Below are 48885 nucleotides of genomic sequence, written 5' to 3'. Positions count from 1 at the left end.
GCTGCGCCGGGCCCGGGAGCTGGCCGCGGAGGCGTCGCTGGCCACCAGCGAGGCGGCGACGGCCCGCGAGCTGGCCACGGCGGCGATCACGGCGGACCGCTACGACGAGGCCGCGTACCGGCTGCTGATGCGGGCGGAGGCCGCGCTGGCCCAGCCGGCCCGGGCTCTGTCGGCCTATGAACGGCTGCGCCGGGCGCTGGCCGAGGACTTCGGCACCGATCCGGCGGCCGAGACCCGCGCGGTCCACCTGAGCGTGCTGCGGGAGGAACAACCGGCCGCCGGCCGCACCGCCGGAGCCGCCGCAGCGGAGTCGACGCTGACCGGCCGCGCGGAGGAGACCAGCCGGCTGGCCGGGGCCTGGCGGGAGGCGGCGGCCGGCCGGCCCGCGCTGATGCTGATCAGCGGTGAGGCCGGGATCGGCAAGACCACCCTCGCCGGTGAGATCGTCGAGCTGGCCGGGCGCACCGGCGGGACCGTGCTGTCGGTGCGCTGCTACGCCGCGGAGAGCTCGCTGTTCCTGCAGCCCTTCGCCGACGCGCTGGGCGCGCACGCCGCCCGCTCGTCCGCCGCGCTGGTGCGGTCGCTGGCCTCCCCCGCCCTGGCCGAGCTGGTGCCGGAGATCGGCGCGTTGCTCGGCGACGCACCGGGGCCGGTGCTCGCCCCCGATCTCGCCCGGGCCCGCGCCTACCAGGCCGTCACCCGGTACCTGAGCGGGATCGCCACCCGGCAGCCGGCCCTGCTGCTGCTCGACGACCTGCACAACGCCGGGCTGGCCACCGTGGAGCTGCTGCACTACCTCGCCCGGCACGCCCGCGGACGGCTGCTCATCCTGGCCACGGTCCGGGCCGAGGAGGGCGCCGCGGCCCTGCGCGCCCTGGCCGAGGTCGCCACCCCGCTGGAGCTGGGCCCGCTCCCGCCGGACGCGGTGACCAGCCTGGCCACCAGCGCCGGCCAGGCCCAGCTCGCCCCGCGGATCCTGCACCGCACCGGCGGTCACGCGCTGTTCGTCGTCGAGACGCTGCGCGCCCTGGCGGCGGGCGACGCCGGGATCCCGGAATCACTGCAGGCGGCCGTGCTGGCCCGGGTGGCGCGCACCGGTACGGCGGTCGAGGAGTTGCTGCGCGCGGCGGCGATCCTGGACGCCACGATGGAGCCCGATCTGCTGGCCGACCTGCTCGCGGTGCCGGCCGCCGAAGCCGTACGGCGCTGCGAACAGGCGCTCGCCGCACGGCTGCTGGTGGTCGCCGGCCGGGCGTACGAGTTCGCCAACGACCTGATCCGCGAGGTGCTCTACACGACGACGCCCGCGCCGGCCCGGGTCGCGTACCACCGGCGGGCCGGCGAGCTGCTCAGCGACCATCCCGAGCAGGTCGCCGCGCACGCGCACGCCGCCGGGGACTGGGACCGGGCCGCCCGGGCGTACCTGGTGGCCGGCGAGCAGGCCGGTCACCGGTTCGCCGCCGCGGACGCCGAGGCGCTGCTGAGCAGTGCCCTGGACGCGGCCGAGCGGGCCGGCGCGCTGGAGGTGAGCGGGCGGGCCTATCAGGCGCGGGGCCGGGTCCGGGAGGTGCTGGCGGCGTACCCGGCGGCGATGGCCGACTTCCACGCGGCGGTGCGGACCGCCCGGCGCGTGGGCGACCGGCGGCTGGAGATGATCGGGCTGCGCCAGCTGGGCGGCGACGTGCCGATCGCGCTCGGGCAGTCGATCGTGCGGTGCGTGCGGCACCTGCGCGACGGTCTGGCCATCGCCGAGTCGCTGGCCGACCGCACGATGGAGGCCGACCTGCTGAGCCGGCTCGCAGTGGTCTCCAGCAACCGGCTCCGGCTGGCCGAGGCGCTGGCCTACGCCGAGCGGGCCGTGCGGACCACCCGCCCCGGCCACGACGAGCGGGCCCTGGCCGTGGCCCTGGACGGGCTGAAGACCAGCTGGGCCTACCTGGGCGAGATCGGCCGGCTGGTGCCGGTGCTGGACGAGCTGGAACCGTTGCTGCACAAGCAGAACGACCTGTGGCGCCTGCAGTGGACCCTGTTCGAGGGCGCCTTCCCGGCGATCGCCGCGGGCCGGTGGGGCGAGGCCGTGGACCGCATCGAGGCGGCGCGGGAGGTCAACCGGCGCAGCGGGTACGGCGCGTACGCCGGCTGGTTCACCGGCAACCTGGGCTGGGTGCACCAGCTGCGCGGCGACCACCGGCGGGCGATCGGGTACGGGCGCCAGGCGTACGCACTGACCAGCGACACCGACCACCCGTGGTGGCGAGTCGCCGCCTGTGCGCAGCTGGCCGGCACGCTGCTCGCCACGGGCGCGAAGGCGGAAGCGGTGGCGCTGCTGGAGGAGGGCTGTGAGCGCGGGCGCGGCGAGGGCGGTGAGGCCTATCTGGTGCGGTGCCTGGGTCCGCTGGCCGCGGCGACCGGTTCACTCAGCCTGCTGGACGAGGCGGACGCGCTGGTCGCCGCCATCGGGACGCCCCCGGGCACCGCGTGGCTGTTCGGGGCGGACGCGTACCTGTCGGTGGGACGCGGCTGGCTGGCCCGGGGCGAGGCGGCTCGGGCCCGTACCGTGATCGCTCCGCTGCTCGCCGCCGCCGACCGCGTGCCGTGGCGGTCCGTGCAGGTCTCCACGCTGCTGCTCGACGCCGAGGCGGCGGCCGCCGCCGGGGCGGAGTCCGCGCCGCAGCTGGCCCGGGGCGAGGAGCTGGCCCACCGCTACGGGCTGACTCACCTGCTGGTTTAGAACAGGTCGGCGAGCCGCCGCGCGGCACGGACGGCGCCGTCGGTGGCGACCGGCCGGTAGTGCACGGTCCGGCCGATCTCCTCGGCGATGGCCCCGGCGAGCTGCTCGGGGCCGGTGTCGGCGAAGGCGATCCGGCGTCCCGCACCGTAGCGGGCGAGCCGGTGCGGAACGTGGTACTGCTGCTCGAAGTGGTTCTCCAGCGGCACGTAGAGGAACGGGCGGCCCGCGGCGGTCAGCTCCATGGTGGTGCTCAGTCCGCCCTGCACCACCGCGAGGTCGGCGGCGGCGAGGTGGCGGTGCAGGTCGGGCAGGTAGCCGTGCACCTCGACGCCGGGCGGGGCGGCCAGCTCGGCCGGGTCCAGCCGGGGACCCGTCACCACGACCATGCGCAGGCCGGGGACCTGCCGCGCCGCCGACGGGTACGCCGCCAGCACCCGTCGCACCAGGTGCACGCCGACAGCAGTGCCACCCACGGCGACGACACAGACCCGGTCGTGCGGCCCCCAGCCGAGCTCGGCCCGTAGCGCCGGCCGGTCGGCGATGTCCGCCGGTGGGAACCCGGTGACGTAGCCGGTGAAGTCGTAGTGCCGCTCGGTCCAGCCGGCGATGGCGGGCAGGCCGGGGCCGAACACGCCCGCGACGATGTCCCCGGGGTCGCCGACGAACAGCGCGCGGTCGCGTACCCGGGGAAAGCGCTCGATGTGCTCGATCATCTCCGCGTTGTGGTCGGCGGTCAGGGCGGCCTCGGCCGCCCCGCCGGCCACGGTCGGCAGCCAGCCGACAAAATCGGTCAGCCAGGCGTACGCCGCGGTCTTCAGCTCGGGATTCTCGTGCAGGAAGTGGTCGACGTCCCAGGCCTCGTCGGCGACCCACAGGTCGTACCGCCGTTCCTCGGCCAGGTCGGCGAACACCATGAAGTTGGCCGCCAGGATCTCGTCCATCCGCCGGATCGCCGCGAAGGCGGGCAGGTCGTGGCCGTGCGCCTCGGCCTCCATGTGCCGCGACTCGGAGGCCAGCCACCGCGAGGCCGGATGGACGTGTTCGCCGCGGGCGCTCAGCAGCGCGGTCACCGGATGCTGGGCCAGCCAGTCGACCCGGACGCCGGGCCGCAGCCGGCGCAGCTCGGCCACGACGGCCAGATCGCGACGGGCGTGCCCGAGACCGATCGGCGAGGACAGGTAGAGGACCCGGCGCGGGCGGTCCAGGGCGCGGGTCCACCGCCGCGGCGCCGGGCCCGCGCCGGTCACGAAGTCGCGCAGCCAGCGGTTGACCGGCACCGGATGCCGCGCCGGCGGCAGATGTCCCACCCCGGCCATCCGGACCAGGCGCCCGCCGGACAGCTCCGCGAAGCGCTCCCCCACGCCGACGGGTACGCACCGGTCGTCCTCCCCGTGGATGACCAGTACCGGACAGCGCAGGCCGCGCAGGACCTCCTCGACCGCGGGCCGGCCGGACACCGATTCGGGCGCGTCCTCGCCGGCGATCAGCGCCTCCGGCCCGGTCTCCAGCGCCCACGAGACGCAGTCCTCGATCTGCTTGGTGGAGTGCGGTTCGGGCAGCAGCGTGGCGAAGAACCACTCGACGAAGCCGCGGTAGTCGCGGCGCCACGAGTGCCGGTTGTACTTCTGCCAGCCGTCGTAGTGCTCGCGATCGGCCTCGAAGTCGAACGCCGCCGCGCGTTCCGGCAGCGGCGGGGCGAGACCGGCCACCCGCGGCGCGATCGCCACCAGGCCGGTGAACCGCTCCGGATGCTCGGACACGGCCAGCGCGGCCCGCCAGGCGCCCCGGCTGAGTCCGACCACCGTCGCGCGGTCCACGCCGGTCGCGTCGAGCACGGCGACGAGATCCTCCGCGTACGCCCGGTCGGTGTAGGCCGCCGGGTCGGACGGCCGGTCGGAGCGCCCGTTGCCCCGCGGATCCACCGTGAGCACCCGGAAGTAGCGGGACAGGTACGCCACCTGCAACTTCCAGATCCGCGAGTCGACGACCAGCCAGCTCGGCGCGAGCAGGACCGTGCGGTCGCCGCCGCCGTACACCGCGTAGCCCACCTTGACGCCGTCGTGGTCGACCCAGCCCTCGGCGTCGGGTTCCCGTGCCCTCATCGCGCCACCCTCTCCCCCGCCATTGCAGCCCGGTTGCAACGGCGGCGCAACGCCCGGCGGCACCGTGGCGGCATGGCTATCAACGAGAACAAGCTGAACGAGTTCATCGGCCGTTTCGTCGGCGACCTGGGCGCGACCGTCGCGGCGGGCAACGTGGTCATCGGGCACCGCCTCGGCCTCTACAAGGCGCTGACCGGCGGTCCGCTCACGCCCGCGGAGCTGGCCGAGCGAACCGAGACCGACCCGCGGTACGTCACCGAATGGCTGCGCGGCCAGGCGGCGGGCGGCTACGTCGACCGCGACGGCGACGACCGGTACGTCCTCAGCGAGGAGCAGGCCTTCGCGCTGGCCGACCCGGACGGCCCGCTGTACGCACCCGGCGCGTTCCTGCTCGCCCTCGGTGCCCTGCGCGCCGAGCCGCGGATCACCGAGGCCTTCCGCAGCGGCGCCGGCCTGGGCTGGAACGAGCAGGACGCGGACGTGTTCGTCGGCTGCGAGCAGTTCTTCCGCCCCGGCTACATCGCCAACCTGGTACCGAGCTGGATCCCGGCGCTGGACGGCGTCGAGGCCAGACTGCGCTCCGGCGCCCGGATCGCCGACGTGGGCTGCGGGCTGGGTGCGTCGTCGGTGCTGATGGCCACGGCGTACCCGCGGTCGACCGTGCACGCCTCCGACTACCACCAGGGATCGATCGACCTGGCCCACAAGCGCGCGGCCGACGCCGGCGTCGCCGACCGGGTCAGCTTCGAGGCGGCCGGCGCCCAGCAGTTCAGCGGCGACCACTACGACCTGGTCACCACCTTCGACTGCCTGCACGACATGGGCGACCCGCTGGGCGCGGCCCGCCACATCCGCGACGTGCTGGCCCCGGAAGGCACCTGGATGATCGTCGAACCGGCCGCCGGGGACACCGTCGCGGACAACATGAACCCGGTCGGGCGGGTCTACTACGGGTTCTCCACTCTCCTGTGCGTGCCGAACGCGATGTCGCAGCCCGGCGGCTATGCGCTGGGTGCGCAGGCGGGCGAGGCGGCCGTGCGGCAACTGGTGACCGACGCGGGCTTCACCCGCTTCCGCCGGGCCAGTGAAACCCCCTTCAACAACGTGTACGAGGCTCGCCGCTGACCGGGGACACACCAGAAAACCGGCCCCCCGGTCCGCCAGTCGCCCGGCTTACCGGCGGGCGCGTCCGCTGGCAGCGTCGACGCCATGAGATCCCGAGTCATCCAGGACGGGCCGGAGCTCCGGCCCGTCACCACCGGGCAACGGCCGGGGGTCGCGGCGTGGGTCCGCGGCCACCGGCTCACCACCTTCTTCGTGCTGGCGTTCGTGCTCGCCTGGTGGTCGTGGCCGCTGTACCGCCTCGACATCTGGCCGCGGCAGGCGTTCAACGCCATCGGCGCGCTGCTGGCCGCCCTCATCGTCATCGCGGTCGCCGAGGGCCGGCCGGGGTTCCGGGACCTGGGCCGGCGGATGATCCGCTGGCGGGTGCCGTGGTACTTCTACGCGTTCGCGCTCGGCCTGCCGCTGGTCGTCCGGTTCGCGGCGGTGCTGGTCAACAGCGGGCCGGCACCACAGTGGAGCAGCCTGGCCTGGAGCAGTTTCGCGCTCACGTTCCTGATCAGGCTGGTCAACCCGATGGACGGGCCGATGGCCGAGGAGCCGGCGTGGCGGGGCTTCGCCGTGCCCCGGTTGCAGGCCCGCCGCTCGCCGCTCATGTCGGCCGTCATCCTGGGCGTGCTCGTGGCGCTCTGGCACCTGCCGCTCGTCGGTGACACCGGCTGGATCGGCATCGTGACCACCTTCGTCATCACGATCGTCTACGTGTGGCTGTTCAACCGGACCGGCGGCAGCGTGCTGCTCGTGCTGCTGTTCCACAACGCCCAGGGCTTCGTGACCATGGGCGACCTCGGCTACACCGGTACGGACCTGGCCCGGCAACAGCTGATCGAGTTCGCCGCGTGGACCGTCGTGGCCGGTCTGCTGATCGTGCTGGACCGGGCCGCCTGGCGCGTTCCCGGCCGGGTGGACCAGCCCGCGCGATGAGCACCCGATTCCGGGCGGTGGACGGCGTACCCTGAGCGCGAGCCGTCCGCCGTCCAGGAACGACTGTCCGGGACAGGAACCGTCATGCCGAGACGTCCCTCCGCCGTGCTGCTGCTGACGATCGGCGCCGCCCTGGTGGCGGCGCTGGCCGGGATCGTCGGGCTGGGTGTGTCCGGCGGCGTCCACCCGGCGCACATCGCGATCATCGGCTGGCTGATCCTGGCCTACGGGATCAGCGGCCTGATCGCCTGGCGCCTGCGGCCGGCGAGCCGCCTGGGCCCGCTGATGGTCCTGGCCGGAGCCGGCGCCCTGGTCGGTGCGCTGAGCTGGACCGGGGGCGACGGTGTCGCGCACACCGTCGGCCAGGCGGTGGACGTGCTGCCGCTGGTGCTGTTCGTGCATGTGTTCCTGACCTATCCCGGCGGCCGGCTGCGGGGCCGCCCGGAGCGGCTGATCGTGGTCACCGGCTGGGTCGCGGCGCTCGGCGGTCAGCTCGCCGCGATGCTGCTCGGTGGCCTGCAGCCGCACCGGATGACCGTGCTGGACCGGCCGGGCCTGGCCGGGGCCGTCTACAACGCCGAGCTGGCCGTGGTCAGCGCCGTGGCTCTGGCCGGTGTCGTGCTGCTGGTGGTCCGGCGCCGGACCCGGGGCCGGCCGTTGCGACGCTCGTTGTCGCTGCTGGTCGACTCGTTCGCCGTCGGACTGGTGATGATCGCCGTGCTGCTCGTGGTCGGGGTCCTCGGCGGGCCGGCGTTCCCGGTGGTGCAGCGGATCAGCCTGGCCCTGCTGGGCGTCGCGCCCATCGCGTTCCTGGCCGGCCTGCTGCAGGCCCGGCTGGCCCGCAGCGCGGTCGGCGACCTGGTCGTCGCGTTGCGCGGTGACCCGGCGGACCTGCGCACCCCGATCGCGCTGGCGCTGCGCGACCCGTCCCTCGACCTGCTCTACTGGCTGCCACGCTTCGGCACGTGGGCCGACCAGCAAGGACACCGGGTCACCCCGCCCGCGGACCCGGCCCGGATCACCCCCATCGACGACGACGGCGCGCCCCTGGCCGCGCTGGTCCACGACCCGGCCCTGCGCGACGAGCCGGCACTGCTGGCGGCGGTCACGGCCGCCGCGGCGATCGCCCTGCGCACCGGCCGGTTGCAGGCCCAGCTGCGGGCCAACCTGGAGGAGCTGCGCGGTTCCCGGGCCCGGGTCGTCGCAGCCGAGCAGCGGGAACGGCAGCGGCTGGAACGCGACCTGCACGACGGCGCCCAGCAGCGGCTGGTCGCGCTGTCGCTGAGCCTGGGGGTGCTGCAGACCCGGCTCGGCGCCGACCCCGAGGCCGCGGCGCTGCTGACCGAGGCCCGTACGGAGATCGCGGTGTCCCTGGCCGAGCTGCGCGACCTGGCCCGCGGCCTGCACCCGGCGGTGGTCAGCGACCACGGCCTGGCCGTGGCGGTGGAGTCGCTGGCGGCCCGGGCCCCGGTGCCGGTGCGGCTGAGCGTCGACCTGCCCGGCCGCGTCGGCGCGGCGATCGAGGTGGCCGCGTACTACGTCGTGTGCGAGAGCCTGGCCAACATCGGCAAGCACGCGCACGCGACCGCGGCGACGGTCGAGGTGTCCCGGACCGGCGACGGGCTGGTGGTGGAGGTCGTCGACGACGGGGTGGGCGGGGCCGACACCGAACGCGGCACCGGCCTGCGCGGCCTCGCCGACCGGGTGGAGGCCCTCGACGGGATGCTGCGGGTGTGGACCCCCAGCGGCGGCGGCACCCGGGTACGGGCGGACCTGCCGTGCGGGTAGCGATCGCCGAGGACAGCGTCCTGCTCCGCGAGGGCATCGCCCGGTTGCTGGCCGACGCGGGCTTCGAGGTGCTGGCCCGGTGCGGTGACGCCGACGAGCTCCGCGCGCGGGTACGGGCCGAGGTCCCGGACGTGGTGATCGTGGACATCCGGCTGCCGCCGACGCACACCGACGAGGGTCTGCGGGCGGCGATCGAGCTCCGCGCGGCCCACCCGGGTCTGGCGGTGCTGGTGCTGTCGCAGTACGTCGAGATCGGCCTGGCGATGCGGCTGCTGGCCGACTCGGCCGACGGGGTGGGATACCTGCTCAAGGACAGGATCAGCGACGTCGGTGACTTCATCGGCGCGGTCCGCCGGGTGGCGGCGGGCGGCTCGGCGGTCGACCCGACGATCGTGTCGACGCTGCTGTCGCGCCGGCGCCGCGACGATCCGCTGGCCCGGCTGACGCCCCGCGAGCGGGAGGTCCTGGAGCTGATGGCGGCCGGCACGTCCAACCAGGGGATCGCCGACCGCCTGGTGATCACCCTGCGCGCGGTGGAGAAGTACGTGTCCAGCATCTTCGGCAAGCTGGGCCTGCCCGCCACCGGCAGCGAGAGCCGCCGGGTCCTGGCCGTGCTGCTCTTCCTGCGCAGCTGACCCCTGGCTCGGCCGGTCCCGCTCAGCCGGCCCGCAGGCGCTGCCAGATGCGGTCGCGGGTGAACGGCAGCTCGGTGAAGCGCACCCCGGTGGCGTCGCGCAGGGCGTTGGCCAGAGCCGGCGCCACCGGATTGAACGGGCTCTCGCTCATCGACTTGGCCCCGAGCGGGCCGATCGCGTCCTCGGTCCGGGCGAACACGACCTCGGTCGGCGGCACGTCGGCCAGGGTCGGCAGGTGGTATTGCCGGAACCCGGCCGTGGTGACCCGGCCCTCGGCGTCGAGGTCCACGTGCTCGGCCAGTGTGGCGCCCAGCGCCTGGGCGACCCCGCCCTCGATCTGGCCGCGGGTCTGCAGCGGGTTGAGCACGGTGCCCGCGTCGGCGCTGTGCACGCTGCGCAGGATCCGCAGCTCACCGGTGCCCGGATCGACGGCGACGCGGAACCACTGCACGTTGAACGCCACCGAGCGCGGGGTGCCGGTCCAGTGCCCCTCGGCCCGGACCGGTGCGGGGGCCGACGCGGCCAGGTCCTTCAGGGTGAGCCGGCCGTCCCGCAGGGTCACGGCGTCCACGCCCAGCCCGACCGCGCCCGGCCCGGCCAGCACCAGCAGCCGCTCGCGCAGGGCCCGGGCCGCGTGCAGGACGGCCTGGCCGGCCACGACCACGCCCGTCGAGGCGAACGCGCCGGTGTCGTGGCCGACCACGTCGGTGTCGGACTGGCGGATCAGGATCCGGTCCGGGGTCGTGCCGAGGGTGTCCGCGGCGAGCTGGGCGTGCACGGTGGTGCTGCCGTTGCCGAACTCGGTCGTGCCGACGGCGATCTCGTACCGGCCGTCGGGCAGCAGGGTGATCGCGGCATCGGCGAAGTGCCCGCCGGGCGGCCCGGCGGCGATCATCGCCAGGGCCATGCCGTCCCCGACCTGCCAGCCGTCGGGCACCGGCTGCGTGAGCGGCTCGGCCGCCGCCGCCCGTACGGCGTCCAGGCACTGGTCGAGGCCGTAGCTGGCGATGATCAGGTCGTCGGCGTGGTCGCCCGGCGCGGCCAGCGGCTCCCCGGGACGCACGATGTTGCGCTCCCGCACCAGCACCGGATCCAGCCCGAGCCGCCGGGCGAGCTCGTCGAGCACCGACTCGACGGCGAACGACACCTGGCCCAGGCCGTAGCCGCGGAAGGCTCCGGAGGGGACGGTGTTGGTGTAGACCGCGTACGCGTCGACCTTCTTGTTCGCGCAGCGGTAGACGGCGATCGACTCGTGGCAGGCGTGGTACATCACCGCCGGGCCGTGGTTGCCGTACGCGCCGGTGTCCGAGACGACCCGCAACGACAGCGCGGTCAGGGTGCCGTCGCGGCGGGCGCCGGCCTTCATCCGTACGGTGAAGGGGTGCCGGGTGGTCGCCGCGGTGAACTGCTCGGCCCGGGTGTACTCCAGCTTCACCGGCCGGCCGGTGTGCCGCACGGCCAGCGCGACCAGGTCCTCGACCAGCATCTCCTGCTTGCCGCCGAAGCCGCCGCCGACCCGGCCGGTCAGCACCCGCACCTGGTCCGGGCTCAGCTCGAACAGCTCGGCCAGCGCCCGCCGGGTCAGGAACGGGGTCTGCGAGCTGGTGCGCAGCGTGAGCCGCCCGGCGTCGTCGAGCCAGCCGATCGCGCCGTGCGTCTCCAGCGCGGCGTGCTGCACCCGGGGCGTGCGGAAGGTCTGCTCGTAGACGACGTCGGCGCCGGCGAACCCCTCCTCGACGTCGCCCAGCTCGGCGTGCAGCTCCCCCACCACGTTGTCGGCGGCGCGGGCGATCCGGTGCCCGGTGACCTTGTCGCCGTGCACGGCGGGGGCGCCGGGCCGCATCGCGGCCTCCGGGTCGAGGACGGCCGGCAGGATCTCGTACGCGACCCGCAACCGCCGGCACCCCTCCTCCGCGGCGGCCTCGGTCTCCGCGACCACGGCGGCGACCCGCTGGCCGACGTGCCGCACGACGTCGTCGAGCACCCGGGTGTCGGCCGGGTCCTCGGTCGGGTGCTCGTGGCGGGCGGTGGAGAAGTACCGCCGTGGGGCGTCCTCGTGGGTCAGCACAGCCAGCACCCCCGGCACGGCCAGGGCCGCGGCGGTGTCGACGGCGGTGATCCGGGCGTGCGCGTGCGGTGAGCGCAGCACTTTGAGGTGCGTCAGGCCGGGCACCTCCACGTCGAAGGTGTAGCGGGCCGTACCGGTGACGATCTGCGGGCCGGCGGGCGCGCCGAGGCCGGCGCCGATCGCCGGTCCGGCGCCGGGCTCCTCGACCGTGCGGACGCCGTTGATCGCGTCGGCGACCGCCCGGTATCCGGTGCAGCGGCACAGATTGCCCTTGAGTGCGCGCGGCAGATCGGCCAGCTTGGCCTCGTCCAGCGCGGCCGTCGTCATGATCATGCCGGCGGTGCAGAAGCCGCACTGGAACCCCTGCGCGTCCAGGAAGTGCTGCTGCACCGGGTGCAGGCCGTCCGGCGGGGCGAGGCCCTCGATGGTGGTGACCTGCCGGCCCTGGGCCCGGAACGCCGGGTAGACGCAGCTGTGCACCGGGCGGCCGTCGACGTGCACGGTGCACGCGCCGCAGTCGCCGGTGTCGCAGCCCTTCTTGACGCCGAAGCAGCCCTCCTGGCGCAGGTACGTACGCAGGCACTGCCCGGGCCGCGGCGGCTGCTCGTGGTCGGTGCCGTTGATCCGTACGCTCATCCGGCCAGCTCCGCGCGGATCTCCTCGGCGTACCGGCCGGTCAGGTGACGGCGCCAGGCGGGCAGGCCGTGCACGTCGTCCACATAGGCGTCGTCCGGAATGGCCTCCCGCAGGGCGGCGGCCAGCTCGCCGGTGTCCGGGACCTCGGCGAAGCGCAGCTGGAACGGGCGCACGGTCGCCGCGGTGACGGTCAGGACCAGCCCGGCGCCGGCGCGGCGGCCGATCAGCAGCACGGCGGACCGGCCGTGGGCGAACAGCGAGCCCTGGCGGAACGCCGTCCGCCCGGTCAGCGCGCCGGCCGGCAAGGTGATCGAGCGCAGCAGCTCACCGGCGGCCAGGGCGGTCGTGCCGTCGCCGGTGACGAACCGGGCCACGCTCAGCCGTCGCTCGCCGTCCGGGCCGAGGATCAGGCATTCGCCGTCCAGCGCCGCGGTCAGCGCGATCATCGGCCCGGCGGGCAGGGCGGCGCACAGGTTGCCGCCGACGGTGGCCACGTTCCAGATCTTGAAGGAGGCCAGGAAGGCCCGGCAGCAGGCGGTGGCCAGCTCGTGGAAGGCGGTGAAGTGCCGGGCGCCCGCGTACCCGGCGAGGTCGGCGACCGTGCAGGTCGCGGCGATCTCCAGGCCGTGCGCGTGCACGGTGACCGGGGTCCAGCCCGCGGCCACCAGGTCGAGCAGCCGGGTCACGTCGGTCTGCGGCTCGGCGAACAACGCGGTCCCGCCGGCCAGCCAGGCGTCCCCCGGCCGCCACTGCCCCACCGCGGCCGGACTGACCACCTCGACGACGGTGTGCAGATCCACGTGCGGTCCCCCTGTTTCGACGCACCCTGCTTGACCTGGAACGTTACGGTACGCGCGGGGTGTTTCCGGCGTGTGGACGGTTATCCTCACCGGTCATACGCTCAGCGACGGCGGGACAGATGCAGCCACTGCGACACGGGTACACCAACGACACCCGCGGTGACGGCGCCGTCGTGGTCAAACGCTTCACCGGGCCGGACGACCGCACCCGCTGGGCCACCGAACGCGACATGCTCCAGCTGCTGGCCGGGCGGTTGCCGGTGCCGGTGCTGCTGTCCGCGCCGACCGGGGAGCTGCACCTGACCCACCTCGGCGGGGTGCACGGTCAGGAGCTCATCGACGCCGGGCACGCCGGTCCGGTGCTGCACTCGTGCGGTGCGATGGTGCGCCGGCTGGTCGCGGCCGACGTGACGCACGGTGATTACGGCCCCAACAACGTTCTGCTGGACCCCGGCACTCACGAGGTCACCGGGATCCTGGACTGGGAATGGGGCCGGCCCGGCGCCGACCCGGTGGACGACCTGGCCTGGTGCGAGTGGATCGTGCGCACCCACCATCCGGGCGAGGCCGGCGCGCTGACCGAGCTGTTCGCCGGGTACGGCAGCCGCCCGCCCTGGCCCCGGCGGCAGGCGGCCATGCTGGCCAAGTGCCGTCAGATGCTGGCCCTGCGGCGCACCCTGGGCCTCGCCGACCCCGGCCACCAGCGCTGGGAGCAGGCTCTGCGCACCACCGCCGGCTGGACCGAGCTGTGACTGCCCGGCCGCCGGGCGTTCATCCGGCCGGGGAAGGATGATCCGGTGGAACTGACTCGACGGCTGGGCGTCACCGACGCGGTGGTGGTCGGCCTCAGCGCGATGATCGGCGCGGGTGTCTTCGCGGCCTTCGCCCCGGCCGCGGCAGTCGCGGGTGGATGGCTGCTGCTCGCGCTGGCCGTGGCGGCTGTCGTCGCGTACTGCAACGCGGTCTCGTCGGCGCGGCTGGCGGCCGTGTACCCCTCCTCGGGCGGGACCTACGTCTACGGGCGCAAGCGGCTGGGCGACCTGTGGGGCTTCCTCGCGGGCTGGGGCTTCGTCATCGGCAAGACCGCCTCCTGCGCGGCGATGGCGCTGACCTTCGGCGCGTACGTCGCCCCCGGTCACGAACGGCTGCTGGCCGTGCTCGCCGTCGCCGCGCTGACCGCGCTGAACCTGGCCGGCGTGCAGAAATCGGCGCTGGCCGCCCGGATCCTGGTCACCGTGGTGATCGCCGTGCTGCTCGCGGTCGTCCTCGCGGGCTCCACGGACGGCCTGGCCCACCTCGGCAGCGGCCCGCAGGTCTCGCCCTGGGGCGTGTTGCAGGGAGCCGGCCTGCTCTTCTTCGCCTTCGCCGGGTACGCCCGCATCGCCACCCTCGGCGAGGAGGTCCGCGACCCGGCCCGGACCATCCCCCGGGCCATCCCGATCGCGCTCACCATCACCCTGGTCCTGTACGCCGCGGTCGCCCTCACCCTGCTCGGCAGCCTGGGCCCGGCCCGGCTCGCCGCCGTGACGGCACCGCTGGCCGAGGTCGGCCCGGGCTGGCTGGCCCCGGTCGTCCGGGCCGGGGCGGCGGTGGCGGCGCTCGGGTCCCTGCTCGCGCTGATCCTGGGCGTCTCCCGGACGACGTTCGCGATGGCCCGCGACCGCAACCTGCCCGGGGTGCTGGACGCCGTCAGCGGGCGGACCGGGGTGCCGCACCGCGCGGAGGCCGCCGTCGGCGTCGCCGTGGCCGTCCTGGTGCTGCTGGTGGACCTGCGCGGCGCGATCGGCTTCTCCTCGTTCGGGGTGCTCGGCTACTACGCGATCGCCAACGCCTCGGCGATGACCCTGCGCCGCGACGAGGGTGCACCGTGGCGGCCGGTGCCCGTCCTGGGGCTGGCCGGCTGCCTGCTGCTGGCGGCGACGCTGCCGCTGCCGTCGGTCGTCGCGGGGCTGGCGGTCTTCGCACTGGGCGTCGCGGTGTGGTGGGTCCGCCGGCGCAGCACGGCCGGGAGAGCGTGATCCGGCGCTGCCGGCTTCCTGCCATGTGGGCAGGGTCTTTCCTCCATGTCCCGACCGGGAGGACTGTCGGGGTGTACCCGCCGGGTGCTCACGCTGTGTCTCATGGGGGCGACATGACGGGAAACGCACGGATCCTGGTCGTCGACGACCAGCCGACCATCGTGGACCTGCTGTCCACGGTGCTGACCGGCCACGGCTTCGCGGTCGACACCGCGGGGACGGCGGCGCAGGCCGTGGAGAAGGTCGTGGAGCAGCGACCCGACCTGGTCCTGCTCGATGTGTCGCTGCCCGACGGCGACGGCATCGACGTGCGCCGGCGGCTGCGGGCCGAGGGCGCGGAGACCGGGGTGGTGTTCCTGTCCGCCCGCGACACCCGCGACGACCTGGTCGCCGAGCTGGCCTACGGCGACGAGGACTGGATCACCAAGCCGTTCGACGTCGAGGTGCTGCTGGCCCGGGTGCACGCCGCCCTGCGCCGCCTGGCCGGCGCGCCGGGCAACCGGGTCCTGCGCTACGCCGACGTGGAGCTGGACCAGGACACCGGCGAGGTGCGCCGGGCCGGGGAGCCGGTCGCGCTGTCGCCGTCCGAACGCGAACTGCTGCGCCTGCTGCTGCGCGATCCGGGCCGGGTGCTGTCGCACGACGAGATCCGGGCCGGGGTCTGGCCGGACGTCCCGGGCAGCGGGCACGAGCTGGCCGAGGCCCATGTCGCCGCCCTGCGCCGCAAGCTGGAGCGGCTCGGCCCGCCGCTGATCGCGACGCACCGCGGCTTCGGGTACGCGTTGCGCGCCCGGCTGCCCTGAGACCGCGCGCCGGTCAGCGCCGGGAGGCGTGCTTGGTGCGGTACATGGCCTCGTCGGCGCGGCGCAGCAGAGCCTCCGGGTCGACTCCGGTGCCGGCCACCACGCCGACACTGGCCCCGATGGTCAGGCGGTGCCCGTCCACCTCGACGGGCTCGGCCAGCGCGATCCGGAACCGCTCCGCGACCAGGTCCGCGGTGGCCGTGCCGGCCCCGGGCAGGAGCACGGCGAACTCGTCGCCGCCCAGGCGGGCCGCTACCGCCGTGGCCGGCAGCGCCGCGCGCAGGCACTCGGCCACCCGCACCAGCACGGCGTCCCCGGCGTGGTGCCCGTACGTGTCGTTGATCGGCTTGAAGCCGTCCAGGTCGATGTGCAGGAGCGCGACACCGCCGCCGACCGTCGCGGCCAGCCGGCGGCCGAACAGCACCCGGTTGGCCAGCCCGGTGAGCGCGTCGTGGGTGGCCTCGTGCCGCAACCGGTCCTGCAGTTCGCGGGCGTCGGTGACGTCGCGGGCGTTGCTCACCACGGCGGCCACGCTGGGCTCGTGCGTGAGGTTGCGGCTGGTGACCTCCAGCCAGCGCCAGGAGCCCTCCTTGTGCCGGTAGCGGGCCTGGTAGGTGAACGTCGCGCCGGGCGTGGCCATCAGCTGCTGCAGGTCGCCCAGCAGCGCGGGCAGGTCGTCGGGGTGGATCAGCGTGATCACCCGGACGCCGAGCATCTCGCCCGGTTCGTAGCCGAGCATCCGGGTGGCCGGGGTCAGGTAGACCATCGCGCCGGTGTGGTCGATCAGCGAGGTGATGTCGGTCGAGTACTCCAGCAGCAGCCGGACCCGCTCCTCCTGCCGGCGCAACGTCTCCAGGCCGGCGTCGGTGCGCCGGACCAGGGACTCGTTCTCGGCGAAGGTGAGCAGCTGCCGGGCCACCACGACGGCGGTGATCACCAGCAGGCCGCCCAGGGCGACCAGGGCGGTGGCGCTGAGCCCGGACGGCAGGACGGCGGGCAGGACGGCGAAGACCAGCCCGAGCATGGCGTACGGCAGCACGCTGTAGGTCCGGCGGCGCCGCGCGGGCCGGCCGGCAGCCGCCCGGTCGGCCAGTTCCTGCACCCGGGGACCCACGCTGACCAGGGCCACGGCGGTGATCTGCAGGGCCAGCTGCACGCGCCACCCGGCGCTGCCCGGCAGCACGCCGCCGTTGACGCACTGGACCACCGCGGCGGCGACGAGCGCAGCGGCGGTGGCCGAGCTGATCGGGCTGTGCCCGCCCATGACGAGCCGGATGACGGCGAAAGTGGTCACGACGGCGATGGCGACCGCGGCCATGGACGCGCCCGAGCCGACACCCAGGGCGGCCGAGCGGTCGGCCATGAACCAGATGGCGACGACGGCGGCGGTCCCCACCGCGGTGGTGTCGAGCAGGTTGCGCAGCCGGACCCGGCTCGGCGCCGCCGGGCGCGGGTGGGTGAGCGCGGCGACCACCAGCACGGTGACCCCGGCCAGCACGCAGACGCTCTGGAACTGGCCGGTCGCCACCGCGCCGGCGTCGGGGCGGTGCAGCGCGCCGGCGAGCCGGCCCAGGTGACCGGTCAGCAGCAGGGCGCCCATGGCGGTCATCGCCCGCCAGAACCGGCGGTCCGCGGCGTCGCACCCGGACCGGCGGGCCAGCCGCACCGCACCGGCCAGCAGGACCAGATTGAGCGCCGGGCCGAGCCACGCGCGCAGCAGCACGTGGAACGCGAGGCTGCCGGGGCCCCAGAGCAGCCAGCCGATCGCCGCCAGGGACACCCCGGCCAGGGCGAGCACCACCGGGTCGGTCGCGACCGTACGGGGCAACGAGGCGGACCGCTCGGGTGGCATCGCGATCCTCCTGCGGGCGTTCGGGCTCGGCACGGCCACGCCGCGCCCCCTTACTACACCGGTACGGGGTAGCGGTGTGGGTGCACGCCCGGGGTGACGCCGGTGCGGCTCCTTTTACGGTTAGCTTTCTTAACCGTTTAAGGTCTCCGCTGGCCCGGTGCTGAATCGTTACTCGGTTGATCAAGCGGAAACATTGCGAAACACCGTTTCCACCTCTTGACTGGCAACCGGGGGAACCGGAGACGGTGACGGTGATGTCACGCCCCGGCGTGATGTGAGATAGGGAGAGGTATGTTCGGTCAATCCAATAGCCCGCGCTTCAGGAGCGCGCTCGCCGGCACGCTGGGCATCGGCCTGGTGTTCGGCCTGGCCGCGTGCGGCGGCAGTGACGACTCGGACGACGATTCCAAAACGGCCGCGCAGTCGATCGACTGCGCGCAGTTCAGCTCGTTCGGAGACCTCAAGGGCAAGACGGTCTCGGTCTACACGGGCATCGTGACGCCCGAGGACACGGCGTACAAGGACTCGTACAAGCCTTTCGAGCAGTGCACCGGCGTGACCATCAAGTACGAGGGCGACAAGGCCTTCGAGACGCAGATCCTGGTCCGCGCCAAGGCCGGCAACCCGCCGGACCTCGCCATCGTGCCGCAGCCCGGCCTGCTCAAGCAGCTCGTGGCCACCGGCAAGGCGGTCGAGGCACCGGCCGAGGTGTCGGCGAACGTCGACAAGTTCTGGGGCAAGGACTGGAAGGCCTACGCGACCGTCGACGGCAAGTTCTACGGCGCGCCGTCCGGCGCCAGCGTCAAGTCGCTGGTCTGGTACTCGCCCAGCGAGTTCAAGGACGCCGGCTACACGGTGCCCACGACGCTCGACGAGCTCAAGACGCTGACCGACAAGATGGTCGCGGACAAGAAGAAGCCGTGGTGCGCGGGCATCAGCAGCGGTGAGGCGACCGGCTGGCCGCTCACCGACTGGCAGGAAGACATGATGCTCCGGCTCTACGGTCCGGAGACGTACGACAAGTGGGTCAACCACGACATCCCGTTCAACGGCCCCGAGTCCACGGCAGCGCTGGACGCGGTGGGTGGCTACCTGAAGAACCCGGCCTACGTGAACGGCGGCCTGGGCGACGTCAAGAGCATCGCCACGACCACGTTCCAGGACGCCGGTCTGCCGATCCTCGAGGGCACCTGCTCGCTGCACCGCCAGGCCAGCTTCTACGCGGCGAACTTCCCCAAGGGCACCAAGGTGGCCGAGGACGGCGACGTCTTCGCGTTCTACCTGCCGGGCAAGACCGCCACGGAGAAGCCGGTGCTCGGCGGTGGCGAGTTCAACGTGGCGTTCGCGGACCGTCCGGAGGTCAAGGCCTTCCAGACGTACCTGTCGACCGACACGTGGGCGAACATCAAGGCCAAGCTCTCGCAGGGCTGGGTCAGCGCCAACAACAAGATCGACCCGAACAACCTGAGCAACCCGGTCGACAAGCTGGCCGCGACGATCCTGCTGGACCCGAACGCGACCTTCCGCTTCGACGGCTCGGACCAGATGCCGGCCGCCGTGGGCTCCAACGCCTACTGGAAGCAGACGACGAGCTGGATCACCGGGCAGGACACCAAGACGACGGTGGACAACATCGAGAAGGCTTGGCCCAAGTGATCTGAATCTTCACCCGGGGCCGGTCGCCGCAAGGTGACCGGCCCCGCCGCTCTCCAGAGGAGGTACGGGTCGCGTGTTCGACACCGCCGACACCACCGCCGAGAAGTTCACGCAGATGTTCGCTGCGATCCTTCTCTTCGCCGCGGTCGTGGGCATCATCCTGTTCATCGCGGGGCGCTTCGGCGGCCGCCGCGGTGACAAAATCGTCGCCTATTCCTATCTCGCCCCGACACTGATCATGCTGCTGGTCGGGCTGGTCTATCCGGGTATCCGCACCATCTACCAGTCGTTCTTCGATGCGGCCGGCAGCGCCTTCATCGGCATGGACAACTACAAGACGATCTTCACCGACAGCGATCAGCTGACGGTGCTGCGCAACACCGTCTTCTGGGTCGTGGTGACGCCGTTCGTGGCCACCGCGGTCGGCCTGCTCTACGCCATCCTGGTCGACAAGGCGAAGATGGAGTCCTTCGCCAAGGCGCTGGTCTTCCTGCCCATGGCGATCTCGTTCGTGGGCGCGTCGATCATCTGGAAGTTCGTCTACGAGTTCCGCCCGGACCAGGGCAACGTCAAGCAGATCGGGCTGCTCAACCAGGTCCTGGTCTGGCTCGGCGGCAGCCCGCAGCAGTGGCTGGTGGACTCGCCGCTGAACACGTTCCTGCTGATCGTGGTCATGATCTGGATCCAGGCCGGCTTCGCGATGACCGTGCTGTCCGCGGCCATCAAGGCCATCCCGGACGACATCATCGAGGCGGCCCGCCTCGACGGCGTCGGCCCGTGGGGCATGTTCCGCTTCGTGACCCTGCCGGCCATCCGCCCGGCGGTGGTGGTCGTACTGACCACCATCGGCATCGGCACGCTGAAGGTCTTCGACATCGTGCGCACGATGACCGGCGGCCAGTTCAACACCAGCGTCATCGCCAACGAGTTCTACAGTCAGAGCTTCCGCAGCGACAACCAGGGCCTCGGCTCGGCCCTGGCGGTGCTGCTGTTCCTGCTGGTCATCCCGATCGTCGCCTACAACATCCGGCAGATCCGCAGTTCGGAGGCGCTATGACCACCGTCACGCCGGTCACCACGACGCCACCGCTGACCCCGGACAAGCCGAACGCGGCGGCGGTCGCCAAGAAGAAGCTCACCTCACCCTGGGCCTCGCTCGCGGCCCTGGTCATCGCGGTGCTCTGGACGCTGCCGACGTTCGGATTGCTGGTGTCGTCGTTCCGCCCCGAGCGGGCCATCAAGACGACCGGGTGGTGGACCTTCTTCTCCGACCCGAAGTTCACCATGGACAACTACAAGGCCGTGCTGGACGCGGACAGCGGCGCCGGGCTCGGCTCGTTCTTCGTGAACTCGCTGGTGATCACCATCCCCTCGGTGATCATCCCGTTGTGCCTGGCCTGCCTGGCCGCGTACGCGTTCGCCTGGATCAAGTTCCCCGGGCGCAACATCCTGTTCCTGGCGATCTTCGCCCTGCAGATCGTGCCCCTGCAGGTGACGCTGATCCCGCTGCTCACCCTGTACGTGGACGCGGGCCTGGCCAACACCTTCTGGACGATCTGGATCTCGCACGCCATCTTCGGCCTGCCGCTGGCGATCTACCTGCTGCACAACTTCATGCGGGAGATCCCGGCGACCCTGCTGGAAGCGGCCCGGGTGGACGGCGCCGGACACGTGTCGATCTTCTTCCGGGTGCTGCTGCCGCTTCTGCGACCGGCCCTGGCCGCGTTCGGCATCTTCCAGTTCCTCTGGGTGTGGAACGACCTGCTGGTCGCCCTCACCTTCGCGGGCGGCGGCGACGCGGTCGCCCCGATCACGGTGGCGCTGGCCAACCTCAGCGGCACCCGCGGCACGGCCTGGCACCTGCTGTCGGCGGGCGCCTTCGTGTCGATCCTGGTGCCGGTGACGATCTTCCTGCTGCTCCAGCGGTACTTCGTCCGCGGCCTGCTCGCGGGCAGTGTCAAGGGCTGACCCCCACGGCGCGAAAGGGGCCCGGGACCGCTGCGGCGGTGCCGGGCCCTCGCTTTCCTCAGCCTCAGAGCAGATCGGCGAAATACTGAGCGACGTCGTAGTTGCCGATGAGCCGGGCCAGCTCCAGCGGCGTCCGGCCGGAGGCGTTGCACTGATGGGGATCGGCGCCAGCCGCACGGAGCAGCCGGATGACCTCGCCCTCGCCCTTCGAGCCGAACACCGCGGTCCAGAGCGGCGAATTGCCGAACTTGTTGACCACGTCCACCGGAGCGCCGTGGGCGAGCAGAACTTCGGCCACGGCGGTGTTCTTCTGCTGTGCCGCCATGTGCAGCGGCGTGCAGCCGTCCTTGTCCTGCAGGCCGACATCCTCTCCGGCCAGGATCAGCCGGACGGCATCCTCGGCTGTCCCGTCCAACGCGACGTAATGCAGCTCGGAACGACCCTGACGATCCGTCATTCCACTCCCCTACGGTATGGCAGCGGACGATACGGCACCGCCGGCAGCAGGACACCAACGGTTTGTCCCACCCGATCGATAGGGTCGGGCGATGACCGTGCACAGGTTGTCGCGCGCCGACGCGCGCCGTGTCGCCGTGCGGGCGCAGTTGCTCGACGCCCGGGCGCCCGGCGGGATGCTCGACGTCGTGCGCCGGTTGACGCTGCTGCAGAACGACCCGGCCACCGCCGTCGCGCCCAGCGCCGACCTGGTGCTGTGGAGCCGGCTCGGCTCGTCCTACCGGCCCGGGCAGCTGCGCGACGCCCTCGACGAGCAGACCCTGCTGGAGCTGCACGGCCTGGTCCGCCCGCCGGAGGACATCGCGCTGTACCGGGCCGAGATGGCCGAGTGGCCCGGGCGTCCACCCTTGCGCGATTGGCAGGAGGGCCTGCGGGAATGGGTCGACGCCAACAACGGCTGCCGGCTCGACATCCTGCACCGGCTGCGCGCCGACGGCCCGCTGACCAGCCGCGAGCTGCCGGACACCTGCGAGATCCCGTGGCGTTCCTCGGGCTGGACGGACAACCGCAACGTCAGCAAGCTGCTCGGCTTCCTGGTCCAGCGGGGCGAGGTCGCCGCGGCCGGTTGGCGTGGCTCCGACCGGCTGTGGGATCTGGCCGAGCGCGTCTACCCGGACGACGTGGTGCCCTACGAGCAGGCGCGGCGCCGCCGCGACGAACGCCGGCTCAGCGCGCTCGGCATCGCCCGGGCGAAGGCGCCACAGAGCCCGGCCGAGCCCGACGACGTGGGCGCCGCGGGTGAGCCGGCGATCGTCGAGGGCGTGAAGGGTCAGTGGCGGGTCGACCCGCGGCACCTCGACCAGGGCTTCACCGGCCGGGTCGCGCTGCTGTCCCCGCTCGACCGCCTGGTCTACGACCGCCGGCGCCTGGCCGAGCTGTTCGCGTTCGACTACCAGTTGGAGATGTTCAAACCGGCCGCGAAGCGCCGCTGGGGCTACTGGGCGATGCCGATCCTGGACGGCGACCGGCTGGTGGGCAAGCTGGACGCCGCCGCGGACCGCCGGGCCGGGGTGTTCCGGGTGCACGCGATCCACCAGGACGTCCCCTTCACCCCGGCGACGACGGCTGCCGTGCGGCACGAGATCGCCGACCTGGCGAGCTGGCTCGGTCTGGATCTCGCGATGCCGGTCTGACCACCGGCCGGCCGTTTCAGCCGTCGATGGGCAACGGGGTCACGTGCCAGATGTCGCGGCAGTAGTCACGCACCGTGCGGTCCGAGGAGAAGAAGCCGCTGCGGGCCGTGTTCAGGATGGACTTGCGGGTCCAGCCCTCCCGGTCGCGCCAGGCCCGGGCCACCCGGTCCTGGCAGTCCACGTAGGCGCGGTAGTCGGCCAGCGTCAGGTATTCGTCGCGGTTCAGCAGGTCGTCGACGATCTCCTTGTCGTAGTGGGCGACCGTGTCGAGCACCTCCCGCAGTTCGGCGTCCCGGTCGTAGTAGGCGCGCGGTTCGTAACCCCGGGCCCGGACCGCGTCCACCTCGGTGGTGTCCAGTCCGAACAGGAAGAAGTTGTCCGCGCCGACCCGGTCGCGGATCTCCACGTTGGCGCCGTCCAGGGTGCCGATGGTCAGGGCGCCGTTGAGGGCCAGCTTCATGTTGCTGGTGCCGGAGGCCTCCTTGCCGGCCAGCGAGATCTGCTCGGACAGGTCCGCGGCCGGGATGATCAGCTGGGCCCGGGAGACGTTGTAGTCCGGCAGGAAGACCATTTTCAGGTACGGCGAGACGACCGGGTCCTCGTTGACCAGGCCGGCCACCGTGTTGGCCAGGCGCATGATCCGCTTGGCCGCGTAGTAGCCCGGCGCCGCCTTGCCGCCGAACACGATCGTGCGGGGCACCACGTCCTGGACCTGGTCGCGGCGGATCCGGTGGTACTGCGCGACGACGTGCAGCACCCGCAGCAACTGCCGCTTGTACTCGTGGAACCGCTTGATCATCACGTCGCAGAGCGCGTCCGGGTCGATCGCCACGCCGGTCGCCGCCAGCGCGTGCCGGGCCAGTTCCTCGCGGTTGCGCCGCTTGACCTCGCGCCACTGCTCGCGGAAGCCGGGATCGTCGGCGGCCGGCTCCAGCTCGACCAGCCGGTCCAGGTCGGTCAGCCACGCCCGGCCGCCGAGCCGCCCGCTGATCAGGTCGGACAGCCGCGGGTTGGCCAGCCGGACGAACCGGCGGGGCGAGATGCCGTTGGTGACGTTGTGGAAGCGTCCCGGCCACAGCTCGGCGAAACCACGCAGGGTGGTGGCGGCCAGCAGGCGCGAGTGCAGCTCGGCGACGCCGTTGACCGCGGAGCTGCCCACCACGGCCAGGTGGGCCATCCGGACCCGCTGCTCGCCGCCCTCCTGGATGATCGACAGTTCCCGCAGCTTGGCGTCGTCACCCGGGTAGCGGGCGGCCACCTCCTGCAGGAACAGGTGGTTGATCAGGAAGATGATCTCCATGTGCCGGGGCAGCAGCCGCTGCACCAGCGCCACCGGCCAGGTCTCCAGCGCCTCGGGCAGCAGCGTGTGACACGTGTACGCGAACACCCGCCGGGTGATCGACCAGGCCCGGTCCCACTCCAGGCCCTCCTCGTCGACCAGCATCCGCATGAGCTCGGCGATGGCCATCACCGGGTGGGTGTCGTTGAGCTGGATGACCACCTTGCCGGCGAAGTCGTCCCAGTCGCTGTTGCGCAGCCGGAACCGTCGCACGATGTCCCGCAGCGCGCAGGTGACCAGGAAGTGCTGCTGCTTGAGGCGCAGCTCGCGGCCGAGCTCGGTGCTGTCGTCCGGGTAGAGGACCTTGCTGATGTTCTCCGAGCGGACGATCTCCTCGACCGCCTCGCCGTACTGGCCGGCACCGAAGCGGGACAGGTCGAAGGACTCCCGGGCGGCCCGGGCGCGCCACAGCCGGATGATGTTGACGGTGCTCGTCCCGTACCCGGGCACCAGCATGTGGCTGGGCTCGCCCAGCACGACCTCGCCCGGCACCCAGCTCCGGCGCAGGCCCTCCAGCGGTTCGACGTGGCCGTAGAAGCCGACCGTCTGCTGGTCGTCGGAGGCGTGGAACTCCCACGGGTTGCCGTAGAACGTCCAGTCGTCGGGCCGCTCGACCTGGCCGCCGTCGTGGAAGGCCTGCTTGAAGATGCCGAAGTCGTAGCGGATGCCGTAGCCGACCGCGGGGATGTCCTGGGTCGCCATGGCGTCCAGCAGGCAGGCGGCGAGCCGGCCGAGGCCGCCGTTGCCCAGGCCGGGCTCGACGTCCAGGGCGTCCAGGTCCGAGCTCGACAGCCCGAGGCCGGCCAGGGCGCGGCGCGCGCTGTCCTCGGTGCCGGAGTAGAGCAGGTTCTGGTCGAGCTGCTTGCCGAGCATGTACTCGGCCGACAGGTAGTAGATGAACCGGGGGTTGGCCCGGTAGTGCGCGGCCGCCGTGCGGATGTAGCGGTCGACCAGCCTGTTCCGCACGGTCAGGGCGAGCGAGTGGTAGGCGTCCTGTGCGCTGGCCGACTCCAGGGTCGTGCCGCGCTGGTAGTACAGGTTGCTCAGCAGGTCGCGCCCGAAGTCGCCGGGCGTGTCGCCGGAATGCGGCGACGTCACGTAGGTCACGGCTGGTCCCTCCCGACGGTGATCCGTCCCTCGACGGTCTCACGGGGAGTATCGACGCTCGACGGAAACGCCCCGCTCCGGGGTACGGAACGGGGCGTTTCGCGGCGTTACGCGGACAAGTCGTCGGAGGTTTCGTCCTCGGGGTCCTCGGTGGGGTCCTCGTCCGGCTCCGGGCTCGTGGTGGGCGTGGGCTCCGCCGTGGGGGTCTCGTCGGCCGGGGGCGTCGGCTGCGGCGTGGCCGGCACGGTGGGGGTGGGGGTCGGCTTGACCGCCGGGCTCTTCGGCTGCTTCACCGAGACTTTGGTGGCGGTGTAGGCGGTGCCGACCCGGATGCCGTTCACCGCGATCCTGGCCCCCACCGCGACCGTCTGGAGCGTGGTGCGCTTCCCGTTGACGACTACGCGCAGGCTGCCCGGCACGGTGACGGTCACGGTCCGCTTGCGGACGTCCTTGGTGCCGCCGCTGGCCAGCAGCGTCACTGTGCCCGCGGCGGCGTCGACGGCGGTGACCTTGCCGGACGCTTCGAACCGGGTCCGGACGGGCTTCTTGGTCTTGGTGGCCTTCGGGGTCGCCTTCTGCGCGGTGACGGGCCGGCCGCCCGGCTGGGCGAAGGCGGTGGCGGCCGTACCGACGGCGGAAACGACGATCCCGGCGGCCAGCAGGGCGGCGACAGCAGTACGACGCAGACGCATCGGGAGATCTCCTTGTTTCGGGGGTGAGATCAGCCTCGGCCCGCCGGGGTGCGAACGGGTGCCCGGCCCGGTTGCGGGCAGGTTGCCGTGTGCTCAGGCCGGGTGCGGCGCCTCGGCGGCCGGCAGCGTGACGGTGAAGGTGCTGCCCTGGCCCAGCCGCGACTCGGCGGTGACCGAGCCACCGTGCTCGGCGACGATGTTGCGCACGATCGCCAGGCCCAGCCCCGAGCCCTGCACCGCCCGATCCATCGCGTTGGCCGCCCGGTGGAACGGGGTGAACAGGCCGGCCAGGTCGCCCTCCGGGATGCCGATCCCGGTGTCGGTCACGGTCAGCACCGCCGCGCCGTCCACCGCCCGCAGCCGGTAGGCGACCGCCCCGCCGGGCCCGGTGAACTTCACCGCGTTGTCCAGCAGGTTGCGCAGCGCCCGCTCGAGCTGCCGGGCGTCGCCGTCGACGAAGACCTGCTCCGCCTCCCCGGTCAGGGTGAGGTCCCGGCCGCGGGCCGGCGGCTCGAACTCGGTCCGGAGCGCCGCCATCACCTCGGCCAGGTCCACCCGGGCGGTGGTCGCGCCGACCGTGTTGTTGGCCCGGTCCAGCAGCAGCAGGTCGGCGACCGTGTCCTGCAGCCGGTGAGCGTTGCGCAGGATCGCGGTGACACCGCGCTCCTGCAGCGGGGACAGGTCGCCGGCATCGCCGTCGGCCAGCATCTCCGTGTAGCCCAGGATGCTGGTCAGCGGAGTGCGCAGCTCGTGGGTCACGGTGGCGACGAAGGCGTCCTTGCGTTCGTCGAGCACCCGTAGCTCGGTGATCAGCCGGGCCTGACGGCGTTGCAGGCGTTGCTGGCGCACGGTGTGGTCGACCTCTCGGGCCACGGTGGCGAGCAGGCGCCGCTCGTCGGCAGTCCAGTCCGGCTGATCGGGGCGTACGGCGTGGATGAAGCCGGGTGGGCAGTCGGCGTCGCCGCCGATGGGCACGGCCACGCCGCCCGCGACGTCCGGCAGGAGCCGTACGGTGCCGGCCTCCCCGGCCAGGATCTCGCGTACGGTCCACTCCGGCATCGGCGGCGCGTTGTCGGGCCAGCGCACGTCGACCTCATCGGTGCCCCCGACGGGGATCCGGCTGTGGACCACGTCGGCTCCCAGCGCGCGGCCGACGAGCTCGGCGACCCGGCCGGCGGTCGCGGCCGGATCACCGGTCTCCCGCAGGGCGACCGCCACCGCTTGGCGCAGTTCGGTCCGGGCGACCCGGGCATCATCCTCGGCGAGCAGGCGCTGCGTCTCGGCCGCGAGCCGGTTCAGCGTGCCGATGACTGCGCGCATCTCCTCCGGCCCGGCCGGCACGGCCCGGGCGGACAGCTCCCCGGCGGCGAGCCGCTGCAGCGTCATCCGGATGTGCTCCAGCGGGGCCAGCAGCAGCCGGCGCGCTACCCCGGCGAGGGCCAGGGTGACGGCCAGAAAGCCGATGGCGAGCAACGCGAACAGCATCTGGGCCAGCCGCGAGGCGCGCCGGTCCGCCGCGGTGACCCGGCGCATGTCGGCCCGCAGCGCCTCGGCCACGGCCGCGTTGGCGGTACGGACGTCGTCGAACAGCTCCTTGCCCCGGTCGGTCTGCGAGTAGCCGGGATCGGCCACCCCGGCGTTGACGATGGGGTACGCGAACGCGTACAGCCAGCGGGACGCGGCGGCCCGCTCGGCGGTGACCAGCCGCAGCACGGTCGGGTCGGTGGTCCGGGCGGCGACCTCGTCGAAGGCGGTGAACGCGCCGATACGGCCCTGGTCGTACGGCTCCAGGAACCTTTCGTCGCCGGTGATCTGGAAGCCCCGTACGCCGGTCTCGGCATCCGTCATGTGTTGCAGCACCGCGGTGTTGGCGTCGCGGGCGGCCTCGACCCGGGCCACCCGCCGCTCGTGCCGGCTCTGCAGGTTGTCGCTGACCACGAACTGGGTCACCACGACGCCGATGAACAGCACCAGGACCGCGATGACGCCCGCGTCGACGCGCGCCCGCACGGAGGCCACCTCAGGCGTCCGCAGCGGTACGGGAGACCGGCAGCGTGAAGGAGACCGTGGTGCCGCCGCCGCTGGGTGCGGCATCGGCCCAGATCCGGCCGCCGTGGCGCGTGACGATCCGCTCGCAGGTGGAGAGCCCGACACCGTGCCCGGCGGGGCCGGCCGTCTCGGCGCGCGCGAACATCTCGAAGACCCGGCGGCGCTGGTCGGCGGGGATGCCGATGCCGTTGTCGCGGACCGTGACGACGTACTCGTCCTGCTCCCGCCGGGCGGACACCTCGACCTGGCAGTCCCGGGCCGGGTCGCGGTACTTGACCGCGTTGCCGATGAGGTTCTGCAGCAGCTGGCGCACCAGGGTCGGATCGCAGGACACGGTGATCCGCGGAAGGGTGACGCGGACGGTGGCACCGCCGCGGCGGACACTCTCCCGGAGATCCGTCAGGGCCAGGTCGACCAGCTCGCCGAGGTCGGTGGTCTCCCGCCGGCAGGGGCCGCTGCCGGCCCGGGCGTAGCTCAGCAGCGACTCGATGAGCGCCTGCATCCGGCCGACCGCCCGCACGGTGGCCCCGATCCACTCCTGGCCCTGGGCGTCGATCTCCGTGGTGTAGTCCTCGCCGAGCAGTTCCAGGTAGCCGCTGACGACCGCCAGCGGCGCCGCGAGGTCGTGGCTCACCACCGCCGCGAACTGCTCGAGCTCGGTGTTGGAGCGCAGCAGCTCGGCGTGGGCGTCCCGCAGGGCCTGCTGCCGGGCGCGGTCCGCGGTGACGTCGGTCATCGCCACGACCGCCCCGAGCGGCGTGCCGTCGGCGGCGGTGAGGGCACGGCCGCCCACGACGACGTGCCGCGCCGGGAGGTCGTCGGGGCGGATGACGAGCTCGGCGTCGCTGACCGCGCCACCGTGCAGGACGCGCAGCAGGGGGATCTCCTCGCTGGGCAGTGCCGTGACACCGTCGGCCCGGAACAGCCGGTAGTGCTCGGCGAAGTCGGCCGGCTCGATCGAGGGGTCGGCGTCGAGGCCGTGCCAGTCGCGCGCGGCCCGGTTGAAGACGGTGAGGTGCCCGGACCGGTCCGCGGCGACCACCGCCACGTCGATGGTGTCCAGCACGGTGTCGGTGAACCGCTGGCGGGCCTCGGCCTCGGCGGCCAGCTCGGCCATGACGCGGGCCTGCCGGCGCCGCTCGAACAGCGCGAGGATCGCCCCGGCCAGGTCCTTCAGCCGCTCGATCTGCTCGCCGGTCAGCTCCCGGGGCATCGAGTCGAAGACACACAGGGTGCCCAGCGCGTGTCCCTGCGGCGTGACCAGCGGCGCCGAGGCGTAGAACCGCACGTCGGCGAGCACCCCGGTGACCCACGGGTTCTCGCGGTAGGTGGGGTCGGTGCTGGCGTCCCGGACGTGCACGAACTGCCCGGCCTCGAACCGCAACGCGCACATCGAGTCGGAACGGGCGGAGTCACCGCCGGTGAACCCCGCGGTGGTGAGTTGGCACTGGCGGTGCTCGTCGATCAGGTTCAAGGTCGCGGTGGGCACGCCGGCGACCATCGCGGCGACCCGGACGACCGCCTCCAGCTCGTCGTCGGCGGGCGCGTCGAGCACGCGGTGCTCGTGCAACGCGGCCAGGCGCTGCTGCTCGTGTCGACTCAACGCCCGTTCCTCTCCGCACGGCGGCATCAGCCCTCGTGACCTAGTTCGGCAGGTATTGCCGCGACTTGAACCGGTGGTGCACGCACGCTGAGTGCACAGACCTGAGAGCTTCCTGAAAGTTGTTACCTATCCGTAACTTGAGGCTCCTGCGTACGTGTGGTGACGATCACAGGCCTGTCGGCCGACCGATGTGTCCATTAGCGACGCATCTCACGGACACGCACCCCGATTGCGGTGACCCACAGTAATCGATCTTGTGACAAGCCTGTTACTGGCCGGTAGCCAGGGCTCTTGTCCTCATCCGCAGCTGGAGGCAACATTTCCCGCACGTTAAGACGGCCGCATCGACGGGGTTGCATACCAACGGTTGACCTAGAGTCGCCCGCGATGCGAGCCGCATGGCGGTGCGGTCGCAGCCGTTGTAGTTCCCACAAGGAGGATCCGTGAAGGATGCGCAAGGCGATCCGGCCTACGGTCGCACCAACTGGCGCCGTTTCGCCGTAGCGGTGGCGGTCCCCACCGCGGCCGCCGGTGCCTTGGTCTTCGGCCTGGCCAACGGGGCGTTCGCCGCCTCGTTCGCCATCTCCGGCCAGCCGTTCAAGATCTCGGCCGACAAGCTCGACGGCACCGGCTTCGCGCAGTACGGCGGCCAGCTGGAAACCGCCAAGAGCGGTGACCAGGACGTCCCGGTCGCCATGTCGGGCATCGCCTCGGCGAAGCTCTACAACCTGTGCCAGTCGGTACGGGCCCCGGGCTCGCCGATCAGCCTGACGATCCGGGCCGGCCGCGACGCCAACGCCCCGGCGAAAGCGACGAACCTGCTGATCGGCATGTCCGAGCTCAACGGCAACGCGGAGTTCACCGACATCAACATCGGTCAGGACGCGTCGACGCTGGGTCAGGGCGGCCCCGAGGCCAAGGGCCCGCTGGGCTCCTTCGGCCAGGAGGCCTCGCACGTCGTGATCACCGACCTGAAGCAGACCGCGGTCTCCACCACGGCCGGCACGTTCACGCTGACCGGGCTCAACCTGAAGATCAACTTCCCGGGCAAGGACGGCAACCCACCGGAGTGCTTCTGATGTAGTACCCGAGGCCCGCGGAGCTCACCGCCCGCGGGCCTCCACCATGCCGGGGGGCCCAGCACGATTTTCTGGAGGAGTACGTGGCAACAACCAACGCGTCGGACGGCGGTTTCCGCCGCTGGCGGCGAAGCAGGCCTTTCTGGGGTGGCCTGCTGCTCCTGATCGCCGGGCTGGAGCTGTTCCTCAGCGCCAACCTGACCCTCGGCGATCTCGAGGTCCACATGGGGCCGGAGGGCTTCCTGTCCTACCTGCTCCCGCTGCTGCTCGTGCTGGCCGGCGTGCTGAGCTGGGTCACCCCGGGACAGCGGCTGTTCTACGGCGTGCTCGGCCTGCTCACCGCGGTGTACTCGCTGGTCGGGCTGAACCTCGGCGGCTTCGGGCTCGGCATGCTGCTCGGCATCTTCGGCGGCGCGCTCGTGCTCGCCTGGGCGCCCACCCGGCCCCAGCCGCAGGCCCCCGCCCCGGCCGCGTCCGACGAGGACCCCACGGCGCACGACACCGACGAGGACCCGGCGCCGCAGCAGCACGACCAGCATCCGCACGACCCCGCAGCCACCATGATCGTGCCCGGGTTCACCGGCGGCCCGGACGACCAGGCCGGCGCGCCCGCTCCCCTGCGCCCGGCGGAGCCCGCTCAGCAGTTCCCCGCCGAGCCGGCCTACCCCGGCGACGAGAGCACGCAGGCCGAGCCGCCCCGGCCGTCCAACGGCGTGCACCGCAAGACCTTCGTCATCACGCTGGTCCCGCTGGCGATGACCGCGGCCCTGCTGATCGCCGGCAGCAACACCCCGGCCCGCGCCGAGCCCGAGTGCCCCGAGGGCCTGCCGTCGCGCCCGGCCGCCGCGGCCAAGAAGGAAGCGGCCCGCCAGTCGTCGGCCAAGCCCTCACCGAGCCGTACGGCCGCGAAGAAGACGCCGACCGCCAAGCCCTCCGCCTCGGCCGGCCCGTCGGCCTCGGGTGACGCCGAGGCCGGCGAGGAGGATGACAGCGACGGGGCCGGCAACCCGATCGTCGACGGCTGGAACGGGCTCGTGGACGGCGTCGGGGACCTGCTCGGCATCGGCGACGAGGAGCAGGCCGAACCCGAGCCGGAGCCGAGCACGACCACCGAACCGCCGGCCACCCCGGACCCGACCGGCACCGCGACCCCGTCAGCCGGGCCGTCCTCGCCCGCCCCCGGCCCGTCCGGCCCACCCGGCGGGTCGGGAACCCCGAGCACCTCGCCCAGCTCGGCGTCACCGACGCCGAGCTCGAGCGACATCCCGTGCCTGGGGCCCCGCGTCTTCAAGGACGCGGCCGGGGACGACACACCGCAGGTCTCCCTCAAGCCCGGCCTGATGGAGACCTCCTCGCTGACGATGTACGACCCCACCTACGACGGCGTGGCCAAACTGACCACGGCGACGGGCACCGTGCGGGCGCTGAAGTTCAGCATGCGCAAAGCCGTGAACAAGCCGTTCCGCCTGACCGTCACCGGACCAGGCCACGTCGCCCGCAAGGACAGCACCGAACTGGTCGCCGAGGGCGACGTCCGCTTCTACACGACCCGGTTCCAGGGCAAGCTGTTCGGCGTCATCCCGGTCACCTTCACCCCCGACGCGCCGCCGCCGCTGACCCTGCCGATCCTGTGGTTCACCGACGCGAAGATCGACCTGGCCCTGGTGCAGTGCGACAAGATGACGGTCGCCGATCTGGTCCAGACCGACAAAGCCTGACCCGCCGGCCCGGTCAGACGGTCGGGGTCAGGCGCTGAGCTGCCGCCTGCCGGGCACCCTCGGCGTGGAAGATCTCGGTCAGCTCGGCACCGAGGGCGCCGAGCAGATGCGGAAGCACGTACTGGCCGGAGTCGAGCTCGGTGAGCAGCCTGACCCGGACCAGCTCACCCAGTAACAGGCGGGCGTCGGCGATCGACGCGGCCAGCAGGCTCGCGGCGGCCTCCGTGGTGAGTCCGGTGCCGGGATGCAGCGACATCAGCCGGAACAGCTCGGCCGCCTTCGTGGTCACGCTCTGGTAGATCTGTGACCGGGTACCCGCCACATCGACGACCTCGTCCGCCCCGTACCCGGAGGCACCGGAGCGGTCCGGCAGGTCCTCGACCACCTGGGCGAGCGGCACGTCGGGCTCGCTGCCGGTGCCCGCCGCGACCTCCGTGAGCCAGCCCGGCACACCCGCGCACCGGCGGACGATCTCGCTCGCGGCGTCCGGCTCGCCGGTCAGGCGGGTGTCGCCGATGTGTTGCCGCAGCAGCTGGCGGGAGTCCGCCTCGGTCATCGGATCCAGGCTCAGCTGCCGCGCATCGTCGGCGGCGACCAGACCGGTCAGCCGGTTGCGGCTGGTCACCAGCAACAGAGACCCGGGCGTACGCGGAAGCAGCGGCCGTACCTGCTCCGCGGTGTACGCATTGTCGAGCACCAGCAGCACCCGGCGCCCGGCCAGGGCCGAGTGGTAGAGCCCGGTGAGCGTCGGCGGATCGGCGAACAGCGGCACGGTCAGCCGCAGCCGGTCCAGTACGGCGGTGACCACCTCGGCCGGCGCGAGGCCGGCGTCCGCCACGCCCCGCAGATCGAGGTGCAGCCGGCCGTCGGGGAACCGTCCCGCCGACCGGCCGGCCCAGTGCAGCGCCAGAGCCGTCTTGCCGATACCGGCGGGCCCGGTGATGATCACGGCCGGCGGCCCGTCTTCACCGGCGGCCATCGCATCGAGCTGGGACAGCTGGACGTGACGTCCGGTGAAGGCCGGGTCGTGGCCGGGCAGCCGGATCGCGGCCTGGCCCGGCGGTGCCGGGCGGTGAGGTGGATCGTCGTGCGACCCGGCCCGCACCCCGGTCCCCGCGCGGAGGAAGTTCTCGCGTTCCGCGCCCCGCAGACGGAACGCGGTGGCGAGCCGCCGCATGGTGCCGGCCTGCGGTCTGCTCACCCGGCCGGTCTCGATGTCCCGGATGGTCCGCGAGCTCACCCTCGTCTGTCCTGCCAGTTCTTCCTGAGTCAGTCCGAGCCGGTGACGGTGATCGCGGACCAGGTCGCCAAACATTCTGCCTCCCCCGAAGCGCATTTGTCAGCGTCGATGAGGCTACCAGCCGGTATCCTCCCGCCGCAGGACCGTTCAGCAACCTTTCCTTCCACAGTGGATTGCGCCGGGCGCCCGCTCTGGGAACGCTTCGCGACTTCCTCCGGAAACCCTCCGGTCTTCTTCCTGGTCTTCCCGGCCGGTGCTGAACCAGACTCGGAACGGCAGCCGGACACGGGGCGACGCCGGGTCCCCGCCCCTTGGGATCCGGGAGGTTTCCGTCGACCTGGCTGATCCCTCCGCGCGTCGGTGCTGAGTGCTCGGGCTTTCCGACCTCGGTGTCTGGCACCAGGCGGTGGCCCGTCCGGGCTACCGAAGCCCCGCACAGGAGGTACGGGAATGCGAAGAAAAGTGCTCGGTGGCGCCGCGGCAGCGGCGGTCGTGACGGCGACGGTGGCCGCCACGACGTGGTTCTCGCCGGGGGTGGCCATGGCCGCCACCACCGTTCCGGTCAGCGAGTCGTGCCAGGTGGCCCCGCCGTTGACGGGGACGCCCTGGACCGTCTCGACCACGTTCGTCGGCACCGCGCCGACGAGTGCCACGAAGAACTCCGTCTTCGTGGCCTCCGGTGGCTCGCAGCCGTGGACGGTGCCGTCCGACGTCAACGGTCAGGCGGTGACCGAAGTCGTCGACTACGAGCTCGACCTGGTGGTCTCCAGCAACGCGACGGTGCTCAACGCGACCGCCTCGGGCGGCTCGAACCTCGGTTCGGGCACGCCGTCGGTGACCCGCAACGGCAACGTGGCGACGCTGCGGATCCCGGGCCCGCTCACTCCCGGGTCCATCGTGGAGCTGCCGACGCTCAACTTCACCATCCGCGCCGGTGCCACCGCCGGCTCGGTCACCACGACGCTGGGCGGAGTGAGCTACTCGGAGCCCGGTGTCCGCATGGTCGGCACGGTCCTGACGGGCGAGTCGCCGACCACCTCACCGGCGGCCTGTTACCCGCCGGAAGCCGTACGGCTGACCCAGACGGTCGTGCGCTGACCGTCTGCTGACCGGGCTTGGCGGAGCCGCGCGATTCGGCTCCGCCAAGCTCCGCAAGATTACGCCGATCCCGACGAGGAAGGACGACGCCAGGTGAGCGCAGTGGAAGGACCGGTACACGAAGCGCCGGCGGTGGTCCCCGGCGCGGTGGACACGGACCTCGCGGCGCACGAGCCCGGCGCAGCGGTCCTCACGGTCCGCGACATCGTCAAGCGGTACGGCTCCCGGACGGCCGTGGACGGGGTCAGCTTCACGCTCGGGGCGGGCGAGTGCTTCGGCCTGCTCGGCCCGAACGGCGCCGGCAAGACCACCACCATCCTCATGATCTGCGGGCTGCTCGCACCCGACGCGGGCACGATCACCCTGGGAGCCGACGGGCTGCCCGCGATCGCGGCCGAGGCCCGGCGAGCCGTCGGTTACGTCCCCCAGGAGATCGCCCTCTACGACGACCTGACCGGGCGGGAGAACCTGCGCTTCTTCGCCGCTCTGTACGGACTGGGCCGCAAGGCCGCGCGGTCGCGCACCGACGAGCTGCTCGAGATGGTGGATCTGGCTGCGCGCGGAGCCGACCGGGTCGCGACCTACTCGGGCGGGATGAAGCGGCGGCTGAACATCGCCGTCGCGCTGCTGCACCGCCCGGCCCTGCTGATTCTCGACGAGCCCACCGTCGGCGTCGACCCGCAGAGCCGCAACGCCATCCTCAGCCAGCTGGAACGGCTGCGTGACGACGGCCTGGCCCTGCTCTATTCCAGCCACTACATGGCGGAGGTGGAGCGCCTCGCCACCCGTATCGGCATCATCGACGAGGGCCGCCTGCTCACCGTCGGCACCCGGGCCGAGCTCGTCGGGCTGCTCGGCAACGGGTTGGAGCGGGTCCGGCTCAGTTGCCCGCACCTGCCGGCCCGGACGGCCGCCGAGCTCGCCGCCGTCGAGGCCGTGACCGACGTGCGGGCCGCCGGCGGCACAGTGGAGATCGCCGTCGACCACGCGGCGAGCGCGCTGCCCGAGATCCTGACGGTGCTGGCCCGCTCCGGTGTCGTGGTCGCCGATCTGTCCGTCGAGCAGCCGAATCTCGAGACCGTCTTCCTGCACCTCACCGGCCGGGCGCTGCGCGATGGCTGACGCCCGGACGAGCCGCCGCACGGTGTGGGGCGCGGTGCTGCACAAAGAACTGCTGCAGAGCTGGCGGGACCGGTCCGTGCTCATCCTGGTCTTCGCGGTCCCCCTGATCCTGGCCGGCATCACCTCGGTCGCGTTCGGACGGCTGGCCGCCGGGGACCCGGTGACCGTAGGCGTCGTCGACCACGACGGTGGCACCGCCGCGCAGACGCTGGTCTACCAGGTCCTGCCGGGTCTCGCGGTGGGTGGTGGGGCGCTCGTGGAGACCCGGCTCTACCCGGGCGACGAACCCGCCCGCAAGGCCACCCGCGACGGCGACCTGGCCGCCACCATCATCATCCCCAGCGGCTTCGGCGTCGGCCTCACCGCGGGTCGTCCACCCGCGTTGCGCCTGCTCACCGGCGCGGACAACTCGCTGGGGGCGCCCGTCGCCGAGGCCGTGCTCCGCGGGTTCAGCGCCCAGACCGGCGGCATCATGCTGGCCATCGCGACCGCGACCGACGGTCCCGGCGGCGTCACCGCGTCGCAGCAGGTGATGCTGGACGCCTCCGCGCTGCGCGGTCCCGTCGGCATCGGGGTCGAGCAGGCCGGCACCCGCACGCTGGAGCCGGCGGCCTATTTCGCGCCGTCCATGCTGGTGCTCGCGTTGTTCTTCTGCGGGCAGATCGTCGCCCGGGGGCTGGTCGCTGAGCGGGTCCGGCGGACCCTCGCGCGGATCGCCCAGTCGGCCGTGCCGATGTGGCAGGTGCTGGCGGCGAAGTACCTGGTCGCGCTCGGCACCGGGCTGCTGTCGGCCGTCGTCCTGCTGGCCACCTTCACGGCGTTCGGCACCTCGTTCGGACCCGTGCTGCCGCTGGCGACGGTGGTCCTCGTCGTGGCCACCGCCATGATCGCGGTGTCCACGCTGGTCGTCCTGATCGCCCGCACCGAGCAGCAGGCGGCGAGCCTGGGGCTCACGGTGGCCTTCGTGCTGGCCGTCGCCGGTGGCAACTTCATCCCCCCGGCGCGGACCTCGCCGCTGCTGGAGACCGTGGCGCTGGCCACACCGAACGGCTGGGCGGCGCGGGCCTTCGCCGATCTGTCGGTGGCCGGCGCCGACCCCTGGGCCGCCGTCGCCACCCCGCTGGCAGTGCTGGCCGGTTTCACCGTCGTGGTGGCGATCGTCGTGGGGGCGCAGTCGCGCCGGTTGGTGAGGCTCGCCCATGCGTAGCGTCTGGACCATCGCGGTCACCAATCTGCGCCGCTCGGTACGCGAGCCGCTGCTGCTCTTCACCACGCTGGCTCTGCCCTTCATGATCATCACGATCGTGGGACTGGCGCTCAGCGACAGCGCCCAGCAGTTGACGGTCGGCGTCGTCTCACCGGGCTCGCACCAGCTCAACCAGGACCTCGTCGGGAGTGTGCGCGCGGCGGCGGGGCTGCACACCGTGGCCTACACCGACGAGGCCGACCTGCGGCGGGCCGTACGGCGCGGCCAGCTGACCGCGGGTGTGGTCGTGCCGGCCGCCTACGGCGACGACCTGCTCGCCGGGCGGCCCAGCGAGATCAGATTTCTGACCACGCCGCGTCAGTCCGGGGCGGCGACCGCCCGCGCGGTCCTGGCCAGCGTCGTCGACCGGCAGGTCGCCCCGATCGCGGCGGCCCGGTTCGCCAGCTCGGCGACCGACCGGCCGCTGACCGCCGAGCTCGCCCGCGCGCGGCGGCTGGCGCCGACGGTCACACCACCCGGGGTCGTCCTCGAGACGGTGGCACAGGCCGACACGATGCGGCTCGGCGTGGACTACACCGGGCCCTCCAACCTCACGCTCTTCGTGATCATCACCTCGATGACCTCGGCGGCGGCGCTGGTCGAGAGCCGCACGCAGGGCATCACCCGGCGCATGTTCGCGCTGCCGATCCGGCGCCGCACCGTACTGGCCGGCGAGTTCCTCGGCCGGTTCCTGGTGGCCGCCGCCCAGGCCGCGGTGATCCTCGCGTTCTGCGCGGCGGTCTTCGGCGTGCGCTGGGGCGACCCGGCCGGCGTGGCCGTACTCACCATCGCGCTGTGCCTGTTCGGCGCCGCGCTGGGCATTCTCGTGGGCTTCGCCGCCCGCACACCCGCTCAGGCCATCGCCGTCGGACCCACCCTCGGCGTGGCGCTGGGCATGCTCGGCGGCTGCATGTGGCCGTTGGCGATCGTCGGCGAGACGATGCGCCGCATCGGACACGCCACGCCCAACGCCTGGGCCCTCGACGGCTACGTCCGACTGATCAACACCACCGACGGGCTGCCCGCGGTCGCCGGCCCGGCCGGTGTCATCGCCGGGATGACGGTGCTCGTGCTCGCCGTCGCCGCCCGCGTCATCCGGAAGGCAGGAGTGTCATGACGCTATCAACAGCCGATCCGGCCGTGCCGGAGGAGGCCGACGCGCTGGCCGCGGCGGCCCGGTTGCTCACGCAAATCGAGGACATCGTCGCCGCGACGCCGGGCGACGAAGCGCTGCTCGATCAGCTGCGGGAGCTGCCGGGAGGCGTCCGCGGCGCGCTGACGCTGCTGACCTTCGGCACCCCGGCGGCGTTCCGGGCCGACCTCGCCGGCGATGAGACCGGCACGGTGGTGCTGATCGTGGACGCGGACGGCGAGGAGGTCCGGTTCTGTCTGTTGATCGAGGACGGGGAGTGCCGCGTCGTGGAGCCGGTCGCCGACCCGACCACCACGATCACGCTGTCGGCCCCGACCTTCCTGCGGGTCGCCTACAAGTTCATGGACGGCAACGACGCCCATCTCAACGGCCTGACCGAGGTCACCGGGGACGTCTTCACCGCCACCAACCTGTACGAGTGGTTCGACACACCGCTCGTGGCGCTCGGCCAGTACACGGTGGACCGGGCCGGGGACGCCGGATGAGCGCCCGGCTCGGAGTGGACGTCGTGCGCCTGGACCGGATCGCCCGCATCGCCGGCGCCGGCCCCGGCGCCGCGGCCCGGACGCTGCTCAGCCCGGCGGAGCGTGCCGGGCCGGGGCACGCTGATCCGCACCGGCTCGCCGCCGCGGTCGCCACCAAGGAGGCGTGGCTCAAGGCTGTCGGCCGCCGTCCCGCCGGGTGGTCCTTCCCGGATGTCTCGTTCCGGCCCGCCGGTGACGGTGGCACGGACGACCGCGGGCCCGGCCCCCGGCCCCCGGCGGTCACGGCGGTGCTGGACGCGTTCGCCGGAGACCTGGAAGTCGTCGTCCTGGGCGAGGGCACGGTCGGCGCGGTGCCGCACGATGCCGGCGCCCGACCGGACAACTGGGCCTGGTACGGCCACACCGGCCCGTGGCTGGTGGCGGCGGTGCTGCGATGACCGCCCTGATCTTCCCCGGCCAGGGCACCCAGCGTCCCGGGATGGGCACCGCGTTCCACCGGTTCCCGGAGGCCGCAGCGGTGATCGCCGCGGCCGGCCCGGCGACCGGAACCGACATGGCCGTCCTCCTCAGGCGCGGCCCGGCCCACCTGCTGCGGGACACCGGCAACGCCCAGCCCGCGGTCACCACCGTCAACCTCGCCGCGCTCGCCGTGCTGCGTGCCCGGCAGATCACCTACGACCTGGTCGCCGGTCACAGCGTCGGCGCGCTGGCGGCGCTGGTCGCGGCCGACGTCCTGCCGGAGCGTCAGGTGCTCTGGCTGGCGGCGCGCCGGGGCGCACTGATGAGCGCACTGCCGGCCGGCGGCTCGATGGTGAGCGTCTCCGGACTCACGGCCGCCGAGGCCGCACCGATCGTCGCCGCGGTGTGCCGGGCCGGCACTGTCGTCATCGGCCTGGTCAACGGGGCCTGCCGGGTGGTCCTCAGCGGCGAGTCCCCGGCGGTCACCGCGGCGACGGGGGCATTGCTCGCAGCCGGGGCGCAGCACGCGACCCCGCTGGCGGTGAGTCACGCGTTCCACTCCCCGTTGATGGCGCCGGCCCTGCCCGCGTGGCGGGACACCGTCGCCACGCTGCCGCTGCGACCCGCGGTCGTACCGGTGCTGTCGGACCTCACCGGCGAGCCGCTGACCGCCCCGCGCGACCTCCGGGACTATCTCGTCGACCAGCTGGCCGGGCCGGTGCGCTGGGACCTGGTCTGTGCCCGGCTCACCGCGGCCGGTCCGCGGACGGCGATCGAGGTCGGCGACTCCCGGGTGCTGCGCTCGTACGGCCACGGCTGCGCCGGTCTGAGCGTCATCGGCATGGCCCAGCCGCACAACGTCTCCCGCCTGTACAACGGGGAACCGTTGATCGCCGACCTGCCGCGCCTCACCGGCGAGGCCGCGCCGACCGCGGGGAGGATCGCATGACCGCCGCAGCCCGGGCCGGCCGCCCCGTCGCCGTCGTGACAGGCGGTTCGCGGGGCATCGGCGCCGCCGTCTCCCGGCGCCTGGCCGCCGACGGATTTCACGTCTACCTGACCTGCCGGAGCCAGGCGGCCAAGGCCAAGGCGGTGGTGGAGGACATTCTCGCCGCGGGTGGCCAGGCCCAGGCCGTGACGGCGGACGTCAGCCTGGAGGAGTCCGTCCGCGACCTGTTCGCGCTGGTCCGCCGGGAACAGGGCCGGCTGGACGTACTCGTGAACAACGCCGGGATCACGGAGGACGGCTTCCTGCTGATGATGAGCGACCGCAAATGGTCGCGGGTCATCGACACGAACCTCACCGGCGCGTTCCGGTGCTGTCGTGACGGCGCGAAGCTGATGGCCGCCGCACGGTCCGGATCAGTGGTCAACATCGCCAGCGTGGCGGGCATCGTCGGCACCGCCGGGCAGGCCAACTACGCCGCGGCCAAGGGCGGCCTGATCGCGCTCACCAAGAGCCTGGCCGCCGAGGTCGCGGGCAACGGGATACGGGTGAACACCGTGGTACCGGGGTTCGTCGAGTCGGACATGCTGCGCACGATCCCGGCGGCCGTGCTCGCCGAGCAGGTACGCCAGGTACCGATGGGCCGCGTCGGTACCTGCGACGAGGTGGCCGCCGCGGTCTCCTGGCTGGCGGGCGGCGAATCCAGCTACGTGACCGGCAGCACGTTGGTCATCGACGGAGGACTGGTCCGGCAATGAGCGCCGCACCAACCACACCGAAGCGGACGGGGGCAGCAGATATGACGGTCGAGGAGATGCGGCTGACGGCCAAACGCCAGCAGGAGTTGTGTGGCCGGATCAAGGAGATGCTGGTGGAGCGGCTGGGCCTGCCGCTCGACGTGGAGTGGATCACCGACGATCAGCCGCTGTTCGGGCGCGGCCTGGAACTCGACAGTGTGGACGCGCTGGAGATCTCGGTCGGCGTCAACGCCCTGTTCGGCGTCACCATCCACGACGACGATCGGGAGGCTTTCGGTTCGGTCGCGAAGCTCGCGGAGCGCATCAGTGACCAGTCCTGACGGCTCGCTGCGCATCCGGCCGGCCGGCCGGGCCCGCTCGGTCGCCGGGCGCAGGCTGCCGCTGCGGGCCGCCGACCTCGACGAGATCCTGCCGCACCGGGGGCAGTTCCGGTTGCTCGACCGGGTCGACGAACTGGACCCCGGGGTCAGGGCGACCGGCACGCTGCTGACCTCACGGACGGCGGCCTACTTCGACGGCCACTTCCCGGACCGGCCGGTGCTGGCGGGCGTGCTGTTGATCGAGGCTCTGGCCCAGCTCTCCGGGATCGTGCTGTGGAGCGCGGTGATGGAAGGCCTGATCCCGGACTGGAGCCCGGGCGGTCTGCAGGTGCTCGCCGGGGTGAACCGCATGCGGTTCCGCCGGGTGGTGCTGCCGGGTGACGTCGTGCGGCTGGAGGCCGCGCTCACGGCCCGTACCGGCCGGGTGGCCGAGTTCCAGGTGAAAGCGCTGGTGGAGCGCGAGACAGCCGCCGACGGCGCGGTGCAGATCGGCGTCAAGGAGACATGATGAGCAGATTCCTGATCGCACACCTCGGCCGGGACCCGGAGTTCGCAACCGTCTCCGGCACCCGGGTGGTCTGGTCGGTCGACGACTACGAGCGCGAGTACGCGGCTCTGCGCGGCGGCGCCGGTCTCGCCGACCTCAGCGGCAGCGGGCCGCTGCGGGTACGCGGACCCCACGCGCTGGAGGTGCTCAACCGGGCGCTGACCCGCGACGTGGAGTTCCTGGCCCCGGAGCAGACGCAGACCTCGCTGCTGCTCGACGCCGACGGCCGGCCCATCGACGTGGTGATCGTCCTCGCCGTCGCCGACAACGAGTATCTGCTGCAGTGCGGGCGGGGCCGCGCGGAATCGGTGGCCCGGGCGCTGGCCGAGGCGGCCGGCCATGAGCAGCCCGAGATCGAGGACCTGTCCGAGAGCTTCGCCGTGTTCAGCGTCGAGGGCCCGTACGCCTGGCGCGCCGTCGGGGCGGTGTTCGGCGAGGACTACGTGTCACTGGCGTACGAGAGCCTGCTCACCGTCGAGGTCAACGACGTGGAGGCGCTGATCGCGCGGATCGGTGTGACCGGCGAGTACGGCTACACCGTGTTTGTCCCGCAGGAGGCCGCGACGGCCGTCTGGCGAGCCCTGGCCGCCCACACCACGATGGTCGGCGATCGGGCCCTGGAGACAGCCATGATCGAGGTGCGCCAGCCGTTGCTGCACCGCGAGGCCGACGAGCACTCCACGGTGCTGACGACCGGGCTGAACTGGCTCGTGGACCTGGCCAAGCCGGACTTCGTGGGCCGTGAGGCGGTGCTCTGGCACCGGCAGGCGTACGGCGGCGCCCGGCCGATCGGTTTCGGCGTGGTCGCGGGACGGGTCGAGCCGGGCGAGGACCTGTTCGTCGAGGTGGAACACGTGGGGCGGGTCCGGCACGTGGTGGACAGCCCGGGCACCGGCGGCCAGCTCGGGCTGGCGCAGGTGGACCGGGAGTGGCAGGCGTCGCGGCTGGAGTTCAGCACCGCCGCGGGCGCCCGGGTACGGACGTTGTCGTCACCGTACGTGACCCCGACGAGCTGGGACACCCCCATTGAGGCGTAACGCAGCATCCGAGCTGGTTCAGGCGTACGGGAGGCGGACGTGACCCGAGTAGTGGTGACCGGCATCGGCATCAGGTGTGCCGGTGCGCGCAACACGTCCGAGTTCTGGGACATGATCCTCGACGGTCGCAGCGCTGTCGGCCCGGTGCGCGGCCTCAAGATCGACGCCTGCGAGTGCAAGGTCGGCGGGCAGGTGCACGACCTGGAGTACAGCGGGACCGGCGATCCCCGCGACCGGGTCGCCCAGCTGATGTTCCCGGCGCTGCGGGAGGCCGTCCGCGAGTCCGGTCTGGACCTCGGCACGGTCGACCGGTCCCGGATCGGCATCGCGCTCGGTCAGTGCCAGGCCGGCTTCTACGAGGACGGGTTCGCCCAGTTCCTCTACGCCAACGCCGACCTGATGGCCCGCGAGCTCGGCGCCACCGGCCCCCGCATGGTGGTTTCCACGGCCTGCACCGCCGGCGCCGCCTCCCTGACGCAGGCGGCCGAACGGCTCAGCTCCGGTGACACCGATGTGATGGTGGCCGGCGGGGTGGACCAGTTGTTCGCGCCGACCTGGAGCGGCTTCTCCGCTCTGCAGGCGCTGAGCCCGGACGGCTGCGAGGCGTACAGCCGTTCCCGCGGGCTCGTGCTCGGCGAGGGCGCGGGCATCCTGGTGCTGGAGACGCTCGACGGCGCGCTGGCCCGCGGCGCGGTGCCGATCGCCGAGCTGAAGGGCTGGGGCTCGTCGGCCGACGCACACCACATCACCGCACCGGACCCGACCGGTCGCGGGGCAGTGCTGGCGATGAGCCGGGCGCTGCGGCGCGCCGGCTTCGGCCCGGACGACGTGGACTACGTGTGCGGCCACGGCACCGGCACCGAGACCAACGACTCGATGGAGATCAAGGCTCTGCGGCTGGCCTTCGGCGACCGGGCCCCGGCCGTGCCGTTGAGCTCCATCAAGCCCGCGATCGGGCACACTCTCGGCGCCTCCGGTGCCATCGAGGCCGCCGCGTCGGTGCTGGCGCTGCGCGACCAGATGCTGCCACCGACGGCCAACTTCGACACCGGCTGCGACGCGACCCTGGACTTCGTACCGAACAAGGCGCGGCCGGCCACCATCCGGGTCGCGGTGTCGAACAACTACGCCTTCGGTGGCGACAACAGCTCGCTGGTCTTCTGCCCGCCCGGTGCCGGTCCGGAGCCCGCACCCCGGCCACGGCGCGCGGTGTGTGTCACCGGCGTCGGCGCGGTCGGGCCCATCGGCAGCGGCTACGCGGCCTGGCGCGACGCGTTGCTGGCCGGCGGCACCGGGCTGGGACCGGCCCGCGGCTTCGACACCGAAGGGCTGCCGGCGTCGTTCGTCGGCGAGCTGCCCGAGCTCGATCCGCGCGGGGTGGCCGCGCTCGGCGAGTGGCGGCAGATGGACACCTTGGGCCGCCTGGCCCTGACCGTCGCCCGGCAGGCCTGGAACGACGCAGGGCTGCGGCTGACCGTCGGCGAGCGCAACAACACGGCTGTGGTGTTCGCGACCGCGACCGGTCCGCTCGGCGCCATCACCCGGTTCACCGAATCGATCAAGACCGAGGCGAGTCCCGCGCTGTTCCCCAACACCGTGTTCACCTCGGCCTCCGGGCACGTGTGCAAGGCGCTGCGGCTGCGTGGCCCGCGCACCACGTTCAGCTCGGGCGCCGTCGCGGCCGTGCACGCCATCGAGTACGCCACCACCCTGGTGGGCAGCGGCGACGTCGACCACGCCATCGTCATCGCGGCCGAAGAGGTCACCCGGTTGCATCTGGCGACCCCGGGACGTCAGCGGGGGTACATGGCCAACTCCCGGGCGATCCCGTTCCAGCGGTCCAGCCCCGGGATCAACCTCGGGTCCGCCGGGGTGGCGTTCGTCATCGAACCGGCCGAGCAGGCGCAGACCCGCGGCGTCCGTTCGTACGCCGAGATCCTGGGTTGCGCGGTCGGCGGCGACGCCCTGCCGCCGCACGCCACCGAGGCCGACTACGACCCCAGCGGGCGGCAGTGGATGGCGGTGCTGCGCGCGGCGCTGCACCGCGGCGGCGTCACCCCGGCCGACGTGGGCTTCATCGCCGCGGTCGCCAACGGGGCCAACGCCATCGACTCCGCCGAGACCGGCGTGCTGTCGCAGGTGTTCGGGAAGCACGTGCCGGTGTCCTCGCCGAAATCGGCCGTGGGCGAGACCCAGGGCGCCAGCGGTGCGGTGTCGCTGCTGAGCGCGCTGGTGGCGCTGGAGACCGGGCTCGCTCCCCCGACCGCGGGACTCACCGACCCCTTCGGAGCGCACCGGGTCCGGCATGTGCTCGACGGCAGCCGGGTCCCCGTGACAGGCCGGGTGGCGGTGGCCAACGCCTCCTCGATCGGCGGCACCTACGGTTCCGTGGTGGTGCGCCGATGAACGCCGCGTTCGCTGCCGTCACGTACCGGCCGGGAGCGGCCGCCGACCCGGGGACACTGGAGCTGCTGACGCGGGTGGAGCGGGCCACGCTGGGCCCGTACCGGGCCGCCGAGCGGGCGGCCGCGATCCTGGCCGCGAAACAGGCTGTGCAACGCGTGCTACCGGGAACGACGCTGGATCAGATCGAGGTGCTGCGGCGCCAGCATTCCGCGCCCCGGCTGCGGGTACGCGGCATCGCCGTACCCCTGGCCGTGTCGTTGTCGCACGGCGACGGACTCGCCGTGGCCGCCGTGCTCGGACCCGGGGTGCCGCCGTGCGCGCGCTGATGCAGCACGCCGTCGGCGGCCCCGAGGTGCTCAGCGTGGTCGACACCGAGGAGCCGCGGCCGGGGGCCGGGCAGCTGCTGGTGCGCATCACGGCGGCCGGGCTGAACTTCCACGACGTGGAGACCCGCCGTCGCGGCGACCCCGGTATCCGGCTGCCCGCGATCCCCGGCACGGACGTCGTCGGGGTGGTCGAGCAGGTGGGACGCGGTGCCGGTGGCTTCACGGCCGGTGACCGCGTCGTCGCGCTCACCCGGTACGGCGGGTGCGCCGAGTACGCCGTCGTCCCGGCCCAGACCGCGGCCCGGTTGCCGGACGGCGTGCCGGACAGCCAGGCGGCCGGCGTCCCGACGGCCGGGCTGACAGCGTGGTTCCTGACCCGCGACCTCGTTCCCGTAGACGCGCGCGCCGTCGTCTGTCATGCCGCGGCGGGCGGCGTCGGACTGTGGCTGGGCACCCTGCTGGCCCGCCGCGGGGTGCCGGCGGTCGGCATCGTCTCCACCCCGGTCAAGGCCCGGCTGGCCTCCGCCGCCGGGTATCCGCACGTCGTTGACCGCCGGACGGCACCGGACCTGGTCCGCTCGGTGCGCCGGGCGACCCACGGGTTCGGCGCGACCGTGGTGTTCGACGGGGTGGCCGGACCGCGCTTCGCCGAGTCGTTCGAGTTCCTGCATCCCGGCGGCACGGTCGTGCTGTTCGGCCGGGCCGCGGGCGCGGCGGAGCTCACCCGGCTGCCCGAGGTCTTCCTGGACGTCCGCCGCAATCTCGGCCTGCGCACGTGGTTCCTGGGCCGGGCATTGACCCTTGACGGCCCGGCCGTGGCCGGCGCCCTCACCGAGCTGGCGGCGCTGATCGCCGGCGGGGGGACCACCATGCCGGTCACCGAGCTCCCGCTCACGGATGCGGCGCGGGCGTACGCGCTGCTCGAGTCGGGCGCGACCACCGGCAAACTGGTGTTCCGGCCGTGACCGGGTCCGAGGTCGTCGTCGTGGGAGCCGGGCCCGTCGGCCTGGCCACGGTGCTCGCCCTGCACCGCGCCGGCGTGTCAGCGGTGGCGGTCGAACGCGCCGAAGGTCCCTCGACGTACCCGAAGGCGCGGGTGGTCAGCACCCGCTCGATGGAGCTGTTCCGGCGCTGGGGCGTCGCGGACCGGATCCGGGCGGCCGCCCTCACCCAGGACTGGACCGAGCGCATCGTCGTCGCGCACCACCTGGCCGGCGCGGAACTGTGCCGGGTCGAGTCGCCGGTCGTGCCGTACCGGGAGAGCCCGGAGCACCGCGTGCTGTGCACCCAGGAGAAGCTGGAGCGGATCCTGGTCGACGAGCTGGACGCGGTCGCCCCCGGCGCGATCCGATGGCGTACCGAGGCGGTCGGTGTGACGACCCACGACACCCACGCCGAGGTGTCGGTCCGCGGCCCGGACGGCGCGCCGCAACAGCTCCGCGCACGGTATGTCGTGCTGGCGGACGGCTGCCGAGGGCTGGGCGCGGGGCCGGCCGTACCCGGTGCCGGTGCCCGACGCCGGCTGCTGCACCAGGTGAGCTTCCGGTTCCGCTCCGACCTGTCCGATCTGGTGGCGCACCGGCCGTCGTTCGTGACGTACATCGTGGGCTGTCCGCGGCCCGTGGCGCTGATGGTCGTGGACGGCACGCGTGACTGGGTCGCCATGACACTGTCCGGCAGTACCGAGACCGCCGCGGACTACCCACCGCAGCGGCTTCGGCACCTGCTCGCCGACTTCCTGGGCCGACCGGCCGACCATCCGGCGGTCGCCGGCGCCGACCTGGACCCGCCCCGGATGTGGAGCTTCGGATACCGCATCGCCGAGCGCTTCGTGCACGGCCGGATCCTCCGGGCCGGCGATGCGGCGCACGAGCTGCCGCCGACCGGCGCCACCGGCATGAACCTCGGCCTGGCCGACGTCGACGCCTTGGCCTGGCGCCTCGTCGCGCTGCTGCGGGGCTGGGGCGGCGAATCCCTGCTGGCCGGCTACGACGCCGAGCGCCGGCCGATCGCCGACCGGACGGCCCGCTGGACCCGGCACTGCATGAACGCCGCACCGAATCTCGCCGTCGCGGCCAGGCGGCACGATCCCGCCCTGCTGGCGCGTTGTGTCGAGGAGCTGGCGGTCTATCTGGACCATCCGGGCGTGGACCTCGGCCCGCTGTTACCGCCCGGCCTGTCGGATGCGGCCGACCCGGTGACCGACAGCCGGCCGGGCAGCCGCGCGCCGCACCACCCCACCGGTGGCGGCGGGTCGACTCTCGACCACTTCCACGACCTCCCGGTGCTGCTCGTCAGTGAAGCCGGGCCGCCGGTGCGGAACTGGGCGGCCCGGATGCTCGACCGGCACGGCGTGCCGGTCCGGGTGGTGGCCGTGGACGCGACCGGCGGCTGGACCGACCGGTACGGCGTGGCCCGCGACGGCGCAGTCCTGGTACGGCCCGACGGATACGTCGAGTGGCGCGGCCACCGGCCGGACGGCGACGGCACCGACGACACGCTGGATTCGGCTCTGCGGCGCGTCGCGGGCCGGCTCGGCGTCGGCTGACCGGTCGACAGCCATGGGGGCCTACGGGGGTGGGGATGCCGAGCTCGGGTGACGGCTACCGGGTGTCCGGCGCGGACCGGGAACGGGCCGTCGCGGCGCTCGGCAAGGCGTTTCTGGCGGGACGCCTGGACACCGACGAGTACACCCGCCGGGTCGGTTCCGCGGTCGCCGCCGTCCACTACCACGACCTGCAACCGCTGACCGCCGATCTTCCCGGCCGGGCCGCCCGTCTACCGGCCCCTCGCCGCCCGCTGCCCCCGGTGCTGGTGCTGCTGTGGCGGTGGTGGATCGCCGTCGTCGCCGCCGCCGTGCTGACCTACGGGGCCGTCTCGCTGGCCCAGGGCGGGCCGGCGTACCCCTGGCCACTGTGGATCGCCGGTCCGTCCGGCCTGGCCCTGACCGTCCTGACCGTCACCGTCCGCCGCCGGCGTACCACCGCCCGGCCCTACCCACGGTCCCGCCCGCGGAGGTATCCGCGACGCCGGCCGGTCCGCCGCTCCGTGCGACTCCCGAGATGAGACAGCCATGATCCGAAGAGTCGGCCTCGTCGCCGCCATCGCCTCCACATTCCTGCTGCTACCGGCCGATCTCGCGGCGGCCGCCGGGTCCGCCGACCGGCGACCGGCGCCGGTCACGCCGTCGACCGCGCCGGTCACCCCGTCGACCGCGCACGGCGCGCCGCCCGGACCCGCATCGGCCGGCCCGGCCGCGCGCGGTCCGTCGTCAGCCGGCCCGGCGAGGGCTGCGCGGGCCGAAGCCGCCCAGAGAACCGAGGCGGCAGCGGCGAAGGCCCGAGCCGTCCGGGACCCGGCCGGGGCCGGGAGTCCCGGCCAGTGCGGCCTTGCGGGCCCGGAC

The 48885-nt window shown here is 73.1% G+C and carries 40 protein-coding genes and 1 pseudogene; 31 read left to right on the top strand and 10 right to left on the bottom strand.

Annotation, left to right across the window (positions count from 1 at the left end; all coding sequences use genetic code 11):
• Positions 1-2731 (top strand): ATP-binding protein (locus ACWEOZ_RS39005; RefSeq protein WP_451915704.1); only part of this gene is annotated, 2731 nt, incomplete at its 5' end.
• Here ACWEOZ_RS39005 and ACWEOZ_RS39000 read toward each other — a convergent pair.
• Positions 2728-4833 (bottom strand): alpha/beta fold hydrolase, encoded by a 2106-nt coding sequence (locus ACWEOZ_RS39000; RefSeq protein WP_451915703.1) that lies wholly within the window; start codon positions 4831-4833, stop codon positions 2728-2730. The genes ACWEOZ_RS39005 and ACWEOZ_RS39000 overlap by 4 nt on opposite strands.
• A gap of 72 nt (positions 4834-4905) precedes the next feature.
• Between ACWEOZ_RS39000 and ACWEOZ_RS38995 the strand changes: the two genes are divergently transcribed.
• The 4 genes from ACWEOZ_RS38995 (at position 4906) to ACWEOZ_RS38980 (ending at position 9302) form a co-directional block, all read left to right on the top strand.
• Positions 4906-5958 carry a class I SAM-dependent methyltransferase gene (locus tag ACWEOZ_RS38995; RefSeq protein WP_451915702.1) on the top strand — a complete coding sequence of 351 codons (1053 nt, stop codon included), beginning with the start codon at positions 4906-4908 and terminating at the stop codon, positions 5956-5958.
• An 84-nt stretch (positions 5959-6042) separates the two neighbouring features.
• Positions 6043-6879, top strand: coding sequence for a CPBP family glutamic-type intramembrane protease (locus tag ACWEOZ_RS38990; protein ID WP_451915701.1), 837 nt, complete (start codon positions 6043-6045; stop codon positions 6877-6879).
• 84 nt (positions 6880-6963) lie between these two features.
• Positions 6964-8667 (top strand): sensor histidine kinase, encoded by a 1704-nt coding sequence (locus ACWEOZ_RS38985; protein ID WP_451915700.1) that lies wholly within the window; start codon positions 6964-6966, stop codon positions 8665-8667.
• Positions 8658-9302 carry a response regulator gene (locus tag ACWEOZ_RS38980; RefSeq protein WP_451915699.1) on the top strand — a complete coding sequence of 215 codons (645 nt, stop codon included), beginning with the start codon at positions 8658-8660 and terminating at the stop codon, positions 9300-9302. Before ACWEOZ_RS38985 ends, ACWEOZ_RS38980 begins: the two co-directional genes overlap by 10 nt.
• Before the next feature lie 22 nt (positions 9303-9324).
• Here the strand turns inward: ACWEOZ_RS38980 and ACWEOZ_RS38975 are convergent, their stop codons facing one another.
• Together ACWEOZ_RS38975 and ACWEOZ_RS38970 are read right to left on the bottom strand one after the other, a co-directional pair.
• The gene (locus tag ACWEOZ_RS38975) at positions 9325-12006 is read right to left on the bottom strand and encodes a molybdopterin-dependent oxidoreductase (RefSeq protein WP_451915698.1); all 2682 of its coding nucleotides are present in this window, start codon (positions 12004-12006) and stop codon (positions 9325-9327) included.
• A complete protein-coding gene (locus tag ACWEOZ_RS38970) occupies positions 12003-12806 on the bottom strand; it encodes an FAD binding domain-containing protein (RefSeq protein WP_451915697.1) in 804 nt (267 codons plus the stop codon). Before ACWEOZ_RS38970 ends, ACWEOZ_RS38975 begins: the two co-directional genes overlap by 4 nt.
• Before the next feature lie 119 nt (positions 12807-12925).
• Between ACWEOZ_RS38970 and ACWEOZ_RS38965 the strand changes: the two genes are divergently transcribed.
• The 3 genes from ACWEOZ_RS38965 (at position 12926) to ACWEOZ_RS38955 (ending at position 15627) form a co-directional block, all read left to right on the top strand.
• Positions 12926-13558 carry a phosphotransferase gene (locus ACWEOZ_RS38965; RefSeq protein ID WP_451915696.1) on the top strand — a complete coding sequence of 211 codons (633 nt, stop codon included), beginning with the start codon at positions 12926-12928 and terminating at the stop codon, positions 13556-13558.
• A 45-nt stretch (positions 13559-13603) separates the two neighbouring features.
• Entirely contained in the window at positions 13604-14824 is a 1221-nt protein-coding gene (locus ACWEOZ_RS38960; protein WP_451915695.1) for an APC family permease, read from the top strand.
• A 113-nt stretch (positions 14825-14937) separates the two neighbouring features.
• On the top strand, positions 14938-15627 hold the full coding sequence (locus ACWEOZ_RS38955) for a response regulator transcription factor (RefSeq protein ID WP_451915694.1): 690 nt from the start codon (positions 14938-14940) through the stop codon (positions 15625-15627).
• A 13-nt stretch (positions 15628-15640) separates the two neighbouring features.
• Here ACWEOZ_RS38955 and ACWEOZ_RS38950 read toward each other — a convergent pair whose 3' ends face one another.
• The gene (locus tag ACWEOZ_RS38950) at positions 15641-17479 is read right to left on the bottom strand and encodes a diguanylate cyclase domain-containing protein (RefSeq protein ID WP_451915693.1); all 1839 of its coding nucleotides are present in this window, start codon (positions 17477-17479) and stop codon (positions 15641-15643) included.
• Positions 17480-17770: 291 nt separating this feature from the next.
• Here ACWEOZ_RS38950 and ACWEOZ_RS38945 point away from each other — a divergent pair, with 291 nt between their 5' ends.
• From ACWEOZ_RS38945 to ACWEOZ_RS38935, 3 genes are all read left to right on the top strand, one after another.
• Entirely contained in the window at positions 17771-19135 is a 1365-nt protein-coding gene (locus tag ACWEOZ_RS38945) for an ABC transporter substrate-binding protein (protein WP_451915692.1), read from the top strand.
• A 115-nt stretch (positions 19136-19250) separates the two neighbouring features.
• Positions 19251-20192: a carbohydrate ABC transporter permease gene (locus ACWEOZ_RS38940; protein ID WP_451915705.1), complete on the top strand. Its 942-nt coding sequence runs from the start codon at positions 19251-19253 to the stop codon at positions 20190-20192.
• On the top strand, positions 20189-21103 hold the full coding sequence (locus ACWEOZ_RS38935; protein ID WP_451915691.1) for a carbohydrate ABC transporter permease: 915 nt from the start codon (positions 20189-20191) through the stop codon (positions 21101-21103). The genes ACWEOZ_RS38940 and ACWEOZ_RS38935 overlap by 4 nt, the downstream gene beginning before the upstream one ends.
• Before the next feature lie 64 nt (positions 21104-21167).
• Here the strand turns inward: ACWEOZ_RS38935 and ACWEOZ_RS38930 are convergent, their stop codons facing one another.
• Complete coding sequence (locus ACWEOZ_RS38930; RefSeq protein WP_451915690.1) at positions 21168-21560, bottom strand: ankyrin repeat domain-containing protein; 393 nt, start codon at positions 21558-21560, stop codon at positions 21168-21170.
• A gap of 91 nt (positions 21561-21651) precedes the next feature.
• Here ACWEOZ_RS38930 and ACWEOZ_RS38925 point away from each other — a divergent pair, with 91 nt between their 5' ends.
• Positions 21652-22752, top strand: coding sequence for a DNA glycosylase AlkZ-like family protein (locus ACWEOZ_RS38925; protein WP_451915689.1), 1101 nt, complete (start codon positions 21652-21654; stop codon positions 22750-22752).
• A 16-nt stretch (positions 22753-22768) separates the two neighbouring features.
• Here ACWEOZ_RS38925 and ACWEOZ_RS38920 read toward each other — a convergent pair whose 3' ends face one another.
• From ACWEOZ_RS38920 to ACWEOZ_RS38905, 4 genes are all read right to left on the bottom strand, one after another.
• Entirely contained in the window at positions 22769-25198 is a 2430-nt protein-coding gene (locus ACWEOZ_RS38920; protein WP_451915688.1) for a glycogen/starch/alpha-glucan phosphorylase, read from the bottom strand.
• Positions 25199-25305: 107 nt separating this feature from the next.
• Positions 25306-25890, bottom strand: coding sequence for a hypothetical protein (locus ACWEOZ_RS38915; RefSeq protein ID WP_451915687.1), 585 nt, complete (start codon positions 25888-25890; stop codon positions 25306-25308).
• 93 nt (positions 25891-25983) lie between these two features.
• Positions 25984-27900 carry an ATP-binding protein gene (locus tag ACWEOZ_RS38910; RefSeq protein WP_451915686.1) on the bottom strand — a complete coding sequence of 639 codons (1917 nt, stop codon included), beginning with the start codon at positions 27898-27900 and terminating at the stop codon, positions 25984-25986.
• Between the two features lie 10 nt (positions 27901-27910).
• On the bottom strand, positions 27911-29542 hold the full coding sequence (locus ACWEOZ_RS38905) for a sensor histidine kinase (protein WP_451915685.1): 1632 nt from the start codon (positions 29540-29542) through the stop codon (positions 27911-27913).
• A 443-nt stretch (positions 29543-29985) separates the two neighbouring features.
• Between ACWEOZ_RS38905 and ACWEOZ_RS38900 the strand changes: the two genes are divergently transcribed.
• Together ACWEOZ_RS38900 and ACWEOZ_RS38895 are read left to right on the top strand one after the other, a co-directional pair.
• Complete coding sequence (locus tag ACWEOZ_RS38900; RefSeq protein ID WP_451915684.1) at positions 29986-30621, top strand: DUF6230 family protein; 636 nt, start codon at positions 29986-29988, stop codon at positions 30619-30621.
• Positions 30622-30704: 83 nt separating this feature from the next.
• A complete protein-coding gene (locus ACWEOZ_RS38895; RefSeq protein ID WP_451915683.1) occupies positions 30705-32339 on the top strand; it encodes a DUF6114 domain-containing protein in 1635 nt (544 codons plus the stop codon).
• 13 nt (positions 32340-32352) lie between these two features.
• On the opposite strand, the gene ACWEOZ_RS38890 is transcribed toward ACWEOZ_RS38895, so the two are convergent.
• Positions 32353-33654 carry a helix-turn-helix domain-containing protein gene (locus ACWEOZ_RS38890; RefSeq protein WP_451915682.1) on the bottom strand — a complete coding sequence of 434 codons (1302 nt, stop codon included), beginning with the start codon at positions 33652-33654 and terminating at the stop codon, positions 32353-32355.
• 375 nt (positions 33655-34029) lie between these two features.
• Between ACWEOZ_RS38890 and ACWEOZ_RS38885 the strand changes: the two genes are divergently transcribed.
• From ACWEOZ_RS38885 to ACWEOZ_RS38805, 17 genes and pseudogenes are all read left to right on the top strand, one after another.
• The gene (locus tag ACWEOZ_RS38885) at positions 34030-34677 is read left to right on the top strand and encodes a hypothetical protein (RefSeq protein WP_451915681.1); all 648 of its coding nucleotides are present in this window, start codon (positions 34030-34032) and stop codon (positions 34675-34677) included.
• 102 nt (positions 34678-34779) lie between these two features.
• Positions 34780-35799: an ABC transporter ATP-binding protein gene (locus ACWEOZ_RS38880; protein ID WP_451915680.1), complete on the top strand. Its 1020-nt coding sequence runs from the start codon at positions 34780-34782 to the stop codon at positions 35797-35799.
• Positions 35792-37006, top strand: coding sequence for an ABC transporter permease (locus ACWEOZ_RS38875; protein WP_451915679.1), 1215 nt, complete (start codon positions 35792-35794; stop codon positions 37004-37006). The genes ACWEOZ_RS38880 and ACWEOZ_RS38875 overlap by 8 nt, the downstream gene beginning before the upstream one ends.
• Positions 36999-38162: an ABC transporter permease gene (locus ACWEOZ_RS38870; RefSeq protein ID WP_451915678.1), complete on the top strand. Its 1164-nt coding sequence runs from the start codon at positions 36999-37001 to the stop codon at positions 38160-38162. The genes ACWEOZ_RS38875 and ACWEOZ_RS38870 overlap by 8 nt, the downstream gene beginning before the upstream one ends.
• Entirely contained in the window at positions 38159-38683 is a 525-nt protein-coding gene (locus tag ACWEOZ_RS38865) for an SCP2 sterol-binding domain-containing protein (RefSeq protein ID WP_451915677.1), read from the top strand. Before ACWEOZ_RS38870 ends, ACWEOZ_RS38865 begins: the two co-directional genes overlap by 4 nt.
• Positions 38680-39120 (top strand): 4'-phosphopantetheinyl transferase family protein, encoded by a 441-nt coding sequence (locus tag ACWEOZ_RS38860; RefSeq protein ID WP_451915676.1) that lies wholly within the window; start codon positions 38680-38682, stop codon positions 39118-39120. Before ACWEOZ_RS38865 ends, ACWEOZ_RS38860 begins: the two co-directional genes overlap by 4 nt.
• The gene (locus ACWEOZ_RS38855; RefSeq protein WP_451915675.1) at positions 39117-40091 is read left to right on the top strand and encodes an ACP S-malonyltransferase; all 975 of its coding nucleotides are present in this window, start codon (positions 39117-39119) and stop codon (positions 40089-40091) included. Before ACWEOZ_RS38860 ends, ACWEOZ_RS38855 begins: the two co-directional genes overlap by 4 nt.
• Positions 40088-40846 (top strand): 3-oxoacyl-ACP reductase FabG, encoded by a 759-nt coding sequence (gene fabG, locus ACWEOZ_RS38850; protein WP_451915674.1) that lies wholly within the window; start codon positions 40088-40090, stop codon positions 40844-40846. The genes ACWEOZ_RS38855 and fabG overlap by 4 nt, the downstream gene beginning before the upstream one ends.
• 41 nt (positions 40847-40887) lie before the next feature.
• A complete protein-coding gene (locus tag ACWEOZ_RS38845; RefSeq protein ID WP_451915673.1) occupies positions 40888-41166 on the top strand; it encodes an acyl carrier protein in 279 nt (92 codons plus the stop codon).
• Positions 41153-41674 carry a 3-hydroxyacyl-ACP dehydratase FabZ family protein gene (locus ACWEOZ_RS38840; RefSeq protein ID WP_451915672.1) on the top strand — a complete coding sequence of 174 codons (522 nt, stop codon included), beginning with the start codon at positions 41153-41155 and terminating at the stop codon, positions 41672-41674. The genes ACWEOZ_RS38845 and ACWEOZ_RS38840 overlap by 14 nt, the downstream gene beginning before the upstream one ends.
• Positions 41674-42750 carry a hypothetical protein gene (locus tag ACWEOZ_RS38835; RefSeq protein WP_451915671.1) on the top strand — a complete coding sequence of 359 codons (1077 nt, stop codon included), beginning with the start codon at positions 41674-41676 and terminating at the stop codon, positions 42748-42750. Before ACWEOZ_RS38840 ends, ACWEOZ_RS38835 begins: the two co-directional genes overlap by 1 nt.
• A 39-nt stretch (positions 42751-42789) precedes the next feature.
• Complete coding sequence (locus ACWEOZ_RS38830) at positions 42790-45156, top strand: beta-ketoacyl-[acyl-carrier-protein] synthase family protein (protein WP_451915670.1); 2367 nt, start codon at positions 42790-42792, stop codon at positions 45154-45156.
• Positions 45153-45482, top strand: coding sequence for a hypothetical protein (locus ACWEOZ_RS38825; protein WP_451915669.1), 330 nt, complete (start codon positions 45153-45155; stop codon positions 45480-45482). Before ACWEOZ_RS38830 ends, ACWEOZ_RS38825 begins: the two co-directional genes overlap by 4 nt.
• Positions 45470-46447 (top strand): quinone oxidoreductase family protein, encoded by a 978-nt coding sequence (locus tag ACWEOZ_RS38820; RefSeq protein WP_451915668.1) that lies wholly within the window; start codon positions 45470-45472, stop codon positions 46445-46447. The genes ACWEOZ_RS38825 and ACWEOZ_RS38820 overlap by 13 nt, the downstream gene beginning before the upstream one ends.
• The gene (locus ACWEOZ_RS38815; RefSeq protein ID WP_451915667.1) at positions 46444-48030 is read left to right on the top strand and encodes an FAD-dependent monooxygenase; all 1587 of its coding nucleotides are present in this window, start codon (positions 46444-46446) and stop codon (positions 48028-48030) included. Before ACWEOZ_RS38820 ends, ACWEOZ_RS38815 begins: the two co-directional genes overlap by 4 nt.
• Positions 48031-48065: 35 nt before the next feature.
• Positions 48066-48548 (top strand): DUF1707 SHOCT-like domain-containing protein, encoded by a 483-nt coding sequence (locus tag ACWEOZ_RS38810; protein WP_451915666.1) that lies wholly within the window; start codon positions 48066-48068, stop codon positions 48546-48548.
• Between the two features lie 7 nt (positions 48549-48555).
• A pseudogene (locus tag ACWEOZ_RS38805) lies at positions 48556-48885 on the top strand (hypothetical protein); the annotation flags it as partial.

It is taken from the genome of Actinoplanes sp. NPDC004185, from assembly GCF_053603475.1.
The sequence above is the reverse complement of the archived record's forward strand: the minus strand, read 5'-3'. Positions and strand labels throughout refer to the sequence as shown.

Excerpts from the sequence above, each read along its gene's own strand:
- ACWEOZ_RS39000 (WP_451915703.1), bottom strand. The coding sequence starts at position 4,833 with ATGAGGGCACGGGAACCCGACGCCGAGGGCTGGGTCGACCACGACGGC.
- ACWEOZ_RS38995 (WP_451915702.1), top strand. The coding sequence starts at position 4,906 with ATGGCTATCAACGAGAACAAGCTGAACGAGTTCATCGGCCGTTTCGTC.
- ACWEOZ_RS38990 (WP_451915701.1), top strand. The coding sequence starts at position 6,043 with ATGAGATCCCGAGTCATCCAGGACGGGCCGGAGCTCCGGCCCGTCACC.
- ACWEOZ_RS38985 (WP_451915700.1), top strand. The coding sequence starts at position 6,964 with ATGCCGAGACGTCCCTCCGCCGTGCTGCTGCTGACGATCGGCGCCGCC.
- ACWEOZ_RS38975 (WP_451915698.1), bottom strand. The coding sequence starts at position 12,006 with ATGAGCGTACGGATCAACGGCACCGACCACGAGCAGCCGCCGCGGCCC.
- ACWEOZ_RS38965 (WP_451915696.1), top strand. The coding sequence starts at position 12,926 with ATGCAGCCACTGCGACACGGGTACACCAACGACACCCGCGGTGACGGC.
- ACWEOZ_RS38955 (WP_451915694.1), top strand. The coding sequence starts at position 14,938 with ATGACGGGAAACGCACGGATCCTGGTCGTCGACGACCAGCCGACCATC.
- ACWEOZ_RS38950 (WP_451915693.1), bottom strand. The coding sequence starts at position 17,479 with ATGCCACCCGAGCGGTCCGCCTCGTTGCCCCGTACGGTCGCGACCGAC.
- ACWEOZ_RS38945 (WP_451915692.1), top strand. The coding sequence starts at position 17,771 with ATGTTCGGTCAATCCAATAGCCCGCGCTTCAGGAGCGCGCTCGCCGGC.
- ACWEOZ_RS38940 (WP_451915705.1), top strand. The coding sequence starts at position 19,251 with ATGTTCGCTGCGATCCTTCTCTTCGCCGCGGTCGTGGGCATCATCCTG.
- ACWEOZ_RS38935 (WP_451915691.1), top strand. The coding sequence starts at position 20,189 with ATGACCACCGTCACGCCGGTCACCACGACGCCACCGCTGACCCCGGAC.
- ACWEOZ_RS38930 (WP_451915690.1), bottom strand. The coding sequence starts at position 21,560 with ATGACGGATCGTCAGGGTCGTTCCGAGCTGCATTACGTCGCGTTGGAC.
- ACWEOZ_RS38925 (WP_451915689.1), top strand. The coding sequence starts at position 21,652 with ATGACCGTGCACAGGTTGTCGCGCGCCGACGCGCGCCGTGTCGCCGTG.
- ACWEOZ_RS38915 (WP_451915687.1), bottom strand. The coding sequence starts at position 25,890 with ATGCGTCTGCGTCGTACTGCTGTCGCCGCCCTGCTGGCCGCCGGGATC.
- ACWEOZ_RS38890 (WP_451915682.1), bottom strand. The coding sequence starts at position 33,654 with ATGTTTGGCGACCTGGTCCGCGATCACCGTCACCGGCTCGGACTGACT.
- ACWEOZ_RS38885 (WP_451915681.1), top strand. The coding sequence starts at position 34,030 with ATGCGAAGAAAAGTGCTCGGTGGCGCCGCGGCAGCGGCGGTCGTGACG.
- ACWEOZ_RS38875 (WP_451915679.1), top strand. The coding sequence starts at position 35,792 with ATGGCTGACGCCCGGACGAGCCGCCGCACGGTGTGGGGCGCGGTGCTG.
- ACWEOZ_RS38870 (WP_451915678.1), top strand. The coding sequence starts at position 36,999 with ATGCGTAGCGTCTGGACCATCGCGGTCACCAATCTGCGCCGCTCGGTA.
- ACWEOZ_RS38865 (WP_451915677.1), top strand. The coding sequence starts at position 38,159 with ATGACGCTATCAACAGCCGATCCGGCCGTGCCGGAGGAGGCCGACGCG.
- ACWEOZ_RS38860 (WP_451915676.1), top strand. The coding sequence starts at position 38,680 with ATGAGCGCCCGGCTCGGAGTGGACGTCGTGCGCCTGGACCGGATCGCC.
- ACWEOZ_RS38855 (WP_451915675.1), top strand. The coding sequence starts at position 39,117 with ATGACCGCCCTGATCTTCCCCGGCCAGGGCACCCAGCGTCCCGGGATG.
- fabG (WP_451915674.1), top strand. The coding sequence starts at position 40,088 with ATGACCGCCGCAGCCCGGGCCGGCCGCCCCGTCGCCGTCGTGACAGGC.
- ACWEOZ_RS38845 (WP_451915673.1), top strand. The coding sequence starts at position 40,888 with ATGACGGTCGAGGAGATGCGGCTGACGGCCAAACGCCAGCAGGAGTTG.
- ACWEOZ_RS38835 (WP_451915671.1), top strand. The coding sequence starts at position 41,674 with ATGAGCAGATTCCTGATCGCACACCTCGGCCGGGACCCGGAGTTCGCA.
- ACWEOZ_RS38825 (WP_451915669.1), top strand. The coding sequence starts at position 45,153 with ATGAACGCCGCGTTCGCTGCCGTCACGTACCGGCCGGGAGCGGCCGCC.
- ACWEOZ_RS38810 (WP_451915666.1), top strand. The coding sequence starts at position 48,066 with ATGCCGAGCTCGGGTGACGGCTACCGGGTGTCCGGCGCGGACCGGGAA.